The organism is Xanthomonas sp. 3075 (assembly GCF_014197275.1).
Classification (GTDB): domain Bacteria; phylum Pseudomonadota; class Gammaproteobacteria; order Xanthomonadales; family Xanthomonadaceae; genus Xanthomonas; species Xanthomonas campestris_B.
Genome location: NZ_JACIFI010000022.1, coordinates 1 through 57,671, shown reverse-complemented (window position 1 = coordinate 57,671; position 57,671 = coordinate 1). Strand labels below are relative to the sequence as shown.

General features: G+C 64.9%; 47 protein-coding genes and 2 pseudogenes (1 of these 49 running past the window's edge). 40 read left to right on the top strand and 9 right to left on the bottom strand.

The window, feature by feature from the left end:
* The 6 genes from GGR62_RS17525 to hemC all read left to right on the top strand — a co-directional run.
* A protein-coding gene (locus GGR62_RS17525) for a M28 family metallopeptidase (RefSeq protein WP_184409122.1) crosses the window boundary here: on the top strand, positions 1-232 show its 3' end. Its footprint begins 1,418 nt before the window's first position; only the last 232 of its 1,650 coding nucleotides appear in the window; its start codon lies off the left edge, out of view; the stop codon is at positions 230-232.
* 648 nt (positions 233-880) lie between these two features.
* Positions 881-2,818, top strand: a complete 1,938-nt coding sequence (mdoH, locus tag GGR62_RS17520; RefSeq protein ID WP_184409121.1) for a glucans biosynthesis glucosyltransferase MdoH — start codon at positions 881-883, stop codon at positions 2,816-2,818.
* Between the two features lie 149 nt (positions 2,819-2,967).
* Positions 2,968-3,633, top strand: a complete 666-nt coding sequence (locus tag GGR62_RS17515; protein ID WP_184409120.1) for an alpha/beta hydrolase — start codon at positions 2,968-2,970, stop codon at positions 3,631-3,633.
* Positions 3,634-3,637: 4 nt separating this feature from the next.
* Positions 3,638-4,690, top strand: a complete 1,053-nt coding sequence (locus tag GGR62_RS17510) for a sensor histidine kinase (RefSeq protein WP_184409119.1) — start codon at positions 3,638-3,640, stop codon at positions 4,688-4,690.
* 30 nt (positions 4,691-4,720) lie between these two features.
* Entirely contained in the window at positions 4,721-5,452 is a 732-nt protein-coding gene (locus tag GGR62_RS17505; protein WP_184409118.1) for a LytTR family DNA-binding domain-containing protein, read from the top strand.
* A 184-nt stretch (positions 5,453-5,636) separates the two neighbouring features.
* Positions 5,637-6,551: a hydroxymethylbilane synthase gene (gene hemC / locus GGR62_RS17500; RefSeq protein ID WP_184409117.1), complete on the top strand. Its 915-nt coding sequence runs from the start codon at positions 5,637-5,639 to the stop codon at positions 6,549-6,551.
* A 153-nt stretch (positions 6,552-6,704) separates the two neighbouring features.
* Here hemC and GGR62_RS17495 read toward each other — a convergent pair whose 3' ends face one another.
* Positions 6,705-7,505, bottom strand: a complete 801-nt coding sequence (locus GGR62_RS17495; RefSeq protein WP_184409116.1) for a DUF481 domain-containing protein — start codon at positions 7,503-7,505, stop codon at positions 6,705-6,707.
* Between the two features lie 291 nt (positions 7,506-7,796).
* Between GGR62_RS17495 and GGR62_RS17490 the strand changes: the two genes are divergently transcribed.
* Positions 7,797-8,762 (top strand): YafY family protein, encoded by a 966-nt coding sequence (locus GGR62_RS17490; RefSeq protein WP_184409115.1) that lies wholly within the window; start codon positions 7,797-7,799, stop codon positions 8,760-8,762.
* 294 nt (positions 8,763-9,056) lie between these two features.
* Here GGR62_RS17490 and GGR62_RS17485 read toward each other — a convergent pair whose 3' ends face one another.
* A complete protein-coding gene (locus tag GGR62_RS17485; protein WP_184409114.1) occupies positions 9,057-9,626 on the bottom strand; it encodes a lipocalin family protein in 570 nt (189 codons plus the stop codon).
* Positions 9,627-9,913: 287 nt separating this feature from the next.
* Here GGR62_RS17485 and GGR62_RS17480 point away from each other — a divergent pair, with 287 nt between their 5' ends.
* The 5 genes and pseudogenes from GGR62_RS17480 to GGR62_RS20975 form a co-directional block, all read left to right on the top strand.
* A complete protein-coding gene (locus GGR62_RS17480; protein WP_184409113.1) occupies positions 9,914-10,225 on the top strand; it encodes a hypothetical protein in 312 nt (103 codons plus the stop codon).
* Positions 10,226-10,295: 70 nt separating this feature from the next.
* Positions 10,296-12,389 carry a prolyl oligopeptidase family serine peptidase gene (locus GGR62_RS17475; protein WP_184409112.1) on the top strand — a complete coding sequence of 698 codons (2,094 nt, stop codon included), beginning with the start codon at positions 10,296-10,298 and terminating at the stop codon, positions 12,387-12,389.
* Positions 12,390-12,659: 270 nt separating this feature from the next.
* Positions 12,660-14,753, top strand: a complete 2,094-nt coding sequence (locus tag GGR62_RS17470) for a prolyl oligopeptidase family serine peptidase (RefSeq protein WP_184409111.1) — start codon at positions 12,660-12,662, stop codon at positions 14,751-14,753.
* Between the two features lie 117 nt (positions 14,754-14,870).
* Positions 14,871-15,350, top strand: coding sequence for a hypothetical protein (locus GGR62_RS17465; RefSeq protein ID WP_260306262.1), 480 nt, complete (start codon positions 14,871-14,873; stop codon positions 15,348-15,350).
* Between the two features lie 198 nt (positions 15,351-15,548).
* Positions 15,549-15,824: pseudogene (locus GGR62_RS20975) on the top strand (AAA family ATPase); the annotation flags it as partial.
* Positions 15,825-16,112: 288 nt separating this feature from the next.
* Here GGR62_RS20975 and GGR62_RS17455 read toward each other — a convergent pair.
* On the bottom strand, positions 16,113-17,297 hold the full coding sequence (locus tag GGR62_RS17455) for a pyridoxal phosphate-dependent aminotransferase (RefSeq protein WP_184409109.1): 1,185 nt from the start codon (positions 17,295-17,297) through the stop codon (positions 16,113-16,115).
* 108 nt (positions 17,298-17,405) lie between these two features.
* Here GGR62_RS17455 and GGR62_RS17450 point away from each other — a divergent pair, with 108 nt between their 5' ends.
* The 9 genes from GGR62_RS17450 to hslU all read left to right on the top strand — a co-directional run bounded on the left by GGR62_RS17450 (position 17,406) and on the right by hslU (position 25,804).
* Positions 17,406-19,544 (top strand): S9 family peptidase, encoded by a 2,139-nt coding sequence (locus tag GGR62_RS17450; protein ID WP_184409108.1) that lies wholly within the window; start codon positions 17,406-17,408, stop codon positions 19,542-19,544.
* 147 nt (positions 19,545-19,691) lie between these two features.
* Positions 19,692-20,090, top strand: coding sequence for a YbaN family protein (locus GGR62_RS17445; RefSeq protein ID WP_184409107.1), 399 nt, complete (start codon positions 19,692-19,694; stop codon positions 20,088-20,090).
* 39 nt (positions 20,091-20,129) lie between these two features.
* Positions 20,130-20,366, top strand: coding sequence for a lipoprotein (locus GGR62_RS17440; protein ID WP_184409106.1), 237 nt, complete (start codon positions 20,130-20,132; stop codon positions 20,364-20,366).
* Positions 20,356-21,210 carry a diaminopimelate epimerase gene (gene dapF, locus GGR62_RS17435; protein WP_184409105.1) on the top strand — a complete coding sequence of 285 codons (855 nt, stop codon included), beginning with the start codon at positions 20,356-20,358 and terminating at the stop codon, positions 21,208-21,210. Before GGR62_RS17440 ends, dapF begins: the two co-directional genes overlap by 11 nt.
* Positions 21,207-21,878 carry a DUF484 family protein gene (locus GGR62_RS17430; RefSeq protein WP_184409104.1) on the top strand — a complete coding sequence of 224 codons (672 nt, stop codon included), beginning with the start codon at positions 21,207-21,209 and terminating at the stop codon, positions 21,876-21,878. Before dapF ends, GGR62_RS17430 begins: the two co-directional genes overlap by 4 nt.
* Positions 21,879-21,959: 81 nt before the next feature.
* The gene (gene xerC / locus GGR62_RS17425; RefSeq protein ID WP_184409103.1) at positions 21,960-22,862 is read left to right on the top strand and encodes a tyrosine recombinase XerC; all 903 of its coding nucleotides are present in this window, start codon (positions 21,960-21,962) and stop codon (positions 22,860-22,862) included.
* A gap of 237 nt (positions 22,863-23,099) precedes the next feature.
* Positions 23,100-23,573 (top strand): DUF1203 domain-containing protein, encoded by a 474-nt coding sequence (locus GGR62_RS17420; protein ID WP_184409102.1) that lies wholly within the window; start codon positions 23,100-23,102, stop codon positions 23,571-23,573.
* Between the two features lie 200 nt (positions 23,574-23,773).
* Positions 23,774-24,325, top strand: a complete 552-nt coding sequence (hslV, locus tag GGR62_RS17415; protein ID WP_011038588.1) for an ATP-dependent protease subunit HslV — start codon at positions 23,774-23,776, stop codon at positions 24,323-24,325.
* Positions 24,326-24,436: 111 nt separating this feature from the next.
* Complete coding sequence (gene hslU / locus GGR62_RS17410; RefSeq protein ID WP_184409101.1) at positions 24,437-25,804, top strand: ATP-dependent protease ATPase subunit HslU; 1,368 nt, start codon at positions 24,437-24,439, stop codon at positions 25,802-25,804.
* A gap of 211 nt (positions 25,805-26,015) precedes the next feature.
* Here hslU and GGR62_RS17405 read toward each other — a convergent pair whose 3' ends face one another.
* The 3 genes and pseudogenes from GGR62_RS17405 to GGR62_RS17395 all read right to left on the bottom strand — a co-directional run.
* Complete coding sequence (locus GGR62_RS17405; protein WP_184409100.1) at positions 26,016-26,471, bottom strand: nucleoside deaminase; 456 nt, start codon at positions 26,469-26,471, stop codon at positions 26,016-26,018.
* Complete coding sequence (locus tag GGR62_RS17400) at positions 26,468-26,968, bottom strand: GNAT family N-acetyltransferase (RefSeq protein WP_184409099.1); 501 nt, start codon at positions 26,966-26,968, stop codon at positions 26,468-26,470. Before GGR62_RS17400 ends, GGR62_RS17405 begins: the two co-directional genes overlap by 4 nt.
* 26 nt (positions 26,969-26,994) lie before the next feature.
* A pseudogene (locus GGR62_RS17395) lies at positions 26,995-27,451 on the bottom strand (biotin/lipoyl-binding protein); the annotation flags it as partial.
* Between the two features lie 50 nt (positions 27,452-27,501).
* Between GGR62_RS17395 and ubiE the strand changes: the two are divergent.
* The 11 genes from ubiE (at position 27,502) to GGR62_RS17340 (ending at position 43,274) form a co-directional block, all read left to right on the top strand.
* A complete protein-coding gene (gene ubiE, locus GGR62_RS17390; protein ID WP_184409098.1) occupies positions 27,502-28,263 on the top strand; it encodes a bifunctional demethylmenaquinone methyltransferase/2-methoxy-6-polyprenyl-1,4-benzoquinol methylase UbiE in 762 nt (253 codons plus the stop codon).
* A gap of 194 nt (positions 28,264-28,457) precedes the next feature.
* Complete coding sequence (locus tag GGR62_RS17385) at positions 28,458-29,360, top strand: GGDEF domain-containing protein (RefSeq protein ID WP_184409097.1); 903 nt, start codon at positions 28,458-28,460, stop codon at positions 29,358-29,360.
* Between the two features lie 229 nt (positions 29,361-29,589).
* Positions 29,590-31,542 (top strand): M1 family metallopeptidase, encoded by a 1,953-nt coding sequence (locus GGR62_RS17380; protein ID WP_184409129.1) that lies wholly within the window; start codon positions 29,590-29,592, stop codon positions 31,540-31,542.
* Positions 31,543-31,757: 215 nt separating this feature from the next.
* Positions 31,758-32,477: a hypothetical protein gene (locus GGR62_RS17375; protein ID WP_184409096.1), complete on the top strand. Its 720-nt coding sequence runs from the start codon at positions 31,758-31,760 to the stop codon at positions 32,475-32,477.
* Between the two features lie 164 nt (positions 32,478-32,641).
* Complete coding sequence (locus GGR62_RS17370) at positions 32,642-33,265, top strand: HAD family hydrolase (protein WP_184409095.1); 624 nt, start codon at positions 32,642-32,644, stop codon at positions 33,263-33,265.
* Between the two features lie 919 nt (positions 33,266-34,184).
* Positions 34,185-36,203 carry a methanol/ethanol family PQQ-dependent dehydrogenase gene (locus tag GGR62_RS17365; protein ID WP_326520270.1) on the top strand — a complete coding sequence of 673 codons (2,019 nt, stop codon included), beginning with the start codon at positions 34,185-34,187 and terminating at the stop codon, positions 36,201-36,203.
* The gene (locus GGR62_RS17360; RefSeq protein ID WP_184409094.1) at positions 36,200-37,975 is read left to right on the top strand and encodes a quinoprotein dehydrogenase-associated putative ABC transporter substrate-binding protein; all 1,776 of its coding nucleotides are present in this window, start codon (positions 36,200-36,202) and stop codon (positions 37,973-37,975) included. Before GGR62_RS17365 ends, GGR62_RS17360 begins: the two co-directional genes overlap by 4 nt.
* Before the next feature lie 25 nt (positions 37,976-38,000).
* Positions 38,001-38,657: a c-type cytochrome gene (locus GGR62_RS17355; protein WP_184409093.1), complete on the top strand. Its 657-nt coding sequence runs from the start codon at positions 38,001-38,003 to the stop codon at positions 38,655-38,657.
* Positions 38,654-39,736: a beta-propeller fold lactonase family protein gene (locus GGR62_RS17350; RefSeq protein WP_184409092.1), complete on the top strand. Its 1,083-nt coding sequence runs from the start codon at positions 38,654-38,656 to the stop codon at positions 39,734-39,736. The genes GGR62_RS17355 and GGR62_RS17350 overlap by 4 nt, the downstream gene beginning before the upstream one ends.
* 35 nt (positions 39,737-39,771) lie before the next feature.
* Positions 39,772-40,878, top strand: a complete 1,107-nt coding sequence (locus GGR62_RS17345; protein ID WP_184409091.1) for an S-(hydroxymethyl)glutathione dehydrogenase/class III alcohol dehydrogenase — start codon at positions 39,772-39,774, stop codon at positions 40,876-40,878.
* 11 nt (positions 40,879-40,889) lie between these two features.
* On the top strand, positions 40,890-43,274 hold the full coding sequence (locus GGR62_RS17340; RefSeq protein ID WP_184409090.1) for a TonB-dependent receptor: 2,385 nt from the start codon (positions 40,890-40,892) through the stop codon (positions 43,272-43,274).
* An 898-nt stretch (positions 43,275-44,172) separates the two neighbouring features.
* On the opposite strand, the gene GGR62_RS17335 is transcribed toward GGR62_RS17340, so the two are convergent.
* Both GGR62_RS17335 and GGR62_RS17330 read right to left on the bottom strand, forming a co-directional pair.
* Positions 44,173-46,146: a sigma-54-dependent Fis family transcriptional regulator gene (locus tag GGR62_RS17335; protein ID WP_184409089.1), complete on the bottom strand. Its 1,974-nt coding sequence runs from the start codon at positions 46,144-46,146 to the stop codon at positions 44,173-44,175.
* A 398-nt stretch (positions 46,147-46,544) separates the two neighbouring features.
* A complete protein-coding gene (locus tag GGR62_RS17330; RefSeq protein ID WP_184409088.1) occupies positions 46,545-47,477 on the bottom strand; it encodes a carbohydrate kinase family protein in 933 nt (310 codons plus the stop codon).
* A gap of 286 nt (positions 47,478-47,763) precedes the next feature.
* On the opposite strand from GGR62_RS17330, the gene GGR62_RS17325 reads away from it, so the two are divergent.
* From GGR62_RS17325 to GGR62_RS17290, 8 genes are all read left to right on the top strand, one after another.
* Complete coding sequence (locus GGR62_RS17325; protein WP_104533130.1) at positions 47,764-48,810, top strand: rod shape-determining protein; 1,047 nt, start codon at positions 47,764-47,766, stop codon at positions 48,808-48,810.
* Between the two features lie 172 nt (positions 48,811-48,982).
* Entirely contained in the window at positions 48,983-50,245 is a 1,263-nt protein-coding gene (gene mreC, locus GGR62_RS17320; protein WP_184409087.1) for a rod shape-determining protein MreC, read from the top strand.
* Entirely contained in the window at positions 50,242-50,727 is a 486-nt protein-coding gene (gene mreD / locus GGR62_RS17315) for a rod shape-determining protein MreD (RefSeq protein WP_184409086.1), read from the top strand. Before mreC ends, mreD begins: the two co-directional genes overlap by 4 nt.
* A gap of 3 nt (positions 50,728-50,730) precedes the next feature.
* Positions 50,731-52,791 carry a penicillin-binding protein 2 gene (mrdA, locus tag GGR62_RS17310; RefSeq protein ID WP_184409085.1) on the top strand — a complete coding sequence of 687 codons (2,061 nt, stop codon included), beginning with the start codon at positions 50,731-50,733 and terminating at the stop codon, positions 52,789-52,791.
* The gene (rodA, locus tag GGR62_RS17305) at positions 52,788-53,906 is read left to right on the top strand and encodes a rod shape-determining protein RodA (protein ID WP_184409084.1); all 1,119 of its coding nucleotides are present in this window, start codon (positions 52,788-52,790) and stop codon (positions 53,904-53,906) included. The genes mrdA and rodA overlap by 4 nt, the downstream gene beginning before the upstream one ends.
* Before the next feature lie 290 nt (positions 53,907-54,196).
* Positions 54,197-55,885, top strand: a complete 1,689-nt coding sequence (locus GGR62_RS17300; RefSeq protein ID WP_184409083.1) for a type IV secretory system conjugative DNA transfer family protein — start codon at positions 54,197-54,199, stop codon at positions 55,883-55,885.
* A gap of 20 nt (positions 55,886-55,905) precedes the next feature.
* Entirely contained in the window at positions 55,906-56,568 is a 663-nt protein-coding gene (locus GGR62_RS17295; RefSeq protein WP_184409082.1) for a DUF1629 domain-containing protein, read from the top strand.
* A gap of 39 nt (positions 56,569-56,607) precedes the next feature.
* Positions 56,608-57,246, top strand: a complete 639-nt coding sequence (locus GGR62_RS17290; RefSeq protein WP_080565694.1) for a DUF1629 domain-containing protein — start codon at positions 56,608-56,610, stop codon at positions 57,244-57,246.
* A gap of 277 nt (positions 57,247-57,523) precedes the next feature.
* Here GGR62_RS17290 and GGR62_RS17280 read toward each other — a convergent pair.
* The coding region (locus tag GGR62_RS17280; RefSeq protein ID WP_184409080.1) for a transposase at positions 57,524-57,671 on the bottom strand (148 nt) is incomplete at its 5' end.

Here is a 57,671-nt window from a genome sequence, read left to right as displayed (position 1 = left end):
AGTGGGCGGCGTGGCTGCCGGCAAGGCCGCCTCCGACGACTACACCGCCAAGCGATATCACCAGCAGGGCGACGAGTGGAAGCCGGATTGGACCTTCGCCGGCGCCGCGCGCGATCTGGGCGTGCTGTACGCGCTGGGCCAGCAGCTGGCCGATTCGCGTCAATGGCCGAACTGGAGCAGCGATTCGGAATTCCGCGCCACCCGCGATGCCAGCGCGACCGCGCGCAAGTAAGCGCTCGCACAGCGGCTGCACCAGCCGACGCCTTCTCCCCGGTGCGGGGAGAAGGGAACGCGCCATGTCCAATGAAGGCGCGTGCATCTGCGTCGAACGCCATCAATGTGTATCAGCCAATGTGTATCAGCGCGTGCGCTCGTAGCGCCGGCGCCCGTTTTGGTCGCCCGGCGCCCTGTCTGAGGTGCAGCAATCTCGCTGCAATGCGCTGCGCGCCTGCTGCCCGCGCTCGCCGGCGATACCGCCGACCACACGCTGCGGCAGCGTGGATGGCACGCCACTTGCAGCGGATTTGCAGGACGACATAGTTCACGGCCCGTGACAGCGCATGCGGCAGGCTGCAATCTGTTGGGGTTATGTTCGGTCGTTGCATCGTAGTCTGCCGCGCGGTCTTCGTCGGGAGGGACGACGATCGCACCGCGACCAGCGTTCCTTTAACGGTCGATTCTTTAGGATGAGCCGCGACGTCGTGTCGCAGCCAGGAGAGCTTGTGCATCGGAGTGGTTTCATAGCTGCCAATACCGTGACGCGGTCGCGCATCGTCGGGTTCGCCCATATGACGGTGCTGGCGGCAGCATCGCCCTGTGTCGCAGGGATGGACCTTCCGTTTCCGCCCGCACTGTCGCCCGCGTGCGGCGGGCAGCCTTGATGGACGGCACCGTGACCCTTCCCCCCGCATCCACTGCATTGCCCCCCGTTTCCGCGCTCGACGCCGGCCAGCCCACGCTGCCGCCAGAAGCGCCGCTGGCGATGCCGGAACAATCGCTGCGCGAAGGCCAGCTGCAGGTGCCGCACCAACGCACTTCGCCGCCGGGCATCGGTCTGCGCCGCTTCTATCTGATCGGCGGCACCTTCGCCACCACCGCCGTCGCGGTGTGGGTGATGCTCAGCGTGCTGTGGCCCGACGGCATCAGCGTGCTGGAAGGCTGCCTGCTGGGCCTGTTCGTGCTGCTGTTCGCCTGGATCGCGATGTCCTTTGCCAGTGCGGTTGCCGGTTTCATCACCGTGGTGGCACGTGCCGGACGCAAGCTCGGCATCGACCCGGATGCGCCGCTGCCGACCCTGCACACGCGCACCGCATTGCTGATGCCCACCTACAACGAAGACCCGCGCCGGTTGCTGGCCGGTCTGCAGGCGATCTACGAATCGGTGGCCGAAACCGGCCAGCTGGAGCATTTCGACTTCTTCGTGCTCAGCGACACCACCCGCGAGCACATCGGCCACGCCGAAGAACTGGTCTACAACCAGCTGTGCGATCGCGTCGATGGACACGGCCGCATCTTCTATCGCCGCCGCGCCGACAATGCCGCCCGCAAGGCCGGCAACGTCGCCGATTGGGTACGCCGTTTCGGCGGTAGCTACCCGCAGATGCTGATCCTGGACGCCGACAGCCTGATGACCGGCGACAGCATCGTGCGGCTGGTCGCCGGCATGGAAAACAACCCGGATGTGGGCCTGATCCAGACCCTGCCGGCAGTGGTGAACGGGCAGACCCTGTTCGCCCGCATGCAGCAGTTCGGTGGTCGCGTGTACGGGCCGATCATCGCCTTCGGCGTGGCCTGGTGGCATGGCGCCGAGAGCAATTACTGGGGCCACAACGCGATCATCCGCACCCAGGCCTTCGCCGACCACGCCGGGCTGCCGTCGCTGCGCGGGCGCAAGCCGTTCGGCGGGCACGTGCTCAGCCACGATTTCGTCGAAGCGGCGCTGATGCGTCGTGGCGGCTGGGCCATGCACATGGTGCCGTATCTGCAGGGCAGCTACGAAGAAGGCCCGCCCACGCTGACCGACCTGCTGGTCCGCGACCGCCGCTGGTGCCAGGGCAACCTGCAGCACGCCAAGGTGGTGGGCGCCAAGGGCCTGCACTGGATTAGCCGCATGCACATGATGATCGGCATCGGCCATTACTTCACCGCACCGATGTGGGGCATGTTGATGCTGATCGGGATCGGCATTCCGCTGGCCGGTGCCGGCATCGATCTGGCCCAGGGCCTGCCGTTCTCGCCGGCGCGCTATTGGCACGGCAGCAGCGATGGCAATGCGATCTGGATCTTTGCCTGCACCATGTTCGTGCTGTTGGCGCCCAAGCTGCTCGGCTACATCGTGCTGCTGTTCAACCCGCGCGAATTGCGCGCCTGCGGCGGCGCGATCCGCGCGATGCTGAGCATCCTGCTGGAAACCGTACTGGCCGCCTTGATGGCGCCGGTGGTGATGTACCTGCAGTCGCGTGGCGTGTTCGAAGTGCTGGCTGGCAAGGATTCGGGCTGGGATGCGCAGGTGCGCGACGACGGCAAACTGGCGTGGTCGGCGTTGTTCCGCAGTTATGGCGGCCTGACCGTGTTCGGCTTGTTCATGGGTGCGGTGGCCTACACGGTGTCGCCATCGCTGGCGGCCTGGATGGCGCCGGTCATCGTGGGCATGGCCTTGTCGATTCCGGTGGTGGCGCTGACCTCGTTGCGTCGTACCGGCCTGGGCCTGCGCCGCGCAGGCATCTTCTGCATTCCAGAAGAGCTCGACCCGCCCAAGGTGCTGGTACGCGCGGCCGAATTGCGCCGTGCCGCCGCGCTGGAGCCGTCGCTGGTCTGAGCGTGGCGCCAGGCGCGTGGCGCGAGCCGTGCATGGCGCAAGGCCGGCCGCGACATGCGCCTGGCGGGTCGGCGCGTGCCGCCCGCCCGGCCCATGATCGGGCAGAGCGCGCGTGCAAGGCATAATGCCCAGCCCCCAAGCGGAGCTGGATGATGCTGGAAGTGATCGAACGCGAGACCGGAGCGAACCCGCAATGGAGCGTGCTGTGGCTGCACGGCCTGGGCGCCGATGGCAGCGACTTCGCCCCGATGGTGCCGGAACTGGTGCGTCCGCACTGGCCAGCGCTGCGCTTCGTGTTTCCGCATGCGCCGATCCGGCCGATCACCATCAACAACGGCGTGCGCATGCGCGGCTGGTACGACATCGTCGGCATGGATTTCGCCTCACGCGCGGACAAGGCCGGCATCGCCGACTCGGTGGCCCAGGTCGAGGCGTTGATCGCCCATGAGCAATCGCGCGGCATCGCGCCCGAGCGCATGCTGCTGGCCGGGTTCTCGCAAGGCGGTGCCGTGACCCTGGCCGTCGGATTGCAGCGCAGCGTGCCGCTGGCCGGGCTGATCGCGCTGTCGACCTATCTGCCGGACCCGGCCGCAGCGGCCAGCCAGTTGCAGCCGGCCGCCACCCGCCAACCGGTGTTCATGGCCCACGGCAGCGCCGACCCGGTGGTGCCGTTCGCTGCCGGTCAGCAGAGCATGCAGGCCCTGCGCACGCTCGGCTTCGAACTGGACTGGCACACCTACCCGATGGGTCACCAGGTCTGCCTGGAAGAGATCGAGGCGCTGCGCAACTGGATGCAGGCGCGCTTCAGCGCCTGAGTCCATGGCTGCCGGCGCGCCGCAGATTGCCTGGATGCCGGACCTGTGCCGGCTGCCACGGCTGGGCGCGATGCTGGGTCTGGCCGAGCTGGTGGTGCTGGTGGTGACACTGGTGCCCGACGCCGGCATGGCGCGCAGCATCACGCTGTCGCGCTTCGTCTCTGCCAGCGGCCTGGCGCTGTGGTTGGCGCTGGCGGTCACCGTGTTGCTGTGCGTGCTGCGGCCACGGCTGTCGCAGTTGCCGCCCCGGCTGGGTGGGGCGGTTGCCTTGCTGATCGCTGCGATGGTGGCGGTGCTCGGCGCAGGCGTGGTGCATTCCCTGTTCGCGGTACTCGCACAGGAGTCGTTGCAGCCACGCGCCGGCTTCTGGCGTTTCACCTTGGGCAGCGCCGCCACCGTGGTGCTGATCACCGCGCTGGCACTGCGCTATTTCTATGTCAGCGACCGCTGGGAAGCCCAGGTGCAGGCCAACGCGCGTGCCGAAGCCGACGCCTTGCAGGCGCGCATCCGCCCGCACTTTTTGTTCAACAGCATGAATCTGATCGCCAGCCTGTTGCGCCGCGACCCGGTGGTGGCCGAGCAGGCGGTGCTGGATCTGTCGGATCTGTTCCGCGCCGCGCTCGGTGCTGGCGAAGGCCTGTCGACCCTGCGCGCCGAATGCGAACTGGCCGAGCGCTACCTGGCCATCGAATCGCTGCGCCTGGGCGAACGCCTGCAGGTGCGCTGGCACCGCCAGGAGCCGTTGCCGTGGGAGCTGCCGATGCCGCGCCTGGTGCTGCAGCCGCTGGTGGAAAACGCCGTGCTGCACGGGGTCTCGCGCATGCCCGAGGGCGGCACGCTGTACCTGTCGTTGCGCCAGCGCGGCAACCAGTTGCAGATCCGTCTGGTCAATCCGGCGCCGCAACCGGGCACGCAGCTGCCGTTGCTGGCCGGTGCCGGGCATGCGCAGGCCAGCATCTCGCACCGGCTGGCGTTTCAGTTTGGTGCCGGCGCACGGATGGCGGCCAGCTGGGCCGACGGCTACTATGCCTGTGAGATCACATTGCCGCTGCCGTGACGGGGAGTCGCCGCAGCGAGGGGGATGTCCATGACGGCCACGCAAGTACGGGTGCTGATCGCTGATGACGAGCCACTGGCGCGCGAGCGCCTGCGCATGCTGCTGGGCGTCCATCCACAGGTGGAGGTGATCGGCGAGGCCGAAAACGGCCAGCAGGTGCTGCAGCAGTGCGAACACCTGCACCCGGATCTGGTGCTGCTGGACATCGCCATGCCCGGTGTCGACGGTCTGGAGACCGCGCGGCTGCTGCGCCAGAGCCAGCCGCAGCCGGCGGTGGTGTTCTGCACCGCCTACGACCAGCATGCCTTGTCCGCCTTCGATGCGGCCGCGCTGGATTACCTGATGAAACCGGTGCGCCCGGAACGTCTGGCCGCCGCACTCGAACGCGTCGCCACCTTCCTGGCCGGGCGCCCGCCCAGCGTCGCGCCACGGCCCCTGCGCACCCATCTGTGCGCACGCTTGCGCGGCAGTCTGCGGCTGATCGCCATCGGCGACATCCGCTACCTGCAGGCCGAAGAGAAGTACGTCATCGTCCACCACGCGCGCGGCGAGGACCTGATCGAAGAGTCGCTCAAGTCGCTGGAAGACGAATTCGCCGACCGCCTGGTGCGCATCCACCGCAATTGCCTGGTCGCCCGCGACGAGCTGGTGGAGCTGCGCCGCAGCGGCGATGGCCAGGTGCACGCGGTACTGCGCAACGTGACGCAGCCGCTGGAAGTGAGCCGCCGCTGCGTGGCCAGCCTGCGCGAGCAACTGCGCTAGAGCGTGTGGGGTCCTCGCACCGGCATGCGTTGGTCGCCCGCGGCGCGCCGCCGGCGACCCAGGCTGGTGGACTGCGCAAGGCACCCAACCCGGTCCCGGCGCGCCACCGGCCGCGCCGGCAGTCCCCAGCGTGCGGGCCACGCAGCAGGTAGGCGTTACACGCCCTGTCCGTGATAATGGCCGAATGACCACGCTCCGCATCGCCACCCGCAAAAGCCCGCTTGCCCTGTGGCAGAGCGAACACGTCGCCGCCGCCCTGCGCCAGCACCACCCCGGCCTGGAGGTCGTGCTGGTGCCGATGAGCACGCGCGGCGACGAAGTGCTGGACCGCTCGCTGGCCGCGATCGGCGGCAAGGGCCTGTTCCTGAAGGAGCTGGAGCTGGCGATGCTGCGCGGCGATGCCGATTGCGCAGTGCACTCGCTCAAGGACGTGCCGATGGAGCTCGATGCGCCGTTCGTGCTGCCGGCGATCATGGAGCGCGGCGATGCGGCCGACGCGCTGGTGTCCAATCTCTACGCCAGCCTGCAGGCCTTGCCATTGGGCGCACGCGTGGGAACCTCATCGCTGCGTCGTCAGGCGCAGCTGCGTGCCACGCGCCCGGATCTGGAATTGATCGACCTGCGCGGCAACGTCAATACCCGCCTGGCCAAGCTCGACAACGGCGGCTACGACGCCATCGTGCTGGCCTGCGCCGGTTTGCAGCGGCTCGGGTTGGACGCACGCATCAGTGCGCGGCTGGATGCACCGCAGTGGCTGCCAGCGCCGGCCCAGGGCGCGGTGGCGGTGGAATGCCGTGGCGACGATGCACGTATCCACAGCCTGCTGTCGGTGCTGGACGCCGGCCGCACCCGCGCCTGCGTGGAAGCCGAGCGGGCCATGAACCGCGCGCTGCACGGCAGCTGCCATGTACCGGTGGCTGCGTTCGCGCGCTGGGAAGGCGAGGGATTGTTCCTGCAAGGCATGGTCGGCAGCGCCAGCGATGGCCGTCTGATCCACGCGCAGGGCCACGGCAGTGCCGAGGACACCGAGGCGCTCGGCCGTCGCGTCGCGCAAGGCTTGTTCGACAAGGGCGCTGCGCAATTGCTGGCAGAGCTGTAACGCCGGTAGCGCTGCCGCAACCGGCGCGCCGGCCGTCTCTACTGGCCCGCACTGCGCTCGCAGCGCCTGTCTATCCAGTCAGCAGCGGGTTGGTCGTGAGAGGCGTCCGGGAAAGCCACCCGCGGCCGAGCCGCTGCTGCAGGACGCAATCGCTTACTTGAACGTATAGACCAGGTTGACCGTGGTCAGCGTATCGGTTTTCGCGTCGCCGTCGCTGACCTCGCTGTTGTGGCGCATCTGCCATGCGGCCTTGAGCGCGAAATGCGAATTCATGCTGACCTGCACGCCGAAATCGTTCTGCGCGTACGTGTTGTATTCGCCCGATTCCACCAGCAGCGTGTTGGTCAGGTCGGTGTTGTCGGTGATGGTGTACTTGAGGTCGAACAGGCCGCGCCCGATCAGGCCGGTTTCGTTGCGGTCTTCGTCGCTGTTGTGCGCACGGCGGATACCCGGACCGATCTGCGCATCCAGAGAGAAACGATCGGCGTCGATCAGCCGCGTGCCGTAACCGATACCGAAGGTGGCCAGGCGGTCGTAGGTGGCGAAGTCGTCGTGTTCGTAACGGCCGGTGGCGGTGAGCTGGCGGTGTTCGCCCAACTGCAATGCGCTGCCGGCGCTGCCGGTGTAACGCTCGGCGGTGGTCTGGCGCTCGCGCTCGGTGCTGCCGTCGTCGTTGGTGTTGGTGTATTCGGAGCTGGAGCGTAGTGCGGTGGCGTCCAGGCTGTGGATCCAGTCGCCATCGGTGTAGCGCAGGCGCACGCGGCCGTTGAGGCTGTCGGTGGTGCTGTTGCCGTGGGCGGCGGCATAGCCGAGCTCGCCGCTGCTCCCGCTCCACGGCGAGGGCATCAGCGCCGCGGCAGGATCTGCCGGCGCTGGTGCAACTGCCTGGGCCCAGACGGTGGGCGTGATCAACAACAGAGGCAGCAGGGCAGACAACGGGGCACGGCGGGGCATGGGCGGCTCGCTTTGGAGGGCAGGGCAAGGGGGTGGAAGCGATTTCATGATAACGGACTGAGCGGCGACGTCATGGTCGGGTGAACACGCGGCTTCATTGGCGGTTCGGGCGCCGACCACCGAATCCGCGCGATCGGCGTATTCAGGCCGCTCGCAGGCCATCTCGTCCGTCGCGCACTGTCGCCATGCGACCGCCAGGATCGACCCATCCTGGGCCGCCAGGCCGCCCCGGCACTGCCGCCATCCGGTCACGCTCACCCCAGCGCGCAAAGACTCGGACATAATCGACGCATGGACCGTTACGAACGCATCAACACCCTGCATCGCTTGCTCAAGTCGGCACGCTACCCGGTCACGGTGGCGCGGCTGCAGGATGAGCTGAGCTGTTCCCGCGCAACCGTGTATCGCGATCTGGCGTTTCTGCGCGATGCGCTGATGGCGCCGGTGGAAGGCGATGGCGAATCGGGGTTCCGCTATCTCTCCGGCGAGAGCGACCGCTTCGAGCTGCCCGGCCTGTGGCTCAGCTCGGAGGAACTGCATGCGCTGCTGGCCTCGCAGCAATTGCTCTCGCGTACCGGCGGCGGGGTGTTGTCCTCGATGCTGGCGCCGCTGCAGCAACGCATCGAAGGGCTGCTGGCGGCCCAGGCCGGCGTGTCGCAATGGCCGGTGGACCGGGTGCGGGTGATTCCGCATCGCGGCCGCAAGCTGGACGAAGCCAGCTTCCGCACCGTTGCCTCGGGTGTGCTGGAGCGCAAGCAATTGAGCTTCGACTACCGCGCCCGTTCCACCGACGAATCGACCAAGCGCACCGTTTCGCCGCAGCGCATCACCCACTACCGCGACAACTGGTACCTGGACGCCTGGGACCACGGCCGCGATGGCGTGCGCAGCTTTGCGGTGGATCGCATCAACCACGCGCGCCTGCTCGAAGCGGTCCCGCGCGATGTGCCAGACAGTGAGCTGGACGAACAACTGGCGGCCAGCTACGGCATTTTTTCCGGCGCGCCCAAGGGCTGGGCCACGATCGTGTTCAGTGCCAAGGCCGCGCGCTGGGTCGCCGACGAGCATTGGCATTCTAAGCAGCAGGGACGCTTTCTGGCCGATGGCCGTTACGAACTCAAAGTGCCGTACAGCAACTCGCGCGAACTGCTGATGGACGTGCTGCATTACGGCTCGGATGCGGAAATCGTCGAGCCGGTGTCGCTACGCGAGCAGGCCAAGGCGCTGCTGTCGCTGGCGCTGAGCAATTACGACTGAGCGCGGCGTGCTGCGTGAGCCAGTGGCGGTCAGGAGATTTCCGGGTCGCGGTGGCCACGGCGGTGAATGCGTGGCGGGCATGTTGTTGGCGACTGCCTGCGGCTGACGACGCAATGCGATCAGCCGCAGCGCTGTGAGCACGCTGCGTGACCAGCACCCTGCAGGGTCGGACCCACAGGCGCGCCCTTCGGTCCACGCGGTGCAGGATGCGTCCTTACGTGCGTGCCGCTGTGACCGGCGTGACCGCACCCTGGACCCTGAGCGGCGGCGGACCTGCGATGCTGCCGACCGGTCTTAGCGCTTGTTGGGGACTTCAAACCCCAGGCGGTCCACCTGCTCGGGGAGTTGCGGCACGCGCTTGAGCTTGTCGGTGTAGATGGAATACTCATCGCGCATCTTGTCGACCAGCAGGCGGTACTGATCGCGGCTCATGTCCGGCTTGCGCGCGAAGATCCAGGCCAGGTCGCGGCCTGGGTAGGAAATCAGCATCCACGACCCGTCGGGCGCGATTTCCAGAATGCGTTGCTTGGCCGGGATCACCTTGTAGAACCATACCCGCCAATTGCGATTGCCGCTTTCCGCATCCACCGATGCGCGCGCGTTGACCTCTTTTTCCGGCTCGCCGAAGCCGTCGCGGTACAGATAGCGCACGGCGATCTTGCCGTCTTCGACCAGGGTGTATTCGTCGCGGCTGGTGACATGGCCGCGTTCGACCGCATTGGGCATGCGTGCGATCACGTACCAGGTGCCCATGATCTTGGACAGATCGATCGCCGGTTCGTTGGCGGGCCTGTCCTTGGCATGTGCCACGGGCAGGCCGAGGACGAATAGAAAAGCGAGGGCGATCGTAACGGTCAGGCGCATCGCAACATCACAAAGGGGCAGTTGGAGCAGCACACTACCGCATGCAGGGGGCAAGTTCGCGTCAATGGTCGTGTCTGGCGGCGGCAACTGCGCCCTGCGCGGCAGGAAGTCGTCCGAATTCAGGCCCGCCAGGGCGCGCCGGCGACGGCCGGGCCGTCGTTGGGATCAGGATGGACCCTGCCGCGCACATGATCGGCCGCGTTGGCGGACAGGTCGCAGTCGGTGAGATGGACACCGGCAATGCTGGCGACCTGTTCCGATCTTTCCTTCTGCCACGGAGTGCCGCCATGTCGCATCGCCTTTCCCGTCGTTCCGAAACCCCCGATCCGCGTGTACTGCGCCCGGTGCGGCAGATCGCCCTGGCCGGGCTGGCCCTGGTGCTGGTCTGGCCGGCTGCGCGCGGCCACAGCGAATGGATCGGCTGGCTGCCGCTGTGGCTGGTCGGGATGCCGATGCTGGCCTGGTGGAGCCTGCATCGGTTTGCTTTGCCCGGCTTCGCAGAGCGTGGCATGCGCCGTGTTGCACCCAGGCGTCGCGGACCGCAAGCACGGCGCCGGCGCGTCGTTTCGCGTGCAGCGACACGGCTACGCGCCGCCTGATCAGCGCACGGCAAGCGTGCGTTGGGGGCGTGCTACGGTTGGGTCCGTTAATTCGCTCCCGGAAGCGCCCATGTCCAAGTTTGTCTCGGTATGCCTGGTCACCAGCCTGATCGTTGCTGGCGGCGTCTGTGCAAAAGACCGTACAAGTTCCCGCGACATCTATCTCTGGCTGGAAGACGTCACCGGTGCCAAGGCCCTGGCCTGGGTCAGGACGCAGAATGCCCGGACCGAAGCCCGGCTGGCCGCGAGCCCGGGCTTCAAACAAATGGAATCCAGCATCCGTGAAGTGCTGGACTCCGACGCGCAGATTCCGTTCGTGCGTAAGGACGGCGAGTATTACTACAACTTCTGGCAGGACAGGCAGCACGAGCGCGGGATCTGGCGGCGCACCACGTTGGACGAGTACCGCAAGGCTTCGCCGAACTGGGAAGTCGTGCTGGATCTGGATGCGCTCAACAAGGCCGAGGGCGAGAACTGGGTCTGGCATGGCGCCGACTGCCTGCGGCCCGACTATCGGCGCTGTCTGATCTCGCTGTCGCGCGGGGGCGCCGATGCGCACGTGACCCGCGAGTTCGACATGGTCGCCAAGCAGTGGGTCAAGGACGGTTTTTTCCGACCGGAGGCCAAGGGTGAGCTGAGCTGGATCGACCAGGACACGGTGTATGTGTCTACCGATTTCGGCCCCGGTTCGCTGACCGGCTCCGGCTATCCACGTATCGTCAAACAGTGGAAACGCGGTACCCCGTTGCGCGCGGCCACGACCGTCTACGAGGGTGTGCCGGGCGATGTCGATATCTCGGCGGTGCACGACGATACGCCGGGGTTCGAGCGTGATTTCGTGTATCGCGCGCTGCAGCTCCACAGCAGCGAGATGTATCTGCGCAAGCAGGACGGCACGCTGGCCAAGATCGATGCCCCGGACTCGTCCATCAAACGCGTCAAGCGGGAGTGGCTGACGCTGCAATTGCGCGATCCGTGGACGGTCGCCGGCAAGACCTACAAGGCCGGTTCGCTGCTGGCCACGCGCTTCGACGACTTCATGGTCGGCAAGCGTCGGTTCGACGTGCTGTTCGAGCCCACCGACACCACATCGTTGGACAGTGTCATCTGGACCCGTTCGCATCTGGTCATGAATGTGCTGGACGACGTCAAAAGCCGCCTGAGCGTGGTGACTCCATCGCCGCGCGGCTGGACCAGGAGTGCCTTCGTCGGCGCACCGGCATTCGGCAGCGTCCAGGTGAGGGCAGTGGACGAGGACGACAGCGATGCGGTGTGGCTGTTTGCGACCGACTACCTCACGCCCACGACGCTGTCGTTGGCGCAGATCGGCAGCGCACCGATGCCATTGAAGGCCTCGCCTGCATTCTTCGATGCCAGCAAGCAGACGATCGAGCAGCAGTTCGCGACCAGCAAGGACGGTACGCGCGTGCCGTATTTTCTGGTGCGTCCCAAGACGTTGGCGCTGGACGGCAGCGCGCCGACGCTGATCTACGGATACGGCGGCTTCGAAGTCTCGTTGACGCCCGAATACTCCGGCAGCCTGGGCCGAGCCTGGTTGGACAAGGGTGGCGTCTACGTGGTGGCCAATATCCGGGGCGGCGGCGAATACGGCCCGCGCTGGCACGATGCCGCGCTCAAGCAGAACCGCCACAAGGCCTACGAGGACATGGCAGCTGTTGCCGAAGATCTGGTCGCGCGCAAGATCACCTCAGCCAGGCATCTGGGCGTGCAGGGCGGCAGCAACGGCGGCTTGATGGCCGGCAATATGCTCATGCAGTATCCGCAGTTGTTCGGTGCGGTGGTGGTGGATTCGCCATTGCTGGATATGCGGCGCTACAGCCATCTATTCGCCGGCGCGTCGTGGATGGGGGAGTACGGCAATCCGGATACGGACGATTGGACCTTCATCCGGACCTTCTCGCCCTATCACTTGTTCGATCCGCACAAGACCTATCCGCCGGTGATGTTCACCACCTCCACGCGCGACGATCGGGTGCATCCGGCGCATGCACGCAAGCTGGCGGCGAAGATGATTGATGCCGGCAAGGACGTGGCGTATTACGAGAATATCGAGGGTGGCCACGGCGGTGCAGCCGATAATGCACAGGAGGCGTATCTGGAGGCGCTGCAATACAGCTTCCTCTGGCAACGCTTGTCCCAGTAGTGCGGGCCAGTAATCTGGCGCCGATGCCGATGCCGATGCGTGAGGCATCGGCACTGCGCGTGGGACGATGCTCCACGCCCCGTGAGACCGTAGCGTTTCCGTCGTCGCCTGACCCGTTAGCGCACAACCAACCGCGCGGTCGTTGTCGTCGACACACAGCGTGAGGTTGGTGGCCGCTCGTGTGCCGGCGCGCGCAACCTGACCTTCGGCAGGGGGAAGCCTGCGCGCCGCTGTGCTACGTTCCGGGCGTTAGTTCTCCCGGAAAATGTCATGTCCAAGTTCGCCTCGATCTGCCTGGTTGCCGGCCTGATCACCGCTGGCGCCGTCTCTGCAGAGGAAACCGCCGTGTCCAACGATCCCTACGCCTGGCTGGAAGATGTCACCGGCGCCAAATCGCTTGACTGGGTCAAGGCCCAGAACGCCAAGACCGAAGCGCGCCTGGCCACCACGCCGGCGTTCAAGCAGATGGAAACCAGCATCCGCGAGGTGCTGGACTCGGACGCCAAGATTCCCGGCGTGCAGAAGATCGGCGAGTACTACTACAACTTCTGGAAGGACAAGCAGCATGAGCGCGGCCTGTGGCGGCGCACCACGCTGGACGAATACCGCAAGCCGGCGCCCAAGTGGGAGACGGTGCTGGACCTGGATGCGCTCAACAAGGCCGAAGGCGAGAACTGGGTCTGGCACGGCGCCGACTGTCTGCGCCCGGACTACCAGCGTTGCCTGATCGCGCTATCGCGCGGCGGTGCCGATGCCGATGTCACCCGTGAGTTCGATCTGGCCGGCAAGCAGTGGGTCAAGGACGGCTTCTTCCGTCCAGAATCCAAGGGCGGGCTGGGCTGGATCGACAAGGACACCGTCTATGTGTTCACCGATTTCGGTGCCGGCACGATGACCAGTTCCGGTTATCCGCGCGTTGCCAAGCAGTGGACGCGCGGCACGCCGTTGAGCGCGGCCAAGGTGGTGTACGAAGGCAAGCCGACCGACATGTACATCGCCGCGATGCACGACGATACGCCCGGCTACGAGCGCGATTTCGTCAGCCGCACGCTGGCCTTCTACAACGACGAGCTGTATCTCAAGGGCGCCGACGGCAAGCTGGTCAAGCTGGATCTGCCCAACTCGGCCAGCAAGTCGGTCAAGCGGCAGTGGCTGACGCTGGAGCTGCGCGAGCCGTGGACCGTGGGCGGCAAGACCTACAAGGCCGGCTCGCTGCTGGCGACGCGGTTTGACGACTTCATGGCCGGCAAGCGCAGCTTTGAGGTGCTGTTCGAACCGACCGACAACAGCTCGCTGGCGGGCGTGGCGTGGACCAAGTCGCACCTGGTGCTGAACGTGCTGGAAGACGTCAAGAACCGCCTGAGCGTGATCACGCCCTCGCAGGATGGCTGGAAAAAAAGCGCCTTCGTCGGTGCGCCGGCTTTCGGCACCGTCGATGTCAGCGCGGTGGATAGCGACGACAGCGACGCGCTGTGGCTGACCGTCACCGACTACCTGACCCCGACCACCTTGTCGTGGGTGGAGGTGGGCGCCGCGCCGCAGCCGCTCAAGACCATGCCGGCGTTCTTCGATGCCAGCAAGGACACCATCGAGCAGCACTTCGCCACCAGCAAGGACGGCACCCGCGTGCCGTATTTCCTGGTGCGCCCCAAGGCGCTGAAACTCGATGGCAGCGCGCCGACGCTGCTTTACGGCTACGGCGGTTTCGAGATCTCGATGACGCCGAACTACTCCGGTGGGTTGGGTCGCTCCTGGCTGGAAAAAGGCGGCGTCTATGTGGTGGCCAACATCCGTGGCGGCGGCGAATACGGCCCGCGCTGGCACCAGGCCGCGCTCAAGCAGAACCGTCACAAGGCCTACGAAGACATGGCCGCAGTGGCCAAGGATCTGGTCGCGCGCAAGATCACCTCGACCAAGCATCTGGGCGTACAGGGCGGCAGCAATGGTGGCCTGATGACCGGCAACATGCTCACCCAGTATCCGGAGCTGTTCGGCGCGGTGGTGGTACAGGTGCCGCTGCTGGACATGAAGCGTTATAGCCATCTGCTGGCTGGCGCCTCGTGGATGGCCGAATACGGCAACCCGGATACCGACGACTGGAAGTTCATCCAGACCTTCTCACCTTATCACCTGTTCGATCCGAAGAAGACCTACCCACCGGTGATCTTCCTCACCTCCACGCGCGACGACCGCGTGCATCCGGGCCACGCGCGCAAGATGGCGGCCAAGATGATCGAGGCCGGCAAGGACGTGACCTACTACGAGAACATCGAGGGCGGCCACGGCGGTGCGGCCAACAATGCGCAGGCAGCGCACATGGCGGCGCTGGCCTACAGCTTCCTGTGGGAGCGTCTGGCCGACTGAGGCGCCGGCTACATGCGGCATGCATGATGCGTCGCGCGACACGAGGCCGCTGGCAGTACGCAGCGGCCTCGTGTCGTTCAAGCGCATGTTGAACGTGGACGTGACGGAGCGCGATCGATGTTGGTAGTGATGATGGCGTTGGCGGTCAGCGGTTGCGCGGTGGAGAACGCGCGCTATGTGTTGCGCGACGATGCCGGCGTGCAGGCAGAGTTTCATGCGGTTGCCAGTGGCCCGCAGTGGCCGGCGCAGCTGGCAGTGCGCGTGCATGCCACGCGGACCGGGGTGAATGCCTGGTTTCTGCCATGGAGTGGTGGCAGTGACGGCAGTCAGCACCTGGCCTCCACCACTGATGTGACCGCACCGGGATGGCAACCGCCGGATCCCGACGGCGGGCCGCGCCCGCTGGGCGATATCAGCTACATCGGCACCGATGCGGGCTATCGCGTCTTGAGCGAGGTTCCCCGCCTGGGCACGCCGGCACCGGCACATTTTCTGTTACCGGATTTGCGCGAAGCGCTGTGGTATCGGGCAGGCGCAGATCAGCGGCAACAGGTGGCCCGGCAGTTTTTCGATCTGGTTGGCTGCGTGTCACGGTGAGCCTGCTGTGCGATGTCACCATCGCACGCAGGTTTTCTGGCAGGCAATGCCAGTGCCGCGTATCCGTCGGTGGCCGCAACAAGCGCTGGTGCAGACAGCAAGAGGAGCCTTGGACATGCTTGGAGCGGCGCAATGAAACTGGATGATCTCGGTCCACGGATCTGCATCCTCGGGCCTTCCAATAGCGGTAAATCGACCATGGCGCAGGCGATCGGGCAGGCGCGCGGCTGCCTGCCTGTCCATCTCGACCAGTTGCAGCATTTGCCCAATACCGCCTGGACGCCGCGGCCCAGGCAGGATTTCATGGCGCTTCACCACGCTGCAATCGCCCAAGAACAGTGGGTGATGGATGGCAACTATCTAGGCTGTCTTGCGCAACGTCTGGCGCGTGCCACCGGCCTCATCGTGTTGGATGTGCCCATCATCACCAGTGTGCTCCGCTATCTGAGACGGAGCTGGTGCGAACCTCACCGTAGCGGTGCGCTGGAAGGCGCCAAGGATCAGGTCACCTGGGCAATGCTCCGCCACATTGCAATCGTTGAACGTCGTAAACAAAGGGAACTGTCGATGTTGGTTGACGCGGTGGCCTTGCCGAAGATCGTATTGCGCACAACAAGCGCTATCGACCGGTTCTATTTCTCCGAACGATTGCAGCGACCAAGCTAATGCATGCAGCCTGTTTTCAGGCAGTCTTTTTCAGGCAAGCGATGCTGCGCCCAGGCAAGCGTTCCGGCAGGCGAACCTTGTTGATGCAATAACGACCTACAACCGCTTCAACCCACGCGCAATCCGTTCCACCGCCTGCTCCAGACGCGGCAGGCTTTGCGTATAGGCGATGCGCACGTGCTGATTGGCGCAGTGGTGGCCGAAGTCGATGCCGGGGGTGAAGGCGACATGTTCGGTCTCCAGAAAGTGCGCGCAAAACGCCTGCGCATCATCTGAAAACCCGCTGATGTCGGCATACAGATAAAAGGCGCCTTGCGGTTCGACTGCAATATCGAAGCCCAGCGCACGCAAGGCCGGCAGCAGGTAATCGCGGCGTTGCTGAAATTCGGCGCGGCGCGCTTCGAAGATGGCGATGCTGGCGGGCGTGAAGCAGGCCAGTGCGGCGTGCTGGGCGATGGTGGACGCGCTGATGTAGAGGTTCTGGGCGAGTTTTTCCAGGTCCGGCACCGCCTCGGGCGGGGCGATCAACCAGCCCAGGCGCCAGCCGGTCATGCCGAAATATTTGGAAAAACTGTTCAGGACGAAGGCACCATCGTCCACTTCCAGCACGCTGTGCGCGTCCATGCCATAGGTCAGGCCGTGGTAGATCTCGTCCACCACCAGATGGCCGCCGCGCGCTTGCAGCGCCTGCGACAACCCGGCCAGCTGCGCGCGCGACAGCACGCTGCCGGTGGGATTTGCGGGCGAGGCCACCAATGCGCCGACGCTGTCGGTGTTCCAGCAGGTCTCGACCAGGCCTGGCGTGAGTTGGTAGTCGGTGTCTGCGCCCACCGGTACCAGTTGCGCGGCGCCCTCGACCAGGCGCAGGAAGTGGCGGTTGCACGGATAGCCGGGGTCGGCGAGCAGCCAGTGTTTGCCCGGGTCGACCAGCAGGCTGCTGGCCAGCAGGAGCGCGCCGGAACCGCCGGGTGTGACCAGGATCCGTTCCGGATCGACAGCGCAGCCGTAACGCTGCGCATAAAACTCCGCAATGGCGGTGCGCAGTGCGGGAAGGCCGCGTGCGGCGGTGTAGCGGGTGTGCCCGGCGGCCAATGCAGCCTGTCCGGCCGCAACGATCGGCGCGGCGGTGGTGAAGTCCGGTTCGCCGATTTCCAGGTGGATCACATCGTGGCCGGCCTGTTCCAGCGCATTGGCGCGCGCCAGCAGCGCCATCACATGGAATGGCGCGATCTCCTGGCTGCGGCGGCTATAGCGTGGAATGTGCGAATGTATGGAGTCCATGGCGAAGAGGATAGAGCAGCATGACCTCGGGCACATGACGCTCCCCGGCATCCCTTCCACACTCCGCTGCTGGGATGGCATTGCGTTCATCCAACGGACCCCAATCTGATGAAATCTGTCCTCTCTTTTTTGATCGCCAGCCTGATGATCACCTCTGTCTCTTCCGCCTTCGCCGCTCTCCCGTCGCCGCCGGACGTAGCCAAGCATCCGCATGTGGTCAAGACCCCGTTCGGTGCCACCCGCAACGACGACTACTACTGGTTGCGCGACGACAAGCGTAAGGACAAGGCGATGCTGACCTACCTCAAGGCTGAAAACGCCTATACCGATGCGGTGATGGCGCCGCTCAAGCCGCTGGAAGACACGCTGTACACCGAGATCGTCGGGCGTATCAAGCAGGACGATGCCAGCGTGCCGTACCGCGAGCGTGGCTACTGGTATTACACGCGCTTCGAGGCTGGCAAGGACTACCCGATCCAGGCGCGCCGCGAGGGCAGCATGGACGCGCCGGAACAGGTCCTGCTCGACGTCAACCAGATGGCGCAGGGCAAGGGCTACTTCAGCGTCGGTGATGCCGAGGTCAGCCAGGACAATCGCACCCTGGCCTGGGCCGACGATGCGGTGGGCCGTCGCCAGTACACGATCCGTTTCAAGAATCTGGACACCGGCGAGATCTATCCCGATACCGTGGAAGGCGTGTCGCCCAACGTGGTGTGGGCCGACGACAACAAGACCCTGTTCTATGTCGAAAACGACCCGGAAACGCTGCTGACCGTGCGCGTGAAAAAACATGTCCTGGGTACGCCCTCCAAGGATGATGTGCTGGTGTACGAGGAAAAGGACGACAGCTTCTACATCAGCATCGGCCGTACCCGCGACGACAAGTACATCGTGATCGGCGTGGAAAGTACGGTGTCGTCCGAGTCGCGCTATGCGCCGGCCGACAATCCTGAGCGTTTCACCTTGCTGGCCAAGCGCGAACGCGATGTGGAGTACCACCCCGAGCATTTCGATGGACGTTGGGTGATCCGCACCAATGCCGATGGCGCCAAGAACTTCAAGCTGGTGACCGCGCCCACCGATGCGACCACGCGCAAGCAGTGGACCGACTGGGTGGCGCACGATGACGGCGTCTATATCGAAAATTTCGAGTTGTTCGATGGCTTCACCGCCATCGAAGAGCGTTCCGGTGGCCTGGAGCGCGTGCGTCTTCAATTCAACAGTCCGCACGGTGGGCGGGCTCTTGCGGGGGAACCGCAATATGTCAAGGCCGATGAGCCTGCGTACTCGATGGGCCTGTCGGTCAACTCCGAGCCGGACACCGCCTTGTTGCGTTACAGCTATACCTCGCTGACCACGCCGGCGGCGACGTACGAGCTCAATACGCAAACCGGCGAGCGCAAGCTGCTCAAGCAGCAGCCGGTGATCGGCTACGACCCCAGCAAATACGTTACCGAGCGCGTATGGGTGACCGCGCGTGACGGCGTCAAGGTTCCGGTGTCGCTGGTGTACAAGCAGGGCTTCAAGAAGGATGGCAGCGCGGCATTGTTCCAGTACGCCTATGGCAGCTATGGCATGTCGATGGACCCGGCGTTCAATCTGCCGGCGATCAGCCTGCTGGATCGCGGCGTGGTGTATGCCATCGCGCACATCCGCGGTGGTCAGGAAATGGGCCGCCAGTGGTACGACAACGGCAAGTTGCTGCACAAGAAGAACACCTTCACCGACTTCATCGACGTCACCCGCGGCCTGGTTGCGCAGGGATACGCGGCCAAGGACCGCGTCGCTGCATCCGGCGGCAGCGCCGGCGGCTTGCTGATGGGCGCGGTGGCCAACATGGCCCCGCAGGACTACCGCGTGATGGTCGCGCAGGTGCCGTTCGTCGACGTGGTCACCACCATGCTCGATGCCAGCATTCCGCTGACCACCAACGAGTACGACGAGTGGGGCAACCCGGAACAGAAGGCCTATTACGACTACATGCTGACCTACTCCCCGTACGACAACGTGACCAAGCAGGCCTATCCGGCGCTGTTCGTCGGCACCGGCCTGTGGGATTCGCAGGTGCAGTATTGGGAGCCTGCCAAGTGGGTGGCCAAACTGCGCGACGACAACACCGGTAACCTGCCCGTCGTCTTCCGCACCAACATGGAAGCCGGCCATGGCGGCAAGTCCGGCCGCTTCCGCCGCTACCGCGAACTCGCCGAATCGTATGCATTCGTGCTGGATCAGCTTGGTGTCAAGTAGCTGAGCGGCCGGGATTGGGGATTGGGGATTGGGGATTCGGGATTTGGGATTGGTAAGAGCGGCTGGCTCCACTCGAACCGGGGATGCTGAGCCCGTAACCGCCAACTCCCAGGCCACCTCGACGCCCACTGGCCGTATCATTTACCCATGACGCGACCGACTCGATTCCGCTGGGCCTGGTGGTTGCTGGCCTACGCCAGCCTGGCCACCGGCATCGTCGGGATCTTCGTGCCCGGTCTGCCGACGACCGTCTTCATTCTTATTTCCGCCTGGGCCGCCTCGCACGGCTCCGAGCGTCTGCATCACTGGCTGCTCTCGCACCCGCGCTTCGGCCCGTCCATCGTCGAATGGCAGACCTATCGCGCGGTCAGCCGCAAGGCCAAGTGGATGGCAACGCTCACCATGGTCATCTGCGCCGGCATCATGCTGTGGTGCGTGCCGGTGTTCTGGGTCAAATGCCTGTCGATCGGCAGCATGGCGGTGGTGGCAATCTGGCTGTGGCTGCGTCCCGAGCCGCCGCCGCGCGCGCTGCCGACCGCGCACTGAGCGCACGGCAGTCAGGGTGTTCTGGCTATACTTCGGAGCATGAGCATTCTGTCCCGACCATTCGTTCGTCTCGCACTGGTTGGTGCGACCTTTGTCCTGCTTGCCGCCTGCGGCAACAAGGGCCCGCTGGTGATGCCGCAGAAGCCGGTGCCGGTGGACGCCCAGCCCGCGCTGCCGCCGCCGGATGCGTCCTCGCCTGCGCCTGCGCCGGTCGACACCAATCCGCAGCCCGCGCCCACCACCGACCAGCCCGCTAGTAGCGGCAATGAGCGCTGACGGTCACAGCGGGCGTCTGCGCTTCACCAAAATGCATGGCGCCGGCAACGATTTCGTGGTGCTGGACCTGCGCGACGGTACGCCGCCGCCGGACGCCGGGCTGGCGGCACGTCTGGCCGATCGCCACTTCGGCGTTGGCTGCGACCAGATCCTGACCATCGCGCCTGCGCGTAGCGACGCGGCGGTGGCCGCGTACGGCATCTGGAACTCCGACGGCTCGGCCGCGCGCCAATGCGGCAACGGCGCGCGCTGTGTGGCGGCCTGGCTGGTGCGCGACGGCGCCGCGCATGGCGATGCGTTCGTCATCGACAGCCCGTTTACCGCGCACCGCGTGCAGCGTCTGGACGGCGGCAGCTATGCGGTGGCGATGGGCGTGCCGCAGTTCGAGCCCACCCAGATCCCGCTGGCCGGCTTTGCACACGCACGCGAGGAATACGCGCTGCCGGTGCACGGCGAAACCGTGCGCTTTGGCGCGGTGTCGATGGGCAACCCGCATGCGGTAGTGGAAGTCGGCCGGGTGGATGCGGCGCCGGTGGAGCGGGTCGGCGCCTTGCTGCAGCAGAACGCCGCGTTCCCCGATTCGGTCAACGTCGGCTTCGTGCAGGTGGTCGACCCCACACACGTGCGTTTGCGCGTATTCGAGCGGGGCGTCGGCGAAACCCTGGCCTGCGGCAGCGGTGCGTGCGCGGCGGCGGTGGTGCTGATGCAGCGTGGTCGTGTTGAGCGCGACGTACGGGTGTCGCTGCCCGGCGGCGAGTTGCGCATCCGCTGGGCTGGCGATCACCAGGAAGTGGTGATGTCCGGCCCGGCCGTGTTTGTCTTCGATGGAGAGTGGAACGGATGAGCGAGAACGTGGACAAACTGGGCGCGCACGACGTGGCGACGTGGTTGCGGCGTCACCCCACCTTCCTCAAGCAGTTCCCGGATCTGGCAGTGAGCTTGCTGGTGCCGCGCGACGACGGTCCGACCGCGTCGCTGGCCACGTATCAGCTGGAAGTGCTGCGCGACAAGAACCGCGAGCTGTCGCGGCGCCTGCACGAGCTTGGCCACAATGCGCAGGACAACGAGCGGCTGGCGGTGCGGACGCATCAATTGACCCTGGCGCTGATGCGCCAGACCAGCGCGGCCGACACGCTCAAGGCGATGGCTGCCTCGCTGGCGGAAGATTTCAACGGCGAACTGGTACGGCTGGTGTTGCTCAAGCCGGTCGCAGGCCTTGAAGCAGACTGGCTGCAGAGCATCGCCGCCGACGACGCACGGCTGGCCCCGTTCCGCGATTGCCTGAAAGACGGCGAGCCGATCTGCGGCCGCCTGCAGGCCGAAAAACATGCGTTGCTGTACGCCGAACACGCGGCGGACGTGCAATCCACCGCGTTGCTGCCGTTGCCCGGTATCGGCCTGATTGCGGTCGGTAGCAGCGATGCCAATCGCTTCTATCCCGGCATGGGGACGCTATTCCTGCGCATGATGGGCGAGTCGTTGAGCGTGGCACTACAACGCTTCGACGCATGATGCATCCGGCAGATCGCGCCGGCGCGTGCGATCTGCGGTGGATCGCCACGCCGATGATCGCGCCGCAGCGAGGGCTCTGACGTGTCGTCTGTCGAGGATTTCCTGGCGTATCTGCAGGTGGAGCGGCAGGTATCCGCGCACACGCTGGACGCCTATCGGCGCGATCTGGCCGCACTGCTGGGTTGGGCGGCCGAGCAGAAGAGCCAGGCGGGCGTGCAGCTGGATGTTGCGCAGCTCGATAGCACGCAATTGCGCCAGTTTGTCGCGGCCGAGCATCGACGCGGGCTGTCGCCCAAGAGCCTGCAACGTCGTCTGTCGGCGTGCCGCAGTTATTACGCTTGGTTGCTCAAGCATGGCCGCATTGCGGCCAGCCCGGCGGCGGCGCTGCGTGCGCCCAAGGCACCACGTAAATTGCCGCAGGTGCTGGATGCCGACGAAGCGGTGCGCCTGGTCGAAGTACCGACCGATGCGCCGCTGGGCCTGCGCGATCGCGCCTTGCTGGAGTTGTTCTATTCGTCCGGGCTGCGCCTGAGCGAGCTGTGTGCGCTGCGCTGGCGCGATCTGGATCTGGACAGCGGCTTGGTGATGGTGCTCGGCAAGGGCGGCAAGCAGCGCCTGGTGCCGGTGGGGTCGCATGCGATCACGGCGCTGCGCGCGTGGCTGCGCGACAGCGGCGGACGTGCCGACACGCATGTGTTTCCAGGCCGCGCCGGCGGCGCGCTGTCGCAACGCGCCGTGCAGATCCGTATCAAGCAACTGGCGGTGCGCCAGGGCATGTTCAAGGACGTGCATCCGCATATGCTGCGGCACAGTTTTGCCAGCCATATCCTGGAATCCTCCGGCGATCTGCGCGGCGTGCAGGAATTGCTTGGTCATTCCGATATCGCCACCACGCAGATCTACACGCATCTGGATTTCCAGCATCTGGCCAAGGTCTACGACGCCGCGCATCCGCGCGCCAAACGCAAGAAGGCTGTGGAGTGAGCGGCCGGGCGTGGCGAACAAGGGCGGGCATGTCGTTGCGAGACTGCTGCCGGCCTCGCTACAGCCGGGAGAGCGGCTCAGCCAGGTGATGCGCGTGCATCAGTGGCCTGTGCACGTTGCGGCGGTGCCAATGTGCAGGACTGGCCGAAGGTGTATGCACGTGTGTCGTGTCCGAAGACGGCGAGCATATGCCGCAGGCGCGCGTCACCTTGTGCTTCCATTCCTTGGAAGATCGCCATGGCCGCGTTTCGTCTGACCGGACTCGATCCGGCCCTGTTCACCCACTTGCACGTCCTCGACGACGCGGCGCTGGCAAGCCATCAGGCGGTGCGCGTGATCGCCGATGCCGATCGTGGCTTTCCATGCCGCGTCAGCCTGCAGGATGCGGCTGCAGGCGAACTGCTGCTGTTGTTGCCCTACCTGCATCAGCCCGCCGACGCGCCCTATCGCGCCAGCGGGCCGATCTTCGTGCGCGTTGCGGCGATGCCGGCGCAGTTGGAAAACGATGCGGTGCCGCTGGCGATCCGTTCACGGCTGATATCGTTGCGTGGCTACGATCATCGCGACCACCTGGTCACCGCCGAGGTATGCGAAGGGGAAGCGGTCGCAGCATGGTTGCGGCAGTGTCTGGATGACCGGCAGATCGCCTACGTGCATCTGCACCACGCACGCCAGGGGTGTTACGCGTGCCGTGCCGATCGTGTGACGTGAATCGCGCAGGCCCAAGGTAGTGCGCAAGCATGCGGGCAGTGGCCGGACGCGTTGATTCATCGCACGCGTTGCCAGCCGCTCCAGGCACCGGCTGTGGCGCGCCTTGGCACGCGTCGGCAGTGCGCGCTGCGGCGCATCGTCGCAGCGCGCTTGAACCCGGCAGGGGCGTCCCCACCTCATTGGAAACCCCCGGAGGACCCATGGACCCCAGCCAGAATCCCAACGTCGTTCACGCCACCACCATCATTTCCGTGCGCCGTGGCGGGCATGTCGCCGTCGCCGGCGATGGCCAGGTGACGCTTGGCCACACCGTGATGAAGGGCAACGCACGCAAGGTGCGCCGGCTCGGCCGCGACGGTCAGGTGCTGGCCGGCTTCGCCGGTGCGGCCGCCGATGCGTTCACCCTGTTCGAATTGTTCGAAGCCAAACTCGACAAGCATGGGCAATTGACCCGTGCCGCCGTGGAGCTGGCCAAGGATTGGCGCACCGAGCGCCGCCTGGGCAAGCTCGAGGCATTGCTTGCCGTGGCCGATAAAGAGACCTCGCTGATCATCAGCGGCACCGGCGATGTGATCGAACCGGAAGACGGCATCATCGCCATCGGCTCCGGCGGCTCGTACGCCTTGTCGGCCGCGCGCGCGCTGCTGGCGCACACCGAACTCGACGCCAAGACCATCGCCACCGAAGCGATCAACATCGCCGGCGATATCTGTATCTATACCAATCGCAATGTGGTGGTCGAAGAACTGTGAATCGGGAGTGGGGAATCGAGAATCGCAACTGCGGTTTCGTCTCCACTCCAACGACATAGGCTCTTGTGTTCCCGCTTTTGCGATTCCCCTTTCCCCATTCTCGATTCCCCAATGCCCAACATCGATACCGCCACCATGACTCCGCGCGAAATCGTGCAGGAGCTCGACCGTCATATCGTCGGCCAGCACGATGCCAAGCGTGCGGTTGCCATCGCGCTGCGTAATCGCTGGCGCCGCATGCAGTTGCCCGAAGAACTGCGCAACGAAGTGATGCCCAAGAACATCCTGATGATCGGCCCGACCGGCGTCGGCAAGACCGAGATCGCGCGGCGGCTGGCCACGCTGGCCAATGCACCGTTCGTCAAGGTCGAAGCCACGCGGTTTACCGAGGTGGGCTACGTCGGCAAGGATGTAGAGCAGATCATCCGCGATCTGGCCGACACCTCGGTCAAGCTGTACCGAGAACAGGCCAAGGTGCGGGTGCGCAACCAGGCCGAAGAGCGTGCCGAAGACCGCATCCTGGATGCCTTGCTGCCGCGGCGTGCGGCCGGCATCGGCTTCGACCCGGAAGCGGCACGCAACGAGCCCTCGTCGCAGGACAACGACACCCGCATCAAGTTCCGCCGCATGCTGCGCAGCGGCGAACTGGACGAGCGCGAGATCGAGCTGGAAGTGGCGGTCAACGCCAGCATGGACATCATGACCCCGCCGGGCATGGAAGAAATGGGCCAGCAGTTGCGCCAGATGTTTGCCAATATCGGTGGCGGCAAATCGCAAAAGCGCAAACTCGCCATCAAGGCTGCGCGCCCGCTGCTGATCGAGGAAGAAGCCGGCAAGCTGGTCAATGAAGACGATGTGCGCGCAGCGGCGATCGAAGCCTGCGAGCAGCACGGCATTGTGTTCATCGACGAGATCGACAAGGTCGCCAAGCGTGGCGAGGCCGGCTCCAACGGCGGCGACGTGAGTCGCGAAGGCGTGCAGCGCGATCTGCTGCCGCTGGTGGAAGGTTCCAACGTGTCGACCAAGTACGGCACGGTCAAGACCGACCACATCCTGTTCATCGCGTCCGGCGCGTTCCATCTGGCCAAGCCCAGCGATCTGATTCCCGAATTGCAGGGCCGTTTCCCGATCCGTGTCGAATTGACCGCGCTGACCAAGGCCGATTTCGTGCGCATCCTCACCGAGCCCAAGGCGGCGTTGATCAAGCAGTACGAAGCCTTGTTGCAGACCGAGGGCGTGAGCCTGACTTTCGGCGCCGATGCGGTGGATCGCTTGGCCGAGATTGCCGCGCAGGTCAACGAGCGGCAGGAAAACATCGGTGCGCGTCGTCTGCACACGGTGCTGGAACGTCTGCTCGATGTACTGAGCTACGAGGCGCCGGACCGCGACGGGCAAAGCGTCACCGTGGACGCGGCCTATGTCGATGCGCAGCTCGGCGAGCTGGTGCAGGATCCGGATTTGAGTCGCTACATCCTCTGATCGCAGTGCGGGTACGCGCTGGCGCTGACCGCAGCGCGTACGCACCGGATGCATAAAGACCCGCCATCTGGCGGGTCTTTCGATTGCAGCGTCGTCTATTGCAGCATTCCCTTCCCCCGCCCGCGGGGGAAGGTGTCCGAAGGGCGGATGGGGGCAGCAGGTCAGCAATCACTTCCACCGAACATCCAGCCCGTTGCATCCTGCAAACCGCTCAGTCCTCGCCGATATCCTCGTTCCACACGTCCGGGTTGGCCGAGATATAACCGCCCAGCAGCTCGATGCACTCCTGGCTCTGCAGGTCGATGACAGTGACGCCGTGCTCGCGCAGCCAGGACACGCCGCCCTGGAAGGTGACCGATTCGCCGACCACCACGGTGCCGATATTGAATTGGCGCACCAGCCCGCTGCAGTACCAGCATGGCGCCAGCGTGGTGACCATGATGGTGTCCTTGTAGCGGCGCTGACGCCCCGCCTTGCGGAAGGCATCGGTTTCGCCATGCACGGACGGATCGTTTTCCTGCACGCGGCGGTTGTGACCGCAACCGAGCAAACGCCCGTCGTTGTGATACAGCGCCGCGCCGATCGGGATGCCGCCTTCGGCCAGGCCCTGGCGGGCCTCGGCGATGGCGGTGTCGAGCAGCGCGCGGTAGTCGGGCGTGGTGATCATGCAGGCTCCTGGGTGGCGGCGTCGGCGCGACGCAGCATGTCGATGTGGGGAATGCCGTCGTCCAGATACGGCTCGGACGAGGGCGCAAAACCGTGGGCGGCGTAAAACGCCTGCAGGTGCGCTTGCGCGCCAAGTTGCACGGCGCTGCGCGGCCACTGTGCCTGCACCACGCGCAAGCCTTCGCGCAGCAAGGCATGTGCAACGCCATGGCCACGCGCCGATACGGCAATCACCACCCGACCGATGCTCGGTTCGGGATAGCTCACGCCTGCGGGCAGCACACGCAGGTAAGCGACCAGTTCGCCGGCAGCGGTGCTGCCGAGCAGGTGCACCACGTCCGGCAAGGTGTCCTTGCCGTCCAGCTCTGGATACGCGCACTGCTGCTCCACCACGAATACGTCCGAGCGCAAGCGCAGCAGCGCATACAGTTGCGTGGTGCTCAGCTGTGCGAAGTGCAGGCACTGCCACTGCAGCGAGGAGGAGGGTAACGAGGGCATGCCCGCATGATAGCGGTTGAGCCGCGTCAGTCGACCGCGCTGTCGGTGTCGATCGCCACCACCACCGACATGCCCGGACGCAAGCGTGGTGCCCGCACCTGACCGGCATCGATGTTGATCCGCAGTGGAATGCGCCGGGCGATCTTGACGAAACAGCCGGTGGCGTTATTGGCCGGCAAGACGCGGAATTCCGAGCCGGCGGTCGGGAAATCTCCTGCACGCGCCCGGTCTGCACCTGTGCCTTGGCCTGTTCGAGCTGCTGGGCATCGATGCGGTCGTCGATCCTGGCCAGCGCCTGGCCGCGCGGCACATGCGCGAAGTCCTGCACCGGCACGTCGCTGACATAGCTGCCGACCTGTGGCGCGATCACCGGATCTGGCCGTGCGCCATCGCATGTTCGGTGCGCTCGATGGCGCTGACGAACGGCCGCAACCGCCGTGCATACAGCGCCAATGCCACGCCGATCAGGGCCAGCCCGCCGAAATTGTGGTCCGGTTCGGCCATGGCGGCGTCAGCAGTGCGATAATCCGCGCATGAGCGAATCCCCCTATACCTCCGGTACCACCCATTTCGGCTTCCGTGACGTCGCTGCCAAGGACAAGCAGAAGCTGGTCGGTGACGTGTTCACCTCGGTCGCGCGCAACTACGACCTGATGAACGATCTGATGAGTCTGGGCGTGCATCGCGCATGGAAACGCTATTTCGTGGCCACCGCGCAGGTGAAGCCGGGCGACCGCGTGCTGGACCTGGCCGGCGGCACCGGCGACATCGCCGTGCTGCTCAAAGAGCGGGTGGGCAATGAAGGCGCCGTGGTGTTGGGCGACATCAATGCCGGCATGCTGTCGGTGGGCCGCGACCGGCTGACCAACCGTGGCCTGGTAGCCGGCTTCGACTACGTGCAATGCAATGCCGAAGCGCTGCCGTTCCCGGATCAGAGTTTCGATCTGGTGACCATCTCCTTCGGCCTGCGCAACGTCACCGACAAGGACGCCGCGCTGCGCGAGATGTACCGCGTGTTGAAGGTCGGCGGGCAGGCGCGCGTGCTGGAATTTTCCGAAGTCACCGCCGACTGGTTCAAGCCGATCTACGACTTCCATTCGTTCAAGATCCTGCCCAGGCTGGGCCAGCTGTTCGCACGCGATGCCGACAGCTATCAGTACCTGGCCGAAAGCATCCGCAAGCATCCGCCGCAGGAATCGCTCAAGGGCATGATGGGCGAGGCCGGCTTTGCGCGTTGCCACTACAAGAATCTGACCGGCGGCATCGTGGCGATCCATTCCGGTTACAAGATCTGACGTCACGCTTCATCCGATTGCGTTCGGCGCGAGTACCCGCGCCGAACATGATCCCGACATCTGCCCGCATGTGTTCGCTTGGCGTGTCCTGCACCTTTCACCTGCAGTGCGCGTAGACCGATGTTTTGAGACGTCTATCGCGTTGGCCCCGCAGCGCGTCGGCGACACTAGGGGCTCTTTTGCCGGAGAGTTGGATGCGCTTGTACGCCGGGCTCTCGCGGGTGTTCCCCCGCTCCTTCAGCGCCAAGCTGCTGGCGGTGACCTTTGTCGGCATTCATCTGCCGCTGCTGTTGCTGATCGTCTGGCTGGCGGCGCAAAGCGAGTTGGGCGGGCGCCCGATGTGGTCGGTGGTGATCGTCGCGTTGCTGGCCACGCTGGCGGGCACGGCGCTGACGCTGTCGGTCCTGTACCGCTTGCTGGCGCCGCTGCGCATCGCCGCCGACGCGCTGGATCACTATTACGCCGACCAACGTCTGCCGACCTTGCCCGAGCATGGCGATGATGAGCTGGGGCGTCTGTTGCGCGGGATCAACCGCAGCCTGCGCGGCATCGACGCCGGCATGCGCGATCTCAAACGGCACGCCTTGTTCGACCCGCTTACCGAAGCCTTGAATCGGCGCGGTTGCGAGCAGGCGATGCGCGATTCGGTCGCCGCTTCGCAACGCGAAGGCTGGCCGTTCGTGCTGTTCGTGCTGGACATGGATAACCTCAAGACGATCAACGATCGCTTCGGGCACCTGGCCGGCGATCGCGTGCTGGTGCGATTGGTGGAATCGGCGTACGGCTGGCTGGGCGCGCAGGACTGGATCGGGCGCTGGGGCGGCGATGAATTCCTGATCGGCGTGCACGCCAGCGAGGACGAGGCCACCCTCAAACTCAACCAATGGCTGTCGGTGCTCGAATGCGACGATGCCGATGAGACGCCGCTGCATATGAGCGCCGGCAGCGCGATGTGCGAACAGGGGATTGACGCCACCGAGCTGTACCGCCGCGCCGATGCGGCGATGTACCGCGCCAAGTTCTCCGGCGGCAGGCGCCTGGTGCGCGATGGGCACGAGACCCTGCGCAGCCATCCGGTGACCCAGGCGCACTCCTGAGACCACCCGGCTGCTCGCTGCCCGGCTGGCGCACGCTGCAGGCGGACGGAAAAGCCGCTGCCACGTAGCCACTGCAGTTTGCGCGGTGGTTCGCCCCGCCCCGCCACGGGCCTGCCACCGGTCGTCAGCCGCCACCGGCTGCGGGCCAATACGCATTGCCCGCGCGTCGCACGGGCAGGCGAGGGCCCGGGGCGCTAAAATGCCCGATTCTCTCGCTGCGGTGCCGTCGATGCGCTTCCCGTACCTGTCGCTGTCCCTGGCCGTGTCGCTTGCGCTGGCCGGCTGTTCCAACGAATCCAATCCGCCGGCGTCCACCACGGCCGCACCGGCCGCCACCGCCAAGGCTCCCGTGAAAGCAGATGCCCGCAACCACGACGAAAGTTCCTACGCCCAGCCGCAGCTGGTGGTCATCAAGGATCTGGCGCTGGACCTGAAGCTGGATTTCGACAACAAGCAGATCGGCGGCACTGCCACCTACACCCTGGAGTGGAAGGACAAGGCCGCCAAGCAGCTGGTGCTGGACACACGCGAGTTGAGCATCGCGCAGGTGCAGGCCGACGACGGCAAGGGTGGCCTGGCGCCGCTGCAGTTCGCGCTGGCGCCGGCCGACAAGACCTTCGGCAGCAAGCTCACCATCGAGGCGCCGACTCAGCCGGCCAAGGTCGTGATCACCTACCACACCGCGCCGACCGCCTCGGGCCTGCAGTGGCTGGAGCCGTCGATGACCGAAGGCAAGCAGCTGCCTTTCATGTTCAGCCAGTCGCAGGCGATCCACGCGCGCAGTTGGGTGCCGCTGCAGGACACCCCGAGCGTGCGCTTCACCTATAGCGCGCACGTGACCTCGCGCCCGGACGTGATGGTGCTGATGAGCGCCGACAACGACCCCAAGGCCGCGCGCGATGGCGATTACAGCTTCAAGATGCCCGAGCCGATTCCCTCGTATCTGCTGGCGATCGCCGCCGGCGACGTGGTGTTCAAGCCGATTTCCGCACGCTCGGGCGTGTGGGCCGAGCCGGCCATGGCCGACAAGGCTGCCAAGGAATTCGAAGACACCGAAAAGATGATCGGCGCCGCCGAGAAACTCTACGGCCCGTATCGCTGGGGCCGCTACGACATGCTGGTGCTGCCGCCGTCGTTCCCGTTCGGCGGCATGGAGAACCCGCGCCTGACCTTCGCCACGCCCACCGTGATCGTCGGCGACAAGTCGCTGGTCTCGTTGGTCGCGCACGAGCTGGCGCATAGCTGGTCGGGCAACCTGGTGACCAATGCCAGCTGGAAGGACATCTGGCTCAACGAAGGCTTCACCACCTACGTGCAGGCCCGCATCACCGAGGCGCTATACGGCACCGAGATGGCCGAGATGGAGCGCGAGATCGACCAGGGCGATCTGCTGGCCGAAGTGAAGGACATGGCGCCGGCCGACCAGGCGCTGGCGTTGCCGCCGCTGGCCGAGCGCGACCCCGACGAAGCCTTGAGCCAGGTCGCCTACGTCAAGGGCGCATGGTTCCTGCAGTTCCTGGAGCAGCGCTTCGGCCGCGAAGTGTTCGACCCGTTCCTGCGTGGCTGGTTCGACGATCACGCCTTCCAGAGCGCCACCACCGACCAGTTCGTCGATTACCTGCAGAAGCACCTGCTGGACAAGCATCCCAACACGGTCAGCGCGGCCGAAGTGGATGCGTGGTTGAACAAGCCGGGCATCCCGGCGTTCGCTACCAAAGCGCGTTCGCGTAATTTCTCGATCGTGGACACTGCGCGCATCGCCTGGAGCGGCAGCGGCACGCTGCCCAACAAACAGGTCACCAGCGAGTGGGGCACGCAGGAATGGGTGCATTTCCTCAGCGGCATGGGCGCCACCCTCAAGCCCGAGCAGCTCAAGCAGCTGGATGATGCCTATCACTTCACCGGGACGCCGAATGGCGAGATCGCGATGCGCTGGTACCCGCTGGCGATCCGCAGCGGCTACACCGATGCACGCGCCGCTGCAGGCGAGTTCATCGAGCGCGTCGGCCGCCGCAAGCTGGTGCTGCCGATCTACGCCGAACTGCTGAAGACCCCGGACGGCATCGCTTTTGCCGAACAGGCCTTCGAAAAAGCCAAGCCCAGCTATCACCCGATCACCACCGCATCGGTGGCCGAGATGATCGCCAAGGCCAAAGCCGCACCAGCGCCAGCGCAGCAGTAAGCAGCGCCCAGCGCCAGGCGTTTCAGGCCAACTGGCCAGTGCAACAACAAGGGAGCTTCGTGCTCCCTTGTTGTTTTCCACCTATCGCGGTGCAATGTGTGCGGCCACGTCGCGCTTGGCTGGACCGTCGTGCAGGCCACGTTGCGGCCTTGCATGCGGCCTGCAATGGCAGGCTGTTATCGTTGTGGTTGTTTCCCCGTCTTTCGGAGTCGACGATGAAGTATCTGCTGAGCGCGGCGTTGTGCGTCGCAGCCCTGACGGCCTGCACCGATCGTGAGGCGCAACGCCAGGCGCAGCAAACCGCGCAGGCGCAGGCGAAAGAAACCCAGGCCGATGCGCTCGCCAAACAATACGACGAAGCGGTCAAGGCGCAGAACTGGGACATGGCGCGCGCGCACGGCGCCGCGTTGCTGGAAGGCTATGCTGGCACCGCCGCGGCCACGCGCATCGAACCCGGCTACGCCGACATCAAGGCCAAGGGCGAACAGGCGCGCGAGCTGCGCCGCATGCAGGCGCTCTGGCAGTACTCGCAGGTGCCGGCCAAGGGCGGCACGCAGCGCTCGGCAATGATCGAGGCCAAGCAGCGCGTGGACGTGGACGGCAGCGGCCCGAAACCGGTGAGCCTGGTATTCCGCGATCACCCGCAGTGGAAGCGCCACAGCTATCTCGTGCTCAAGGCTGGCGACTTCAATTGCTATAGCGGCTGCAAGGTGCAGGTCTCGGCCGATGGCGGCGCGCCACGCGCGATGGCCGCGCACCGCCCGGACACCGACGAAGCCATCGCGATGTTCATCGATGACGACAAGGCATTGTGGAAACTGGTGCGTGATGCCAAACGCATCAGCATCGCGTTCCCGGTCAAAGCCGGCGGGACGCGCACGGCCGAGTTCGAAGTGGGCGGGCTGGATAACACCCAGATGCCGGGTTGGAAATAGACGCAACCACCGACTGCGCGGTAAACGGACGCGTAGTCGGTGCACTGCATCGGCATGTGCCGCGCCTCTATTGCGGTAATTGCGCAAGGTGCGCAGTCGCCTGACGGCTGCTTGCCGTATTGCGTTCACCACCACCACTCTCACGTCTTCGCAAGTAAGCACGAATGGACGGCATGACCATCACATCCACATCTCCCGCGTTGTCCGACTACCGGCACTGGGTGTTCGACATGGACGGCACGCTGACTGAAGCCGTGCATGACTTTGCATTGATCCGGCGCGCGCTGGAAATCCCCACCGAGTCAGACATCCTGCATCACCTGGCATCGCTACCTGCCGATCAGGCTGCGGCTAAACACGCGTGGTTGCTCGAGCACGAGCGTGAACTCGCACAGACCGCGCGGCCCGCGCCTGGTGCAGTGGAATTGGTGCGTGCATTGCAGGCAGCCGGATGCCAGCTCGGCATGCTCACCCGCAATGCGCGAGAACTGGCGCAAGTGACGTTGCAGGCCATTGGTCTGGATGATGCGTTTGCATGGGCCGATATCGTCGGCCGTGATGAGGCCGCGCCCAAACCTGCACCCGATGGCCTGCAGTATTTCGAACGACGCTGGTCGGTGGATGGCGCTGCACTGGTGATGGTCGGCGACCACCACAACGACCTGGCCTGCGGTCGCGCGGTGGGCGCCTGCACGGTGTTGGTCAACACACCGGATGACCCTTGGCCTGGTTTTGCCGATTGGCGTTTTCAGGACTGCAGGCAGTTGCTGATGCGGTGGAAAGCTTAGCGTGGCGTCTCGCAAGTAGGCGAAGAGTGCGGATGGGGTGATTGCGACTCAGAGCTCGCCGCACTGTCTTTGAATGAAGAAGACGAACGATTCCGTATCGCGGAGGTTGTCTGATTGATTCGATGACAATGCCGGGCAAGCAGAGAAAGTGACGCGCGCCCATAGGAGCCTTGTCACGCAACGTCAAACGTCCACCTGGCTAACAGTGACCCTCGGCCACCAAAATATCGATGCCGACGACGTTGAATGCGTAAGTCCAAATGCATGGCATCGACCTGCAGTGCTTGCCGACCAGCAGGCGCGAACAGTCGGAGCGTGGTGTCGTATCCGGGTGCGGGACCGTGTGGCGGCATGGATGCCGCCACCGAGCCTCCACGGACGGATTCACGGCGTGTCCCGCTCCCGGATGCGGCGCCGCGCATCGATGAACCCCACGCATGACGCCCGCCGGTTGTGCGCTAAGACTGCGATCTGCTGAGGGCGCTTGCACGCGTACCAGCGTGAGACACGCCGCAAGTACGTCCCTGTAGGCGCTTACGCGGCATCCATGCCGCGTAAGGTCCCACGCCGGTACGCGCGCAAGCACCGCCGTTTATGGTCGGCGTCTGAAGCAAAAGCGGGAGGGTGACTTACCTGCCGCGCGTTGGAACCAGGGAAAAACCAAACCATGTGCACCACCGATGTAACAGCACGCCCGGCGCAAACTGTGCCAAAACCGTGACAGTGCACCTCGCCCGAGCGATCGTCATCACAGCAAAGCCCCGCTGCCCGGACATGGTGCATCGCACCAGCATGCTGGCATGCCGTTTGCTCTAACTCCTTCGATGTTTCCGACGTCTGCGACGCAACTGGCTGCGACAGTGCCTGCGCCGCGGGATGTTTCAACCGACTGGTTGTTCAATCGAAGGGGTAGACGCATATGCACCAATCCTCCTGTCGCAGCATTCGCAACGGTGCGCTGCTGATGCTTGCGCTGAGCGCCGCGCTGTCCGGCTGTAAAAAGGACGCCGCCACCGACACCGCCGCGCCCGCACCGGCCGCTGCACCCGCTGCTGCACCGCCGGCCGCCGCCGTGGCCGACACCGATGGCGAATTCACCACCAATGCCAGCAATCCGGATAACTGGGGCGGCATCGGGCGCGACTTCGCACTCACCCGGCACAGCCCGCTGGCCGAGATCAATCGCGACAACGTCAAGAACCTGAAAATGTCGTGGGAAATGAAGACCGATGCCACGCGCGGCCACGAAGGCCAGCCGCTGGTGATCGGCAGCATCATGTACATGGTCAGTGCCTACCCGAACAACGTGTTCGCCATCGACCTGGCGGCGCAGGACGACGGCGGCAAGGTGTTGTGGAAATACACCCCGCAACAGGACGAACGCTCGGTAGCGGTGGCGTGCTGCGATACGGTCAACCGCGGCGCTTCGTATGCCGATGGCAAGCTGGTGTTCGGCAGCCTGAGCGGCGATGTGATCGCACTCGATGCCAAGACCGGCAAGGAAGTCTGGAAGCAGAAACTCGGGCATCCGGACAAGGGCGAAACCATCACCATGGCGCCGATCATTGCCGACGGCAAAGTGATCGCCGGCATCAGCGGTAACGAATTCGGCGTGCTTGGGCGCGTGGCGGCCTACAGCCTGGCTGATGGCAAGCAGGTGTGGTCCTGCGATGCGGCCGGTACCGACAAGTCGATCTGCCTGGGTGCCGATTTCAACAAGGCCAATCCGCAGCACGGCCAGCTCGGTGATCTGGGCGTCAAGACCTTTCCCAACGACGAATGGAAGCGTGGCGGTGGCGCGGCCTGGGGTTGGTACAGCTACGACCCGAAGTTGAAGCTGCTCTATTACGGCACCGGCAATCCCGGCCTGTGGAGCCCGTCGTATCGCTGCGGCAAGACCTCGCATGAGGAATGCAACAACGGAGAGCATGACAACAAGTGGTCGATGACCTTGTTCGCACGCAAGATCGATACCGGCGAAGCGGTGTGGGGCTATCAGAAGACCCCGTTCGACCAGTGGGATTACGACGGCATCAATGAGCCGATCCTGGTCGATCTGACCATCGACGGCAAGCAGGTTCCGTCGGTAGTGCAGTTCGATCGCAACGGCTTTGCGTATGTGCTCGATCGTCGCGATGGCACGCTGCTGCGCGCGCACAAGTTCGTGCCGGCCAACTGGGCCGAACGCATCGACATGAAGACCGGTCGGCCGGTGAAGGTGGCGGCGCATTCGCCGCTGGAACGCGGCAAGAAAGTGCAGGCGTTCCCGTCGGCGATGGGCGGCAAGGACCAGCAGCCGTGTTCGGTGGATCCGGCCAATTCGGCGGTGTTCTTCTGCGGCACCAATAACTGGCATATGGAGCTGGAACCGCAGGAACGCGGCAACACCATGATGGGGCTGCCGTATGTGTTCGCCAACGTGATGATGAAGCCCAACGAGCCGGGTGCACTGGGCATCGTCAAGGCGTTCGACGTGGTGGAAGGCAAGTCCAAGTGGGAGATCAAGGAGAAGTTCCCGGTGTGGAGCGGCACCCTGGTCACCGATGGCGGGCTGGTGTTCTACGGCACGCTGGATGGCTGGTTCCGTGCAGTGGACAAGGACACCGGCAAGAAGCTGTGGGAGATGAAGTTGCCCTCCGGCATCATCGGCAACCCGATCGCCTACAAGGCCAATGGGCACCAGTACGTGGCGGTGTTCTCCGGCATTGGTGGCTGGATCGGTCTGCCGGTCGCCGCAGGTCTGGACCCGTCCGATCCATATGGCGCGCTGGGCGCCGCCGGTCTGGCATTCGGGGCCGGTTTCGACAAGATCCCGCTTGGCGGCATGGTGCATACCTTCCGGATCGATGGCGCCGGCAAGACCGTGACTGCCAGTGCCACCGCCACCGCAGCCGCGGGCGGCGGCACCGCCAACGCAGCAGCGAAGACGGCACGATGAGATCCACGCAAGGCGTTGGACGCACACGTCGGCAGCGGTCTGCCGGCGTGGGCGGCATGACCCGGCAGCTGCGCAAGGTGCTGGTGGTTTGCAGCCTCGGACTCGTCGCCGCAGGTTGCACACGCGAGCCGTCTTCACCGACGGCTCGCGCTTCTGATTCCGGTGCGGCGCCCACAGCGGCGCCTGCATCCACTGCAGCGCCAGCCTCCGCGCAAACGCCGGCCAACACGCCGCCACCTGCGCCCGATCCCACGGTGCTGCGCGTCTGCGCCGACCCGGGCAACATGCCGTTGTCCAACAAGGCCGGCGAAGGCTTCCAGAACAAGATTGCACAAGTGGTCGCCGATGCGATGGGCCGTCGCCTGGAATACGAATGGCGCACCTATTACCAGCGCGGGTTGGCGCGCAGCACCATCAATGCCGGCCGCTGCGATCTGCTGATGGATCTCAACAGCGATTTCGAGCAGGGCCTGACCACGCGCCCGGTGTACCGCTCGACCTACGTGCTGGTCACGCGCAAGGGGTTGAATCTGGTGCCCACATCGCTGGACGATCCGGCGCTGAAAACACTGCGGCTGGGCGTGTTTCAGAGCTCGCCCGCGCGTCAGGCGCTGTACGAGCACGGCATCAGTGGCGAGGTGCAATACCTGTTCTACGACTCGGCCACCGCGCCGGAAGAACATCCGGGCAAGCTGGTCGAACGGGTGGCGGCCAATGAACTGGATGCAGCCGAATCCTGGGGCCCGGTGGCCGGTTATTACGCGCAACGCAGCGGCTTGGGTGTGGTGCCGCTCAACACCATCGACGATTCAGTGCTGGAGTATTCGATGGCTTGGGCCGTGTCGCGCAAGAACCCGCAGCTGCGTGATGCGTTGAACACGGCCATGCAACAGAGTGCGGTGAAGATCGCCGAGATCCTGCGCAGCTATCACGTGCCGCTGGTGCGCTGTAGCGACTGCGTGGTGGCGGGCGATCTGGCCTCGCATGGGCCGTACGCGACCCCGACGCCAGCAGCCAAGGCGCCAAGCCCGGCTGCCTCGTCGCAGGAACTGGCGCAGCTGCAATTGCGCATTGCCGATGGCGCCGATCCGAATCAGGAACTGGCGCATGCGCTGGATGCAGGCGATGCGCTGCGTGCGTCGTGGTTGTTGCGGCATGGCGCCGATGCCAATCATCCCAATCTGCTGGGCGAGCCACCGCTGCATCAGGCCATCCGCAATCAGGAGCCGGATCTGGTGAGCCTGCTACTGGATGCCGGTGCACGCCTGGATGCACGCGATGCCAGCGGCTGGACCGCGCTGATGAAAGCCGCCTGGGCCAACGACGCCGATAGCGTGACCCGGCTAGTGGGCAAACGCGCGCCGGTCGATACGGTGTCCGGCGATGGCTGGAGCGCATTGGATCTGGCGGTCTCGTATGCCGACGCCAGCGTGGTGCAGGCATTGCTCGCCGCAGGGGCGAACGTGAGGCGTGCCAATGCCAAGGGATTCACGCCGGTGATGTTTGCAGTGGCGCGCGACGACCCGGCCATTCTCGATGCGCTGCTCGCGCGCGGCGCCGACGTGGGGCACGCCAACCAGGCCGGTGTCACTGCCTTGATGCTGGCCGCAGCGGCCGGACGCGAGGACGTCGCCAAGCGTCTGCTGGCGGCCGGTGCCGACCCGGCGGCACGCAACCGCGATGGCAAGACCGCCGCGACATTGGCGCAGGACCGCGGCGATGCCGCGTTGGCTGTGCTCCTCAACGAGGGCAGGCGCCCTGCCAGACGCTGACTGTTTCATCCGCCGCGTGCACGGGGTGCGCGGTGTTCCCTCCGATCAGAAAGGTTCGTTCATGCGCAAGTCCACCATGGGTTGTATCGACCGTTCCATCCGCGCGCCGTTGTGCGCGTTGTTGCTGAGCACACTGCTGGTTGCGTGCGGGAAAGACGCTCCGCCGGCATCGGCGCCCGACGCGGCGCCACCACCGGCCGCCAGCGCGCCGGCACCGGCGGCCGATGCCGCTGCGCCACCGCCGCCGGCAGCTGCGTCTGCGGCGGTGCCCAATCCGGCCGCAGGGCCTGCGCCCGACCCGGCCACACCACCCGCCCCCCCGGCCACGGTGACGCCGATTCCAAAGGGGCCAGAGGTCAAGGTCACGCCCGAGCTGATCGCCGAAGGCAAGAAGATCTATTTCTCTGCCGGCTGCAATGCCTGCCACGGCGGCACCGGCGGTGGTGGCATGTGCCCGCCGCTGACCAACGACATCTGGGTCTACGGCAGCGACGACGACACCCTGCGCACGCTGATCAGCGAAGGCACCGCAGCCATGATCACGCACGGCAAGACTCGCATCGGGCATGAAAAGGTCGTGGGGCAGATGCCGTCGTTCGCGCCGGTGCTCAAGCCGGGCGACACCGAAAAACTGCTGGCCTTCATCCACTCGATCAACAAGACCGCAGGCAAGGCGCAATGAGGCCTGCGGCAAACAGTTGGCAGCGCGTCTGTGCAACAGGCGTGCTGGGCGCACTGCTGGCACTGGCGGGTTGCCAGCGCGACGCTGCCACGCCTGCGTCGCGCGCTGCACCGGCGGCGACCACGGCTGCTGCGAATCCTGCAGATCCCGCAGCCCCTGCCGCAACACCGGCGCCGTCAACGCCCCCGGTGTTTGCGTATGTGCCCAATCAACGTAGCGGGACGGTATCGGTGATCGACACGCACACCGATACGGTGGTGCGCACGCTCAGTGCGCAAGGGCAACTGGGCAAGCGTCTGCAGCAGCTGTTGCCTGGCCCGCACGGGCATCTGTATCTGATCGATGCCGAGCATCATCGGCTGATCGAACTCGATACCGAAAAAGACGCGGTGCTGCGCAGCGTGGAGATCGGCGAGAACGCCGAAGGCATCGCGTTGTCGCCGGACGGCAAACAGTTCGCGGTGTGTGTGGAAGGGCAGAACCAGGTGATGTTGATCGATGCCGCGCAGTTCAAGGTGCAGCAGGTGATCGCCACGCGCGGGCAGGCGCCGGAGCATTGCGCCTACACGCCGGACGGGCAGTGGTTGCTTACCAGTAACGAAGGCTCCAACGACATGGACATGATCGAGCTGGCCACCCATCAATCGCGCGGCGTGGTCGCCACCAGCGGCCATCCACGCGGCATGGCGTTCGCACCGGACGGGCATAGCGTGTACATCGCGCAGGAAACCGCCAACGTGGTGGACGTGATCGACCTGCAAACCCGGCAACGCCGCGCCAGTCTGCCGGCCGGCGTGCGCACGGCGGGGGTGGCCTTGTCGGCCGATGGCACGCGCCTGTACGCGTCCAATGGCGGTGCCGGCACGGTCAGCGTGATCGACACCAAAAGCGCGCGCAGTCTTGCCGAAATCGCGGTGGGGCTGCGGCCCTGGAATCCGGCGCTGACACCGGCCGGCGACAAGCTGTATGTGGCCAACGGGCGCTCGAACACGGTGAGCGTGATCGACACGACCACGTTGCAACAGATCAGACAGATCCCCGTCGGCGAATTGCCGTGGGGCGTGGTGATCGCGCGCTGAGCGGCGGCCATGCCGACGCGCGCCAGGGAGGCCGGATGAAGACACGCGCTGCGGTGGCATGGGGTCCGCACCAGCCGCTGACCATCGAAGAGGTGGATCTGCAGCCGCCGCGGCCCGGCGAGGTGCTGGTGCGCTTGGTCGCCACCGGTATCTGCCATGGCGATGCGCATGCGTTGGCGCACGGGCGCGCAAGCAGCTTTCCGGTGATCCTGGGGCAGGAGGGCGCCGGCATCGTCGAAGACGTGGGCATCGGCGTCACCAGCGTCCGCTCCGGCGATCACGTCATCCCGCTGTACATGCCCGAGTGCGGCGTGTGCAAGTTCTGTCGCTCCGGCCGCACCAACCTGTGCCAGGCGATTCGCAGCAGCCAGGAGCGCGGTTTGATGCCCGATGGCAGTAGCCGGTTTTCGTTGAACGGGCGACCGATTCTGCATCACATGGGCACCAGCACGTTCTCCGAATACACCGTGTTGCCTGAAATCGCGGTCGCGCGCATCCATCGCGATGCGCCGCTGGATCAGGTCTGCCTGCTCGGCTGCACGGTCACCACCGGCGTGGGGGCGGTGCTCAACAGCACCCATGTGCGGCCCGGCGATTGCGTGGCGGTATTCGGGCTGGGCGGGATTGGGTTGTCGGTCGTGCAGGGCGCGGTACTGGCGCAGGCCGGACGCATCATTGCGGTGGATATCGATCCGGCCAAATTCGCGCTGGCGCGTGCCCTGGGCGCCACCGACTGCCTGGATCCGCGCGACTACGGTGCACCGATCCAGCAGGTGATCGTGGACCTCACCGATGGCGGCGCCGACCACAGTTTCGAATGCGTGGGCGATGTCGGCGCGATGCGCGCGGCATTGGAGTGCTGCCACAAGGGCTGGGGCGAGAGTGTCATTCTCGGCGTGGCCGACGACACGCAGGAAATCAGTACGCGCCCGTTTCAACTGGTGACCGGGCGGGTGTGGCGCGGTAGCGCGTTCGGGGGAGTGAAAGGGCGCAGCGAGTTGCCCGGCTACGTCGAGCGCTATCTGCAAGGCGACATCCAGCTGGCCCCGTTGATCACCCGCACCCTGGCGTTGGACGACATCAATCAAGCGCTGGCGGATCTGCGTGCGGCGCGCGGCATCAAATCGATCGTGCTCTATTGAGGGGGACTCAGATGGCATCAGCCACACGCAAGGCAGCAACGCTGCACCAACATGCACTTGCAGGCGCTTGCGCGAGCGTCTTGCTCGCAATCACTGCGCTGGCAGTGGCGGCAGATGCGCCGCAGGTGACCTGGCTGGACCGTATCGAGGTCACCGCCACGCCGATTCCCGGCACCACCATCGATGCGGCGCAGTTGCCGTACATGGTGCAATCGGCCAGCAATGGCCAGTTGTCGCGCGGGCGCAGCAACAACCTCAGCGATCTACTGCAGCGGCGCTTCGTCGGCGTGGATGGCAACGATGTGCAAGGCAGTCCGTTCCAGAACGATCTCACCTTCCACGGATTTCGCGCGTCGGCCTTGCCGGGCGCCTCGCAAGGCGTATCGGTGTATCTGGATGGCGTGCGCTTCAACGAACCGTTTGCCGACATCGTCAGCTGGGACATGTTGCCCGAGTCGGCAATCAACGCGGTGACTCTGATGCCCGGCTCCAATCCCTTGTTCGGGCCGAACACGCTCGGTGGCGCAGTGCTGCTGTCCACCGCATCGGGCCTCACCGCACCTGGATTGCAGGGCGAAGTGAGCATCGGCAGTGGCGCGCGCAAACGCTTGGACGCCAGTTACGGCCTCGCCAGTCAGGACGGCTGGCATGGCTTTGTCGCGGTTACTGGCTTCGACGAAAACGGCTGGCGCGATGCCTCCGAAGGCCGGCTGGGCACCTTGTTCGGCAAAATAGGCAAGCAAGGCGAGCAGACCGATTGGAGCCTGTCGGTGCTGCACGGGCGCAGCCGCTTGATCGGCAATGGCTTGTTGCCGGATACCCGCTACACCGACGATGGCCCCGAGCCCGGCTTGTACCGTGCCGACCGCCGCTCGGTGTACACCTCGCCCGATCTCACGCGGAATCGCAATACATTGGTTACCGCGCAACTGGACCACCGTTTCGATGCGGCCACCGCACTGCATGCACTGGCGTACTCGCGCGTGGGCCGCCGCGACACCGTCAATGGCGATATCGGCGAAGACTACGAAGAATTCGTCGAAGAATGCGCCGCCGGTTACGCTGCAGACGGCAGCGCGCTGGATGCCGATTGCGATGTGGCACGCGCCGATGCAGATGCGTTGCCCACCGGCGCGCTCAATACCACCCAGATGCGTCAGGAAGCGCAGGGGCTTGCGCTCAACCTGAGCAAGCAATGGGGTGCGCATGCGCTCAGCACCGGCGTCACCTTCGATCGCGGCCATGTGCGGTATCAGCAGTTCGCCCGTGAGGGTTGGGTGCAACCGGACCGCTCGGTCGCTGCCGATCCCGATGCCGAGCGCGCGTTCTTTTCCGGCGTGCGTGGCAGCACCAAAACGTTGGGTGTGTTCGTCGCCGACACCTGGGCGCTGGACGATGCCACCCATCTCACCGCTGCAGTGCGCTGGAACCATGTGGTGGTGGACAACATTCTCTCCACCGCCGAAGACGGCGACCGCCCGCGCGAACGCTTCGTCTATGCCAAGGCCAATCCGTCCTTGGGTCTGACCCATCGGCTCGATTCCGGGCTGACGGTATACGGCTCGGTCGCCCAGAACAGCCGAGCGCCAACCGCGATCGAATTGGGCTGCGCCGACCCCACCCAGCCATGCCGCTTGCCGACCGGCCTGCAAGCCGACCCGCGTCTGGAGCAGATCATTTCGCGCACCTATGAACTCGGCGCACGCTGGACGCCGTCGGCCAATACCAATGCCACGGTGTCGGTGTATCGCGCCGACAATCGCGACGATATTTTGTTCTTGCGCGCGCCGGACACACAGCTGGGTTACTTCGACAATGTGGGCCGCACCCGGTATCAAGGCGCCGATCTGTCGCTGCGCCTGCGCAACGGCGATTGGCAGTGGTTGGCAGGCTACAGCTTTCTGGATGCGACCTATCGCAGCGATGGCGAACTGCTTTCCGGCGAGCGCGTGATCGCCTTGCGGCCAGGCTTGCGTATCGCGGCACTGCCGCGCCACAACCTCAAGCTCGGCGTGGAATGGCAGCGCGATGCGTTGACCTTGGGTGCCGGTGTGCGTGCGGTGTCCGGGCGCGTGGCCAGCGGTAACGAAGACGGCCAGGTCGACAACGCCGAAGACGGCGAACCCGCACCCGAGCGTATCGACATCGGCACCGCTGGCTACGCGCTGGTGGACTTGCAGGCACGTTGGCAACTCGGCGAGCGGCTATCGCTGTTTGCCCGCGTCGACAACGTCTTCAACCGCCGCTATGCGACATACGCGGCCGTGGCCGAAGATGTCTTTCCCGATGGCGAACTTGCGCGCCCGCAGGAGGCGTCAGTGGAAACCGGCCCAGCGCGTTTTCTCGCACCGGGCGTGCCAAGGCAGTATCTGATCGGATTGCGCTGGGCGTTGTGAGTGGGGCTGGGGTTGGGGATTCGTGATTAGGGATTCGTAAGCCGTAAGCCGTAAGCCCCTCTCGTCATCTCGATGATCTCAAGCCGCGCTGGTCGGGCGCGCGGTGTCCTCGCCGCTCGCGGGACACGCCGTGAATCCATCCCCGGAGGCTCAGTGGCGGCATCCATGCCGCCACATGGTCCCGCAATCGGCGAGGCCACCGCACCAGAGAGTGAGTCGGTGGTCGTGTGGAAAACTGCTTGTTGCTCGGGTGCATCAGGACGATGATCGGCCGCGGCTTTATCCGAACAACGTACATCATGCATTGCTTGCAACCTTGCACACCGACACTCTCGACTGGTCCTTGCCCGCCCACCATCGCGGGACCTTACGCGGCATGGATGCCGCGTAAGAGCTTACAAGGACGTACTTGCAGCGTGTCCCGCGATGGTGGGCGGGCAAGGGCCCTGCAGCAAACCCGCATCATCGAGGGTGCGGTGCCCTTACCGCTCGCGGGACACGCCGTAAACCCGTCCCTGGGGGCTCGGTGGCGGCATCCATGCCGCCACACGGTCCCGCAAGCGGTAAGGACACCGCACCAGAGAGTGGATCGGTAGCTTTGCTGAAAACCATGCACACCGACACTCTCGACTGGTCCTTGCCCGCCCACCGTCGCGTACAAGGACGTACTTGCGGCGTGTCCTGCGATGGTGGGCAGGGCAAGGGCCCTGCAGCCAAGCGACAGATCACCGCTCCGCAGTTACGGCATGTACGTGGTGCATGCCGCACCGAGCAACAGCGGTGCCCGCCTTGATGGCAAAGAATGCTTTTTGTTGATCGCGCCAAGTGCCAGCGCTGAGAGACGCTGCCTTGGCTTTTACGAATCCCCAATTCCCAATCCCGAATCACCGCCCCTCAATCAGCCGGTATCCAACCCATGCTTGCGCAGCTTGCGATACAGCGTATTGCGGCTGATGCCCAAGGCATCGGCGGTGCGGCTGACATTCCAGCGATGGCGTTCGAGTTGCTGCTGCAGCACCAGGCGTTCGGCTTGATCCAGTGCAACGCGACCGGGCATGTCGTCGGCGGCTACCGCGCGGCCATCGACCAGACACGGCGCGCTGCCGGCATCGACGATTTCCTGCGGCAGATTCGGTAAGCGGATCACGCCATCGCTGCACAGCACGGCCGCCGTGCGTAGCACGTTACGCAATTGCCGCAGATTGCCGGGCCAGGCGTAGCTCAACAATTTGTGCATGGCTTCTTCGCTGATGCGCACGCTGTGCTCGCTGTTTTCTTCGCGCAGCAAGGTGCGAATCAACTCCGCCTTGTCGCTGCGCTCGCGTAGCGGCGGCAGGTGCAACACCACGCCATTGAGCCGGTAATACAGATCCTCGCGGAACTCGCCGGCGGCCACCCGCTGCGCCAGGTCGCGGTGGCTTGCGCTGATGACGTGCAGCTCCAGCGGCACTGCGCGCTCACTGCCTAGCGGGGTGACGCATTGTTCTTCCAGCACGCGCAGCAGGCGGCTTTGCAATGGCAACGGCATGTCGCCGATTTCATCCAGAAACAGCGTGCCGCCGCTGGCTTGCAACAATTTGCCGTGGCGGCCTTCGCGCGCGGCATCGGTGAACGCGCCGCGTGCATAACCGAATAATTCGCTTTCGATCAGCGCCTCGGGAATCGCCGCGCAATTGATCGCCACGAATGCGCCATGTGCCCACGGCGAGCCAAGATGCACTGCCTTGGCGAATTCTTCCTTGCCGGTGCCGGTGTCGCCACGCAGCAGGATCGAGACGCGATGCGCGGCCAGTTTCAGCGCATTGGCCAGGTTGTGGCGCATGCGCGGATCCGAGCCCACATGGTCACCGGGCTGCAGCTCGGTATCCGGCGCCAGCTGCGCCGGTCCGCCCACCGCCGGCAGCGCAGGGCGTGCACGCGGCGGGCGCACCAGTGCGTAGAAACGCCGCCCGTGACAGGCGCAGCGGATCGACCACAAGGTGCCGGCGTCGCTGCCGGCGCGGTGCTCGAGGGTGTCGAAATCCAGCTGCATCACCTGCGAGATGTTGCGGCCCACCAGCTGACTGCGGTCGATCTTGCCCAGTTGCTCCAGCACCGCCTCGTTGACCGCCAGCACACGGCCGTCGGTATCGATCGCGATCAGTGCCTCGTGCAGCAGGCCGGCAAACTCGGGCCGGCTATGGAAGCGCAGGATGAAGGCGTGGCCGAACTGGTTGAGGAAATGCGAGCGCGAGATCTGCGCTGCCGACATGCTCACCAGGGCCACGGTATGTCGCTGAATCTGCTTGCCGTCTTGCGCATTGGGCGTTGAAGCATCCAGCACTGCCAGCAGGCCGCCATGCGGGTCCAGGATCGGCGCCCCGCTGCACGACAGCGGCAGGTGACGAGTCAGATAATGTTCGCCGCGGTGCACGCTCACCGCGGTGCATTCGGCAGCGCAGGTGCCCAGACCGTTAGTGCCCTGGTGGCACTCGGCCCAGCTGGCGCCGCAGAACAGGCCGGCCTGGCGGAAATCGCGCAGCAGGGTCGGGTCGTGCACGCTGTGCAGCACGGTCGCTTCGGCGTCGGCAAAGATCACCGCATAGCCGCTGCCGGCGATCTGCTCGTAGAGGTTTTCCATTTCCACCTTGGCGATGCGCAACACCTCGCCCAGGCGTTGCTGGCGCTCGCGCACATGCAGCGCGTCGTGCACCAGCGGCTCGGGCGCAGCCTCGGGCAGGAGTGCGTGTTCTTCCAGGCAGCGTCGCCACGAGCGCGACAGTGGCGCGGCCAACGGGGCAATGTCGCGCAGCCGGCGGATCTGCCGGAGCGCATCCGGTTCGATCTCCGGCAGGGCAGTGGACGTAGCGGCGACAACGCTTGGCTCGGACATGGGCCAGCGTTCCTCAATGAGCGCGAAGCGTCAGTAGAGACACAGATCGGCCTGATGCTCAAACTGCATTGCAGCAAATTGCGAATGCCGATGCGTGCGCCACGTCCAGCGATGGCAGGGGCGATGGAGTAGGCGGCTCTCCTAATCCGCGAGAACCCTTCTCCCCCGGGGGAGAGAAGGTACGGCCAGCGCGCTACCGGCGCGTGCCCTGGAGCGCCCGTGCCGCAAGCGCGGGCCGGGGCGCGGAGCGGGGATTGGGGGAGGGATACGGGGCCAAGCCCTTGCATAATGCCAACTGCACGTGGCTTCGCTCGTACCCTCATCCGGCGCTAGGCGCCACCTTCTCCCGATGGGAGAAGGGTAAAGCGGCACTCAACGCTGATCAGCGGCGGTGCGGATCAAAGCGCATACCCAAACTGCTGCTTGAACTGGTCGTTGAACTCGGCAAAGTCGAAGCGCTGGTTCTGCGTACCTGGATGCTCCACCTTCAACGCGCCCATCAGATTGCCCATCCGCCCGATCGTCAGCCAGTCGTAACCGCCCTGGATGCCGTAGATCAGGCCGGCGCGGAACGCATCGCCGCAGCCGGTCGGGTCGACCACGCGGCGCTCGTGCGCCGGCGGGATGTCATAGGTCTTTTCCGGTGTATGCACCAACGCGCCCTTCGGGCCTTGCGTGGTGATATAGGCCTGAACGCGCGAGACGATGTCCTGCTCGTTCCAGCCGGTGCGTTCCTGCAGCAGGTTGGACTCGTAGTCGTTGACCACCACGTAGTCGGCCTGCTCGATGAACTCGCGCAGCTCCGGGCCGTTGAACAGCGGCATCGCCTGGCCGGGATCGAAGATGAAGGGAATGCCGGAGGCAGCGAACTCTTCCGCGTTCTGGATCATGCCCTCGCGCCCGTCCGGGCCGACCAGGCCCAGGGTCACGCCGGGCACGTCCTTCACGTGGTTTTCGTAGCTGCGCATCATCGCGCCCGGATGGAACGCGGTGATCTGGTTGTTGTCGTGGTCGGTGGTGATGAAGGCCTGCGGGGTGAACAGGTCGTCGATGATCTTCACCCGCGACAGGTCGATGCCCAGCGCCTCGAAATGTTCGCGGTAGGGGCCGAAGTCCTGCCCCACGGTGCCCATCGGGATCGGCGCGCCACCGAGCAGATGCAGGTTGTAGGCGATATTGCCGGCGCAGCCGCCGAACTCGCGGCGCATGCGCGGCACCAGGAACGACACATTCAGGATGTGCACCTTGTCCGGCAGGATGTGGTTCTTGAACTGGTCCGGAAACACCATGATGGTGTCGTAGGCGAGGGAACCACAGATCAGTGCGGACATCGAGTCAGGCCTTTGCGTTGGGAAATACCCGCCGATTGCCGGGCTGGCAGCGGGACGACGCGAGCGCCGCGGCGCAAAGGGTAACGGCTGCGACCGATCAGGGCCACAACCGCATGCCATGCCCGGTGTGACCCCCGCATGAAAATCGCGCCGAAACGGCTGTTTTTTCCTTGCCCGCACCGGGGGGGATTGCTAGGCTAGTGGACTTCGTTTTCTGCCCGCTTATCGACCAGTTGTTTCTGCATTGGCGACAGGGCAAGCGACTCTTTCAGGAACGGCTCCCTCGATGTTCAAGAAACTCCGCGGCATGTTCTCCAACGACCTGTCCATCGACCTTGGCACGGCCAACACGCTGATCTACGTGCGCGGGCAGGGCATCGTCCTGAACGAACCATCGGTGGTGGCGGTGCGTCAAGACCGCGCGATCGGCGGCACGCGCTCGGTGGCGGCGGTCGGTGCCGAGGCCAAACAGATGCTCGGCCGTACCCCCGGCCACATCACCACGATCCGCCCGATGAAGGACGGCGTCATCGCCGACTTCACCTACACCGAGGCGATGCTGAAGCACTTCATCAAGAAGGTGCACAAATCGCGCTTCCTGCGCCCGAGCCCGCGCGTGCTGGTGTGCGTGCCGGCCGGCTCCACCCAGGTCGAGCGCCGCGCGATCAAGGAATCTGCGGAAGAGGCCGGTGCACGCGACGTGTATCTGATCGAAGAGCCGATGGCCGCTGCGATCGGCGCCGGCATGCCGGTGACCGAAGCGCGTGGCTCGATGGTCATCGATATCGGCGGCGGCACCACCGAGGTGGCGGTCATCTCGCTCAACGGCATCGTCTACTCGCAGTCGGTGCGTGTGGGCGGCGACCGTTTCGATGAGTCGATCACCAACTACGTGCGCCGTAACCACGGCATGTTGATCGGCGAAGCCACTGCCGAGCGCATCAAGCTGCAGATCGGTTGCGCCTATCCGCAGGAGGAGGTGCAGGAGATGGAAATCTCCGGCCGCAACCTCGCCGAGGGCGTGCCGAAGATGATCAAGATCAACTCCAACGAAGTGCTCGAAGCGCTGCACGAGCCGCTGTCGGGCATCATCTCGGCGGTCAAGCTGGCGCTGGAGCAGACCCCGCCGGAACTGTGCGCCGACGTCGCTGAGCGCGGCATCGTGCTCACCGGTGGCGGCGCGCTGCTGCGCGACCTGGACCGCCTGATCTCCGAGGAAACCGGCCTGCACGTGCAGGTGGCCGACGACCCGCTCACCTGCGTCGCACGCGGCGGCGGTCGCGCGCTGGAGCTGGTGGACATGCACGGCAACGAGTTCTTCGCGCCGGAGTGATGGGGACGGGAATCGGGAATCGGGATTGGGGAATCGTAAAAGCATTCCCTGCCTGCGGCCCTGCGCGGTTGCTACGCGGTCCCGCCGATGTGAGTTTTAGCCTCAGCCGCACCGAGGGCAGCACAGCGCTCTCCGATTCCCCATTTCCAATTCCCCATTCCCGGCCCTGAAAGTGCCCTCCTACGCCGGTCCTCCCGTCGCTCCCCGTCCGGGCGAAGTCACTTCCACGCTGCGCCTGCTGGTCTATCTGGTGCTGGCGATCGTGTTGATCGCGCTCGATAGCCGTGGCGGTTGGCTAAGCCAGATGCGCATGCAGGCCAATCTGCTGATCCAGCCGATCTGGGCGGTGGCGGGCTTGCCGGGGCGGATCGGCTCGCAAGTGCGCGACAACGCTGCCACCCACGCGCAGCTGGTGGAAGAGACCCGCGACCTGCGCAATCAGCTGCTGGTGGCCAACGCCCGCCTGACCCGCCTGCAGACCGCCGCGCTGGACAATGCGCAGCTGCGCGAACTGCTCAACGTGGCCGAGCGCCGTGGTCTGGACGTGCAGCTGGCGCCGATTCTGGATATCGACCTGGACCCGACCCGCCAGCGCCTGTTGCTGGATGCCGGCAGCCGCGATGGCGTGCTGATGGGCCAGGCGGTGATCGACGCCGGCGGCCTGATGGGCCAGGTGATCGAAGTGACCCCGCTGCATTCCACCGTGCTGCTGCTGACCGACCCCGACCACGCGGTGCCGGTCAGCGTGGCGCGTAACGGCGTGCGCCTGATCGTTTACGGCCGTGGCGATCGCCTGGAATTGCGCGACATCCCGCTCAGTGCCGGGGTGCAGGTGGGCGATGAGATCGTCACCTCCGGCCTGGGCGGCCGTTTCCCGGCCGGCTTCCCGGTCGGCAAGGTCTCCGAACTGCATCCCGATGACACCCACGCCTTCCTGGTGGGCGAGCTGACCCCGGCCGCCAAGCTGGATCGCGGCCGCGACGTGCTGCTGCTGCGCGCCGGCAAGCCGCTGCGGGTGGAGCCGGGGGCCGGGAGTGGGGAGTCGGGAATCGGGAATGGCAACGGCAACCGCAACGGCGTCGCGGCACCTGCCGCGCCGGTGACCGCAACACCACGCACGCCGGCGAGCGGAGTGTCCGACGCGGCGATGGATACCGCACGCCCGACGGCGGATGCAGCATCCGGCACCGGCACCGGCACCGGCACCACGCCGCGCGCCCAGTCCGCGCCGACGCCTGCCGCGCCAGGCGTGCAGCCGGCCCGCGCGCCGGCATCCAGCCGCCCGGCCACCACGCCCGCGCGCGCGCCGGTGTCGAACGCAGCCAACATCCCGATGCCTGATTCCCGTCCGGCTCCGCCGCAGGGCGCTGCTTCCAACGATTCCCCAATCCCCAATCCCCAATCCCGTCCGGCTCCACAGGAGACGGACCAATGACCCGCATGCGCAACACCTGGATCCTGCCGGCGAGCATCTTCATCGCGCTGGTGCTGGGCCTGCTGCCGCTGCCGCTGGTGGTGCAGCCGCTGCGTCCTTACTGGCTGGCGTTGGTGCTGGCGTATTGGGTGATCGAAGAGCCGGACCGGGTCGGGCTGGGCATCGCCTTCGTGACCGGTGTGCTGGCCGACCTGCTGTATGGCGGGCTGCTCGGCGAGCAGGCGCTGCGGCTGGTGATCATGACCTTCATCCTGCAGCGTTTCCGCGCCCGGCTGCGCTTCTTCCCGGTCTCGCAGCAGGCGCTGGCGATCGGCGGGTTGCTGCTCAACGACCGTATCGTGTCGTCGGCCGTGCATCTGGCCATCGGCGAGCCGACCCTGCCCTGGAGCTACTGGTGGGCGCCGTTGCTGGGCATGGCGCTGTGGCCGCCGCTGTTCGTGTTGCTGGATGCGGTGCGGTTGGGCAAGCGGAGCAAGAAGTAAGCCATGCACGGTCGCCGTCAGCCCAAGAATCCGCATGCGGAGGCCGAGCAGTTCCGCCGGCGTGCAGTGCTCGGTTTTGTGATGGTGGTGCTGTGCCTGGTCGGCCTGGGCGCCTGGTATTTCAAGCTGCAGGTGCTCGACCACGAGGTCTACGCCACGCGCTCGGAAGCCAATCGCATCAAGCCCAAGCCGGTGGTGCCCGGGCGCGGCATGATCTACGACCGCACCGGCCGGCTGCTGGCCGAGAACGTGCCGGCGTTCCGTCTGGACGTGACCCCCGACAAGGTCGCCGACATGGACGCCATGCTGGCGGCGCTGGGCAAGGTGATCCCGATCGCGCCGGAGGATCTTGAGCGCTTCAACCGCGAGCGTCGCGCGCGCCGCAGCTTCCTGCCGGTCACGCTCAAGCTGCGCATGAGCGACGAGGAAATGGCGCGCTTTGCGGTAGAGCGCTGGCGCTTCCCCGGGGTGGAACTGGAGCCGTATCTGACCCGGCGCTATCCGTACGGCCCGCTGTTCGCGCACATCATCGGTTACGTCGGCCGCATCGACGAAAAGGACCTGGCGGTGCTGGGCGAGGGCAATGCCGCGCTCACCCACATGGGCAAGTCCGGCCTGGAGCGCTATTACGAGCAGGATCTGCGTGGCCAGGTCGGCTACGAGCAGGTCGAGACCAACGTGCAGGGCCGGGCGATCCGCACCGTGGGCCGGGTTGCGCCGCAATCGGGTGCAGATCTGCGCCTGGCGGTGGATGCCGACCTGCAGCGCGCCATGGTGGCCGCCTTCGGCGAGCACGAAGGCGCGGCGATCGCGATGGACCCGCGCACCGGCGAGATCCTGGGCATGGTCAGCCTGCCCAGCTACGACCCCAACCTGTTCGTCAACGGCATCTCGCATACCGATTTCAAGGCGCTCAACGACAACCCGTCGCGGCCGCAGTTCAACCGGCTGGTGCTGGGTGGGGTGGCGCCGGGTTCCACGCTCAAGCCGCTGATCGCCCTGGCCGGCCTGGACAGCGGCCTGCGTCGGCCGGAAGACCGGGTGCTGTCCACCGGCATGTTCTACCTGCCCGGGGTCAGCCGCGGCTGGGGCGACTCGCACCGCGGCGGCCATGGCTGGACCGACCTGCGCAAGTCGATCGCCCAGTCGGTCAACACCTATTACTACCGCCTGGCGGTGGACATGGGCGTCGAGCGCTTCGACCACTACATGGGCGGATACGGCTTCGGCGCTCCCACCGGGGTGGACCTGCTCGGCGAAATCGGCGGCATCCTGCCGTCGCCGGCCTATAAGTACAAAACCCGCAAGGAACGCTGGTATCCGGGCGACACCGTCAACATCGCCATCGGCCAGGGCGACTGGAAGGTGACCCCGTTGCAGCTGGTACGCGGCGTCTCGGCGATCGCCAGCGGCCTGCTGCTGCGTCCGCACCTGGTGCTGGAACAACGGACCGGCTTCGACCACCCCTGGCAGCCGATGATCCAGCCGCCCGGCAAGCCGATCAGCCCGAGCGCGGCGCATCTGCAGGTGGTGCGCGAAGGCATGATGGACACGATGCGCCCCGGCGGTACCGGTTATGCCATCACGCCCGGCGCGCCGTACCAGATGGCCGGCAAGACCGGCACCGCGCAGGTGGTCAGCCGTCGCGGTGTGGCAGCCGTGGACCCGCGCAGCCTGCCACTGCATCTGCGCCACCGTGGCCTGTTCGTCGGCTTTGCGCCGGCCGACAACCCGGTTATTGCGGTGGCGGTGGCGGTGGAAGGCGGCGGCTTCGGCACCAGCTCGGCGGCGCCGATCGCACGCAAGATCTTCGATGCCTGGTTGCTCGGCAAGATGCCGGCCGGCCTGGAGCCGCTGGACAGCGAGCTCGGCATGACCGCAGTGGGCGTCAACCAGTTCGAAGCCGGCGCCACCGATGCGCGTCAGGCCGGCGATGCGGCCGCCGCCACGCTGGATGAGTTGCCGGTGGTGATCGGCCAGACGGCAGTGGCACTGGACCCCAACACGCCGGCGCAACCGGTGGTGCCGGATGTACCCGATGTGGTCCAGGAGATCGACCATTGAGTGACATCCTGCGCTGGCTGGTAGACATGGCCGCGCGCGTCACGCGCAGCCTGGACTGGGTGTTGTGCCTGGCGCTGGCGGGGTTGATGGTGATCGGGCTGTCGGTGCTCAAGAGCGCTGGCGGCACCGCCAACGGCGACCACCTGGTAATGGCGCAGGGCATCCGTTTCCTCGTCGGTTTTGTGGCGATGTGGGGCATCTCGCGCATGTCGGTGCTGCGCCTGCGCGCCTGGACGCCATGGGTGTACGGCCTGTCGATGCTGCCGCTGCTTGCGGTGTTCGCGCTGGGAACCGGCAAGTACGGCCGGCAATGGCTGGATCTGAAAGTGTTCTACCTGCAGCCGGCCGAGCTGCTCAAGATCAGCCTGCCGATGATGGCCGCCTGGTATCTGCACCGCATGCCGCTGCCGCCGCGCATCTCCACCGTGCTGGTCACCGGGGTGATCATCGGCGTGCCGACCGCCTTGATCATGCTGCAGCCGGACTTCGGTACCGGCGTGCTGATCGCCGCCAGCGGCGTGTTCGTGCTGTTGCTGGCCGGACTGCCGTGGTGGTGGGTGGCGGTGGGTGTGGGGGGCGTGGCGGCGGCCGCGCCGGTGGCCTGGTTCTGGCTGCTGCGGCCGTACCAGAAAGACCGCATCATGATGTTCCTCAACCCGGAAAACGATGCGCTCGGCGCTGGCTGGAACATCATCCAGTCCAAGATCGCCATTGGCTCGGGCGGGTTGGATGGCAAGGGCTGGGGACTGGGCTCGCAGTCGCATCTGAACTTCATTCCCGAGCAGACCACCGACTTTGCGTTTTCGGTGCTCAGCGAAGAATTCGGCTGGATCGGCGTGGCGACCGTGCTCACCCTGTATCTGATCGTGATCGGTCGCTGTTTATGGATCGCCTCGCAAGCGCGCGACACCTATTCGCGCCTGGTTGCCGGCGCCACCGGCCTGGCGTTCTTCGTCTACGTGCTGGTCAACGGCGGCATGATTTCCGGCCTGCTGCCGGTCGTCGGCGTGCCGATGCCGCTGATGAGCTACGGCGGCACCTCGGCGGTGTCGCTGCTGGCCGGGCTGGGCCTGGTGATGGCGGTCAAGGCGCATCGTCCGGTGCATGGTTACTGACCAAGCCTTGGCTATGCCGGCAGTTGCAAAGCGTTGCGTTGACTGACGACAAACTCTCGATACCACGCACCACTCAGCGCCGAGGTACCTGATCCGATCCCGCATCGGGCGCATGGTCCATGATCTGAATTACCGTTTCGGTATGTGTGCTATTTGATACGGGCAATCAGGTGCCCCGCCTTATTCATGGCGATGCATGACGAGCCGGCCGCATGGCGTGATCCTGTAATCTCACAAGCGATTGCCTGATCAAAACAAGCCAAGGATCCGAGGATGGAAGGCATTGCGCTATGAGCAGAGAGATCAAGATCGGCGTCGCCATTGGACTATTGCTGTGTGCCTTGATCGCAGGGCTTTTCCTTTCCGGCAAATTGATATTGGTGTTGCTGAAGGTGGGCGGGCCGCTCAACGTCGGCACCTACGGGTCTTACATCAACGCGCTGGACCTCCCGCAGTTCGCTCCCTATGCCAGCAAGATCAAGCTGGCTGGCGCCATTGGCTTCGGCGTGCCGGTCCTGGCCTGGTTCGCACTGCTGATCCCGCTGTTCAAGCCAAAGGCGGCCGCCTTGCATGGCGACGCGCGCTTTGCCTCGGGCAGTGATCTCGCCAAGAAGGACATGCTCAAACCGTCGCCGACCGGCATCGTGGTCGGCAAGCACCGTGGCAAGCTGGTGCGCCTACCTGGGCAACAGTTTGTGATCCTGGCCGCACCCACGCGTTCGGGCAAGGGCGTGGGCATCGTCATTCCCAATCTGCTCGACTACCAGGGCTCGGTGGTGGTTCTGGACATCAAGCAAGAAAATTTCGACCTCACGTCTGGCTGGCGCAAGAGCCAGGGTCAAGAGGTGTTCTTGTTCAACCCCTTCGCGGAAGACGGGCGCACCCACCGCTGGAATCCACTCAGCTACATCTCACCGGATCCCGCATTTCGCGTCTCGGATCTGATGAGTGTCGCGGCCATGCTCTACCCAGATGGCTCCGACGCCCAGAAGTTCTGGGTGAGCCAGGCGCGCAATGCCTTCATGGCGTTTACGCTCTATCTGTTCGATAGCCTCGATGACCAGATCAAGCGCAAGCACCCGAAAGACACCTGGATGTTCCCAACGCTTGGGATGCTCTATCGCGTGTCGTCTGGGGACGGAAGCGACTTGAAGGACTACCTCAAAAAGCTCTCGCAGCGCGAGTTCCTGGGCCGCGACGCCAAGACGGCGTTCGACAACTTGCTCTCGCAAGCCGAGGAGACCTTCGCGTCGATCATGGGCACGTTCAAGGAGCCGCTCAACCAGTTCATCAACCCGATCCTGGATGCATCAACCAGCGACAATGACTTTTTGCTGACTGATGTGCGCAAAAAGAAGATGAGCATCTACATCGGCATCCAACCGAACAAGCTGGCCGAAAGTCGCTTGCTGATCAATCTGCTCTTTAGTCAGCTCATCAACCTCAACACCAAAGAGCTGCCGCAGAACAACCCGGCGCTCAAACACCAGTGCTTGCTGCTGATGGACGAGTTCACGTCCATCGGCCGGGTTGACATCATCGCAAGCGCGGTGAGCTACATGGCCGGCTACAACATTCGTTTGCTGCCGATCATCCAGAGCATGGCGCAGCTGGATGCGACCTATGGCAAAGATGTCTCGCGCACCATCATCACCAACCATGCGTTGCAAATCGTCTACGCCCCACGCGAGCAGCAAGACGCCAACGACTACTCGGACATGCTCGGCTACACCACGGTGCGCAAGAAGAACAAGTCGCACACCAGTGGCAAGCAAAGCAGTGTGTCTTACTCAGAAACCGAGCAACGCCGCGCGTTGATGCTGCCGCAGGAGTTGAAGGCAATGGGCTTTGACAAGGAAGTCTTCCTCTATGAAGGCATCCCAAGCCCGGTGCTCTGCGAGAAGATCAAGTATTACGAAGACGCGTATTTCACCAAGCGGCTGTTGCCAAAGGTGAGCGTCCAGACCCTGAAGATTTAGTAGAACTCATCATTATCCAGATGGAAGACAGTCCGGTGCTTGCCAAGCAGAAGTCTGAAAAGGGACAGTTCTATGTGTTGCGGCCCGACATCCGAGGAGGTGGCCCAGGGCACAACGTTGAGATTGAAAACATCGATGTGTTGCTGACGGCTCCTTCGCGCATCCTTCGCCCTGCAGAAGGCGGAATTCCGCCCTTGCGAGAAACACCTCGCTTGGTCCATGGCGCAGGCAAGAACAAGCCGCCCCGTGATCTTGAGGGTGGCTTTAGCGGCTATTGGCTCGTCTCCGAGCGACTGAAGGAGGTCCTGGAGTCTGTTGATCCAGGTGCCTTTGAGTTCGCGATTTGCGACTACGTTCTGCCAGATGGCTCACCAGGGCCGACGCATTATTTGTGTGACGTCGTTCGACAGTTGGCTGCGCTAGACAAGCCGCGTTCCAAATACAAAGTCACCTTGGCACACGACCATGAGACGGGCAAGGACGTGGAAAGGCTGAGCGTAACCGGTGGAGCCGAGCTCGCTTTTCTGCCGGAGGTTGTTGGGTCAGCGCACATCTTTCGAATGAGCGAAAGGCCATCAATTGTGGTATGCGATGCATTTTTGAAGAGCGAAACCCGAAAAGCAGGTGTGGGTATCAAGCCGAGTTCTGACGGACTTTTGTTCACCGACGCCGCGACCTATTGATCGCTCAGTTCATTTTATCGTGCAATACCCGGAGCATATATGAATATTAAAGTTGGGCCTAAGAAAGGCGAATTTTATACTTTGATGCCGGACATCCGAAGTAACTGGAAGGCCTCGGGCGTCATATTTGAGAACGAAAAGGAGCTTCTTACGCCGCCTCGCCGGATATTGCGCCCAGCCGAGGGTGGGTTTCCGCCACTTCGTCAAACGCCACGGCTTGGCTACGATCCCAAAAAAGGCAAGATGCCCCGCGATCTTGAAGGCATATTTAGCGGCTACTGGCTTGTTTCTGAACGTTTAAAGAACGTCTTTGAGTCGGTGGACCCGCAGGGATTTGAGTTTGCTGAATGCGAATTTCAACTGCCAGATGGGTCAGTGGGCCCGACTCACTACCTTTGTGATGTTGTGCGCGTGCTCGATGCGCTGGATGAAGAGAGTTCCAAGCTAAATATTGAGATTAGTGATGAGTTCGCTCTTGGTAAATACTACAATTTATTAGGTGGTGCGAGTATGGCGTTTAAAAAGGAAGTGGTGGGTGATTCTCATATATTTCGCTTGCCTTACTCTGCAAAGCTCGTGATATGTGACAAAACTTTTTTTGATGCAATCAGGTCCGCAGGCATAGGATTCAAAGGTGGATCGGATGGTCTTTGGTTTGAAGACGCGGCTGATTACTAAAAATAAACTGCAATTCACATAGGTGAAAGACAAATGTCGAAGCCAAGGCCGTTATTCCAGGATCATCATGTAATTGAGCAGCAGACGCTGGATAATAATTTGTTGCTTCGAGATTTGTCGAGGGATGGATATTTTGATATCCACTCTTCTCGTAATCGTATATATATGCCGAGCAGCCGGGAAACGGCGTCTTTCTTGAGTTTATCTCCTCACAATGGAGGGCCTGTCAAAGACTATCAAAAAGGCCTGACTTGGTTCTTGGATCGGTTAGAGCGTGTTATGAACTTTGAAAGAGCGTGGCTGCATTTCCAAGCATCAGGATCGTAAAGGCGACAAAGTGCAAACCGGCCAACGTTTCCGGCAATCGCTCATAGTCGCGTGCCAGTCGTCTGAAGCGATTGACCCAGCCGAAGCTACGCTCGACG

What these genes read in the sequence shown, in the direction of transcription:
- mdoH (WP_184409121.1), top strand. Translation starts at nt 881, where the DNA reads ATGGACGGCACCGTGACCCTTCCCCCCGCATCCACTGCATTGCCCCCC.
- GGR62_RS17515 (WP_184409120.1), top strand. Translation starts at nt 2,968, where the DNA reads ATGATGCTGGAAGTGATCGAACGCGAGACCGGAGCGAACCCGCAATGG.
- GGR62_RS17510 (WP_184409119.1), top strand. Translation starts at nt 3,638, where the DNA reads ATGGCTGCCGGCGCGCCGCAGATTGCCTGGATGCCGGACCTGTGCCGG.
- GGR62_RS17505 (WP_184409118.1), top strand. Translation starts at nt 4,721, where the DNA reads ATGACGGCCACGCAAGTACGGGTGCTGATCGCTGATGACGAGCCACTG.
- hemC (WP_184409117.1), top strand. Translation starts at nt 5,637, where the DNA reads ATGACCACGCTCCGCATCGCCACCCGCAAAAGCCCGCTTGCCCTGTGG.
- GGR62_RS17495 (WP_184409116.1), bottom strand. Translation starts at nt 7,505, where the DNA reads ATGCCCCGCCGTGCCCCGTTGTCTGCCCTGCTGCCTCTGTTGTTGATC.
- GGR62_RS17490 (WP_184409115.1), top strand. Translation starts at nt 7,797, where the DNA reads ATGGACCGTTACGAACGCATCAACACCCTGCATCGCTTGCTCAAGTCG.
- GGR62_RS17485 (WP_184409114.1), bottom strand. Translation starts at nt 9,626, where the DNA reads ATGCGCCTGACCGTTACGATCGCCCTCGCTTTTCTATTCGTCCTCGGC.
- GGR62_RS17480 (WP_184409113.1), top strand. Translation starts at nt 9,914, where the DNA reads ATGTCGCATCGCCTTTCCCGTCGTTCCGAAACCCCCGATCCGCGTGTA.
- GGR62_RS17475 (WP_184409112.1), top strand. Translation starts at nt 10,296, where the DNA reads ATGTCCAAGTTTGTCTCGGTATGCCTGGTCACCAGCCTGATCGTTGCT.
- GGR62_RS17470 (WP_184409111.1), top strand. Translation starts at nt 12,660, where the DNA reads ATGTCCAAGTTCGCCTCGATCTGCCTGGTTGCCGGCCTGATCACCGCT.
- GGR62_RS17465 (WP_260306262.1), top strand. Translation starts at nt 14,871, where the DNA reads ATGTTGGTAGTGATGATGGCGTTGGCGGTCAGCGGTTGCGCGGTGGAG.
- GGR62_RS17455 (WP_184409109.1), bottom strand. Translation starts at nt 17,297, where the DNA reads ATGGACTCCATACATTCGCACATTCCACGCTATAGCCGCCGCAGCCAG.
- GGR62_RS17450 (WP_184409108.1), top strand. Translation starts at nt 17,406, where the DNA reads ATGAAATCTGTCCTCTCTTTTTTGATCGCCAGCCTGATGATCACCTCT.
- GGR62_RS17445 (WP_184409107.1), top strand. Translation starts at nt 19,692, where the DNA reads ATGACGCGACCGACTCGATTCCGCTGGGCCTGGTGGTTGCTGGCCTAC.
- GGR62_RS17440 (WP_184409106.1), top strand. Translation starts at nt 20,130, where the DNA reads ATGAGCATTCTGTCCCGACCATTCGTTCGTCTCGCACTGGTTGGTGCG.
- dapF (WP_184409105.1), top strand. Translation starts at nt 20,356, where the DNA reads ATGAGCGCTGACGGTCACAGCGGGCGTCTGCGCTTCACCAAAATGCAT.
- GGR62_RS17430 (WP_184409104.1), top strand. Translation starts at nt 21,207, where the DNA reads ATGAGCGAGAACGTGGACAAACTGGGCGCGCACGACGTGGCGACGTGG.
- GGR62_RS17420 (WP_184409102.1), top strand. Translation starts at nt 23,100, where the DNA reads ATGGCCGCGTTTCGTCTGACCGGACTCGATCCGGCCCTGTTCACCCAC.
- hslV (WP_011038588.1), top strand. Translation starts at nt 23,774, where the DNA reads ATGGACCCCAGCCAGAATCCCAACGTCGTTCACGCCACCACCATCATT.
- hslU (WP_184409101.1), top strand. Translation starts at nt 24,437, where the DNA reads ATGCCCAACATCGATACCGCCACCATGACTCCGCGCGAAATCGTGCAG.
- GGR62_RS17405 (WP_184409100.1), bottom strand. Translation starts at nt 26,471, where the DNA reads ATGATCACCACGCCCGACTACCGCGCGCTGCTCGACACCGCCATCGCC.
- GGR62_RS17400 (WP_184409099.1), bottom strand. Translation starts at nt 26,968, where the DNA reads ATGCCCTCGTTACCCTCCTCCTCGCTGCAGTGGCAGTGCCTGCACTTC.
- ubiE (WP_184409098.1), top strand. Translation starts at nt 27,502, where the DNA reads ATGAGCGAATCCCCCTATACCTCCGGTACCACCCATTTCGGCTTCCGT.
- GGR62_RS17385 (WP_184409097.1), top strand. Translation starts at nt 28,458, where the DNA reads ATGCGCTTGTACGCCGGGCTCTCGCGGGTGTTCCCCCGCTCCTTCAGC.
- GGR62_RS17380 (WP_184409129.1), top strand. Translation starts at nt 29,590, where the DNA reads ATGCGCTTCCCGTACCTGTCGCTGTCCCTGGCCGTGTCGCTTGCGCTG.
- GGR62_RS17375 (WP_184409096.1), top strand. Translation starts at nt 31,758, where the DNA reads ATGAAGTATCTGCTGAGCGCGGCGTTGTGCGTCGCAGCCCTGACGGCC.
- GGR62_RS17370 (WP_184409095.1), top strand. Translation starts at nt 32,642, where the DNA reads ATGGACGGCATGACCATCACATCCACATCTCCCGCGTTGTCCGACTAC.
- GGR62_RS17365 (WP_326520270.1), top strand. Translation starts at nt 34,185, where the DNA reads ATGCACCAATCCTCCTGTCGCAGCATTCGCAACGGTGCGCTGCTGATG.
- GGR62_RS17360 (WP_184409094.1), top strand. Translation starts at nt 36,200, where the DNA reads ATGAGATCCACGCAAGGCGTTGGACGCACACGTCGGCAGCGGTCTGCC.
- GGR62_RS17350 (WP_184409092.1), top strand. Translation starts at nt 38,654, where the DNA reads ATGAGGCCTGCGGCAAACAGTTGGCAGCGCGTCTGTGCAACAGGCGTG.
- GGR62_RS17345 (WP_184409091.1), top strand. Translation starts at nt 39,772, where the DNA reads ATGAAGACACGCGCTGCGGTGGCATGGGGTCCGCACCAGCCGCTGACC.
- GGR62_RS17340 (WP_184409090.1), top strand. Translation starts at nt 40,890, where the DNA reads ATGGCATCAGCCACACGCAAGGCAGCAACGCTGCACCAACATGCACTT.
- GGR62_RS17335 (WP_184409089.1), bottom strand. Translation starts at nt 46,146, where the DNA reads ATGTCCGAGCCAAGCGTTGTCGCCGCTACGTCCACTGCCCTGCCGGAG.
- GGR62_RS17330 (WP_184409088.1), bottom strand. Translation starts at nt 47,477, where the DNA reads ATGTCCGCACTGATCTGTGGTTCCCTCGCCTACGACACCATCATGGTG.
- GGR62_RS17325 (WP_104533130.1), top strand. Translation starts at nt 47,764, where the DNA reads ATGTTCAAGAAACTCCGCGGCATGTTCTCCAACGACCTGTCCATCGAC.
- mreD (WP_184409086.1), top strand. Translation starts at nt 50,242, where the DNA reads ATGACCCGCATGCGCAACACCTGGATCCTGCCGGCGAGCATCTTCATC.
- mrdA (WP_184409085.1), top strand. Translation starts at nt 50,731, where the DNA reads ATGCACGGTCGCCGTCAGCCCAAGAATCCGCATGCGGAGGCCGAGCAG.
- GGR62_RS17300 (WP_184409083.1), top strand. Translation starts at nt 54,197, where the DNA reads ATGAGCAGAGAGATCAAGATCGGCGTCGCCATTGGACTATTGCTGTGT.
- GGR62_RS17295 (WP_184409082.1), top strand. Translation starts at nt 55,906, where the DNA reads ATGGAAGACAGTCCGGTGCTTGCCAAGCAGAAGTCTGAAAAGGGACAG.
- GGR62_RS17290 (WP_080565694.1), top strand. Translation starts at nt 56,608, where the DNA reads ATGAATATTAAAGTTGGGCCTAAGAAAGGCGAATTTTATACTTTGATG.